Below are 57,671 nucleotides of genomic sequence, written 5' to 3' on the forward strand. Positions count from 1 at the left end.
TGCCTTCTTTAGTATCTAACTTAGCGTTTATTGTGCCAACATTACTAATATTTCCAGCTTCATCTTTAGCTACTAATTCTAATTTTTCACCATCTTTTACATCATTTAATGTTGCTTTAAAGTTACCATCAGCATCAGCTTTAACTTCAGTTTTACCATTTATTGTTACCACTGCATTTGGCTCTGTTTTACCTTCTACAACATAATTACCATTTAAATCTGGAGTTCCTGTTAATTCTCCTAATAATGGAGCTGTAGTGTCTATTGTCGTTGTAGCAACATCAGATACTATTTTATCATTTACATTATAAGTTACTTCTACCTTAACTTCTCCATCTTTTTCTGGAGTATAAGTAGTTGTAAATGAGCCATCTTTATTAAATGTAACATCAACAACTTTATCATTAATTTTAACAAGAGCTTTATTTTCAACAAATTCAACAGCATTTCCATTAGCATCAACTGGCTTAATTGTTCCACTAATTGTAAGAACCTTATTATTATTTAAAGTATTTTCAACATTAACACCATTGCCTGTAATTTCAACATCAACTTTAGCATCTACTTCTTTACTTGCAGCTTCTAATATAGTAACAACATCTGCTTTACCTTCAAATTTAACTTGAATTAAACCAATATTATTACCAATAATATTCGCATCAAGATTGATTGTAAATGTGCCATCTGCATCAATGTGTCCAACAACTTTAATATCATTTACAACGCTATTTAATATATTACTTTGAATATCAAATTCGTAATCTCCTGCTACGCCTTGATAATTTTCTAATTTACCTTTAAGCACTAAGCTATTGCTATCAACTGTTGCTGAATGATCTTTTATAGTATCATCACCATTTACTTCTGTAATAACAAGTTTATCAAATACTGGAGCTACTGGCTTATCTTCAGGTTTAACTTCTGGAGTTACAACATCTTCAGTTTTATCTTCTTCAGGTTGTTTATTGTCTTCAGTATTTTCAGGTTTATCTTCAGGTTTAACTTCTGGAGTTACAACATCTTCAGTTTTATCTTCTTCAGGTTGTTTATTGTCTTCAGTGTTTTCAGGTTTATCTTCAGGTTTAACTTCTGGAGTTACAACATCTTCAGTTTTATCTTCTTCAGGTTTATTTTCAGAAGCTGGAACTTCAATAATTGCTGGATTTACACTTGTATTGCCAACTTTATCAGTTGCACTAATTTCTACCTTATCACTAGCATTTGGAATAGTAATTACAAAATTACCATCTTTGTCAGCCGTCGCCTTATCTCCATTAGGAGTTGAAACTACCGCTTCTGGCTCTGTTTTACCTGATACTACTACATTTCCTTCTACAACTTCTACTTTAGTATCTGTTATTACAGGAGCTATATTATCTACACTAAATGAGCTATCTACACTATTATTACCATTCTCAACATGATATTTATATAATAATTCAGCATTTGATAAGTCAAAAGTATAGCTATAATCACCATTAGCATCAGCTGTAACTTTTACAGGGAAATGGATTTGAGCTACATTGTTACCATCTAATGTATAACCAATAACATTTATTGTTACTTCAGAATTAGGTGTAGCTCCACTACCTTTTATAGTAAATTCTGTTCCATTTGTTAATTTACCATCTACAATATTAGAATCTTTATCATATACATTTGCAGTTAAATTTAATGGTTTTTCTTCAGGTTTAACTTCAGGTTGAGTATTATCTTCAGTTTTATCTTCTTCAGGTTTAACTTCTGGAGTTACAACATCTTCAGTTTTATCTTCTTCAGGTTTAACTTCAGGTTGAGTATTATCTTCAGTTTTATCTTCTTCAGGTTTATCTTCAGGTTTAACTTCTGGAGTTACAACATCTTCGGTATTTTCAGGTTTTTCTTCAGGTTTAACTTCAGGTTGAGTATTGTTTCCTGTATTATTTTCTGGATTTTCAGGAACTACATTGTCATTAGCACCATTATTTCCTGGAATTGTAGGAATTTCGCCATTGTTAGCTTCTCCATTAATTTCAGGTGTTACTTGATTACCTTGTGCTAATAAATCATTAAGATTTGCAGCACCTAAGCCGTTGTTGTTAAAATTAGTAATAACATTATTATCAACTTCTCTTGATAATACATCTGCATAAACTGTGCTTTCGCTACCTGATTGGTCAAACACAACATCATTTAATGTTCCAGTAGCACCAGCAGCACCAGCTTCACCAGCAGCAGTTGCGTCTAATTCTATTTCTCCATTGTTATTTACTAAGTTATTGATTAAGTTATTGATTTTATCATCAATTGCAGCTTCATTTTCAAAGCTTTCACTTGTTAAAATACTATTATCAATCTTTGCAACATTATCTCCTACAATATGTAAAACTTTGCCACTGCTAAGTTCTATATCAACACTTGTATCTTTTCCGATTGTTCTAATAGTATCATTTAGTGATACTGCATCGCCTACATTTAGTGACTTCTCACCATTAACATTAATAGCTTTAACATCGCCTATTAATTTAATAATTTTTCCAGCTTCCGCCATAATATTTCTCCTTGTTGAATTTCAAAACAAGGTTAATTTAACGAAAATATATAAATTCTATTATTGCCCTTCAGTGCAAAAATATAATTTTTACAAAAAAAGGCAAAAAAAATGTATAAAATATTAATTACAAGCTTTAGTAAAACCTAATTCGCAAGCTTTTTGAAAGAATTTTTTTGATTTAGAAGAATCTGTTTTGATATATGTCTTATCATTATCTTTTAATCCATCTTCATACATATATCCAAGTCTAGAACAAGAATAACCATCGCCAATCTTACAAGATTTTTCATAGTTTTTTATAGCTTTTTCAAAATCATTATTATGTTCTTGTAATACCGCTAAGCTAGCACAAGAATCTTTATCATCTAATTCGCAACCTTGCTCATAATACATTTGAGTTTTTTCTATATTGTTTAAATATCTATAAACATCTCCTATTGACTTGCAAGCTTTATAATTTTTATTATTACACTCTTTATCGCTTAAATCAGAAAAATTAGATATTTTATTATTAACAACTTGGGTAGTTAAATACCAATTTGACACCATCTGACAACCATAATCATCGCCTAAACCACAAGCTCTTAAATAAAAATCAATTCCTTGATTAGGATTTAAATTATTAGCAAGTTCTATACAAGAATTAGCAATTCCACCATTGCAAGCTTTAAATAATTCGTCTTGTTTAAATTCTTTATATTCTTTTTTTTGTAAATAAGCATAATTATCACAAGCTTCATAAATGTCATTCTTACAAGCATTATCTAATAAATCATTAGCTTTTTTTATATCCTTATTAACACCAAGCCCTAGATAATACATTTTTCCAAGACTTCCACAAGCTTTTTTATTATTCAAATCACAAGATTTTTTATAATATTTATAAGCATAAGAATAAGAAATCCCCGTTCCTAATCCAAATTCATTCATCTCTCCTAATCTATAACAAGCATTAGAATTATCTTTATTACATTCTTGTTTAAAATTAGGATAAGCTTTTTTATATTCACCCTTTTCAAACAAACTTTCATTAGCACTTAAAGATACCAAAATACCTAAAGCTAATAATATTTTTCTCATACAATCTCCTTAAAAAATATCAAATAAATTAAAGTAAAAATAATATGTAAAAATCGTAAATATTGAAGAGATTAAAAGGGTTGCATTTAGGAGTATAGTTGAAAAATGATTAACGATTTATTAGCTGCAACCCTTTAAAACAAGGAATGGCGTATTATAACCACACAATTATTAAAATAATATTAAACTAAATAAAAATTTTATAAATATTTTATTTTTTATATTATTTATAAATTATTTTCTAAATCTATGCTAAATAAATCATAGTTTTTCCTATAATCTTTTGTAGAAATATTAAAAAACCCTAATAAAGAACTAAATAAATTATCTTGAGATAGTTTAAAATCAAGTTTATCTTTATTGTTATACTCATAATTAGTCCATAAAATAGCCGGAATTTGAATTTGCTCTTTTGGTGCTAAATAATATGGCATTCCGTGCAAATAAAACCCATTTTCTCCTAAACTTTCTCCGTGATCACTTAGATAAAATAAAGCTTTTTTATCGGCATTATCGGTCTTTAAAACATCAATCAAACTAGCTACTATAAAATCAGTATAAAGCAAGGTGTTATCATAAGTGTTATATAAATTATCTTCGCTACATTCTTGCAATTTATTTGTATTACAAGTTGGAGTAAATTTTTCAAATTCTTTTGGATATCTAAGATAATAACTTGGCCCATGAGAACCTTGCAAATGCACTATTATTAATGTATTTTTATCTTTTTTACTTTTTAATATATTCTTAGTTTCATCAACTAACCATCCATCATAATCTTTACTTTTAATAATAGAATTAATGTCATTACAAACATTTTGACAACCTCCAGAATTATTATCTATCCAACGCACATCAATAAAACGATTTAAAAGATTTAAAACATTCTCATAATTTTCACCTTTTTTAAAATCTACCCTATCATGCAATGAAAACATACAAGGTAAAGATTGAGCAGTGGCAGTCCCGCAAGATGTAAAATTACTAAAATAATTAATATTTAAATTCTTAGTATAAAAATTAGTATCGTTTTTAGCATATCCGCCTAAAGAATAATTTTTTGCCCTTGCAGTTTCTCCTACTACTAAAATAAAAGTTTTGCTCTCATTATCATCTTGAATAGAAGCATCAAGCCCTATTTTTACCATCTCTTCTTTAGGAGTGAATTTTGATTTTGTTATTTTAATAGCAGAATATATTTGATGAAATGGCACATTGTAATATCTTATGTCATCATTAGTTCTAATAAAAGGTATAAAAGTTCTAGAATTAGTAAATACTATGACAAAAATCAATATAGCACTTAAAATAATTGAAACTATTTTAGCTAAATAATAACCTTTTTTTATATTAATAAATTTTAGCAAAATTATTGGTAATACAACGCTTAATAATATAAAAAACACAAAAGATAAAGAAAATAAATCGCTCATTTCTCTTTTGTCTGTTAAAAATACATTAGCTACCATATTTCCATCAATAACTACATTGTAAGTTTTAATAAAATATATACTAAATCCAGTGCATATTATTAAAATAATAGAACAAATATAAGCCAAAATTCTAAAAAAACATAATATATTAACAACTAAAAATATCAATGTAAAATATATAATATTTACTATTGTAAAAAAATAAATATCACTTATTTTATTACTCAAAAATGCAAGCATAGAAAAATAATTCAAAGCAATTATATATGCACTTAAAACAAAATTAAATAAAATTGGATTTATCTTTAACATTTACTACCTTTTTGTATAGTTTTTATCATTATAAATAACTTAATTTAAGGAATAGTTTTGAGATTAATTTCGTGGAATGTAAATGGTTTAAGAGCAATTTGTGATAAAGATGGGTTTTCGTTTTTAGAAAAATACCCTACTGATTTTTTAGGTATTCAAGAGATAAAAGCAACACCTGATAAATTTCCAAAAGATATAAACAATTTAGGCTTTAAAGATATTAAATCAAATTCAGCAAAAAGAGCTGGATATTCTGGTGTTATGAGCTTTTTAAATTTTGAATGCGAGAGTAGATTTGCCCAATTTTTTCCTGATGATGAAGGAAGAGTTTTAGAGCATAGTTTTAAAGATATTGTTTTGTTTAATATATATTTTCCAAACGGACAAAGCGGTGATGAAAGATTAGATTATAAAATGAAATTCTATGATGATTTTTTAGAATATTTAAAAAAATTATTATTAGAAGGTAAAAAAATCATAATTTGTGGAGATGTAAATACAGCACACCGCCCAATAGATTTAACTCACCCAAAAGCTAATGAAAAAACAAGTGGATTTTTACCAATTGAGCGTGAGTGGATTGATAGATTGCTTGATGCTGGATTTGTTGATACATTTAGATATATAAACGGAGATATTCCTGAAAAATATTCGTGGTGGAGCTATCGTGCAGCTGCTAGAAATAGAAATGTTGGTTGGAGAATTGATTATTTTTTCATATCAAATAATCTTACCCCTTATTTAAAAGACGCCTTTATATTAAGCGATGTAATGGGCTCTGATCATTGTCCTGTTGGTATTGATATTGAAATCTAAAATAAATAAGTTTTTAAATTCTAACAATATTTGCGTAGTTTCTACAAACGAGCCTTATTCGGCTACTTTGTTTTATAAATTTGATGAGATTAATGAAGCATTGCTTTTTATCTCATCGCCTACTTCAAGGCATATTAAATTAGATGAATTATTAAGTGCAGCAATTTATACAAACAATCCAATTAAAGGTGTTCAAATAATAGGAAAATTATTATTAGCAAATGAAACCCAAAAAAGGCTTTATTTAAATACATATAAAGCTGCTAATTTTGCACTAAATCACAAAATTTATGCGTTAAAGCTCAAATATTTAAAATACACAGATAATACCCTAATGCTACCTAAAAAAACGGAGATTTTTTATGAATGAATTTATACTTGATATAAGTGCTACTTTATTTTTTAGTTTTTTACTAATTTATTTTGTAATTAAAAGGATAAAAAAATGAAAGCATTAATTATTTGTGATAGCTTTAAAGGCTCTCTTAGTTCAAAACAAGCAAACGAAGCTATCAAAAAATCTTGCGATAAATTAAATATAAACTCAATTCAACTAGCTATTTCTGATGGTGGAGAAGGTTTTTTAGAAAGTATAAATGATAAAATCAATGCTACAAAACTCTATTTAAACTTAAAAAATGCTTATGGTATTAGAGATTATAAGGGTTATTATCTTTTAAAAGAAAATAAAGCATATTTTGAAATGGCAGAATTTGCAGGATTAATCGCTCTTAATGAAAATGAAAAAAATCCTTGCAAAACTAGCACAATTTCACTAGGTATTGCCATAAAAGACGCTATTAATAATGGTGCAAATGAGTTTATAATAGGCATTGGTGGCTCGGCTACAAATGATGCTGGAATAGGAATGCTAAGTGCTTTAGGATACGAATTTTTAGATGAATTTGAAAATATTTTAAAACCTATCGGAGAAAATCTAAGAAAAATTGCAAAAATAAATGATAAAAATGTATTAAAAGAGCTTAAAAACTGCAGCTTTAAAATAGCTTGTGATGTGAAAAATCCACTATATGGAGAAAATGGTGCAGCGTATGTCTATGCAAGGCAAAAAGGTGCAAATGATGATGAAATTAAAATGCTTGATTTGGGTTTAAAAAATTTTGCAAAAGTTTGTGAAAAATATTTAACTAAAGATTATTCACAATTTCAAGGTTGTGGTGCTGCTGGTGGGCTTGGATTTGGCTTTAAAGCATTTTTAAATGCAGAATTTGAAAGTGGATTTTCATATATTAAAAACCTTTTAAATCTTGAAGAATTAATTAAAAACTCTGATTTAATAATAACAGGAGAAGGTGCTTTTGATAATCAAAGTTTGATGGGAAAAGTAATCGGAGAAATTAATCAAATTTGTAAAATTTATGATAAAAAATTAATAATATTTTGTGGTTTAAATAATAGTGATTTTAAAAATTGCTTTTCTTTAACAAAAGCATTTTCTAATAAAACAAAAAATGAATTAATGCAAAATAGCATTGCCTATCAATGCTTAAATGAGCTTTCGTTTAATGTATTGCAAACTTTTCTTGCTAAAAAATAATTTTTAACAAGGAGATATTATGCTTAAAAAAATTATAACTCACGAGCTTTTTGCTCCAATTTTATTGATTTTTATGACTATACTTGCTTTAGCTCTTAAAAATTCAAATCTAAACACTTATTATGAACTCATTACTAATTATAAAGCAGGTGTGATTTTTGGAGATTTAAACCTTATAAAACCACTTACTTTATGGGTAAATGATGGGCTTATGGCTATATTTTTCTTTTGGGTTGGATTAGAAGTTAAAAAAGAAATCCTAATAGGAGAATTAAGCAATATAAAAGCTGCTAGTTTGCCACTAATTGCAGCACTTGGCGGAGTAATTGTCCCTGCTATAATTTATAGTTTAATTAATATAAACGATAGTTTTGCTTTACAAGGCTTTGCAATACCGACTGCAACTGATATTGCTTTTGCTTTAGGAGTTTTATTATTACTTGGAAATAAAATTCCAAAATCTTTAACAATATTTTTACTAAGCCTTGCAATATTTGATGATGTTGCTGCAATTATTATAATCGCTTTATTTTATACAAATGAGCTAAGTATTTTAAGTCTTAGCCTTGCTACTTGTGGTTTAGCTATTTTGCTATTATTAAATTATTTGCATATTTGCATAAAAAGCCTTTATGTGATTATTGGTGCATTTATTTGGGTTTGCGTTCTTAAAAGTGGAGTTCATGCAACTTTAGCTGGTATGGCGTGTGCGTTTTTTATACCATTAAACACTAAAGATAATAAAGAATTTTTAGAACACATAATGCACGATTTAACACCTTATATAAATTATTTTATATTGCCTTTATTTGCTTTATTTAATGCTGGAGTTTTGATTAATGGTCTTAATTTAAATGATTTTAATGCAGTATTTTTTGGAGTATTTTTAGGTCTATTTTTAGGCAAACAATTAGGTGTATTTAGCTTTTGCTTAATTGCTAGTAAATTTGGCTTTAAATTACCATCAAATAAAGTTCAATTATACGGGGTTTGCATACTAACAGGTATTGGTTTTACTATGAGCTTTTTTATAAACACTCTTGTATTTGAAAATAATCCTGAATTATTTAATAGCGCAAAATTAGCAATACTTAGTGCTTCTTTTGTATCAGCTGTATTAGGCTATATTTGGCTAAGATTTATAAGCAAATAATCATATTAACTCCTATAAAAAGGAGTTAATTTAAATTCTATTGTATTTATAATAAGCAGCACAAGCACCTTCACTACTTACCATACAACTTCCTATTGGATTATTAGGCGTGCATAAATTACCAAAAACTTTACAATCAGTTGGCTTTGCAAGTCCTTTTAAAATCTTAGGGCATAGACAGGCTTTGTTTTCTGCTTTTGTATTTGTTTTTATATCAAATACTTTTTTTGCGTTTATATAATCATATTCATCTTTTAGCTCCAAACCGCCATTACTAATAACACCTAAGCCACGGAATTCAAAATCATCACGCCTAAAGTATTTTTCAATTAATTCTTTAGCTTTTTCATTACCATTTTTACTAACTAATCTTGAATACTCATTATAAACATTATGAGTTTTATTCTTAAATTGTAAGCTTAAATTTAATAGCGAGTGCATTAAATCAACAGGCTCAAAACCACTTATAGCAAATGGTTTTTTATAAGTATTAGCCATATTTAAATATGCGTTTTCTCCTATTATCACGCTTACATGTGATGGGGCTAAAAAGCCATCAATATTACAATCTTTATCATTTAATAAGGCTTCAACAGGCTCAGGAACTCTTACATGATTTATATGAAAAAATACATTTTTAAGCCCCATTTCAAGCACTTTTTCAATCAAAACCGCACTCATAGGAGTAGTAGTTTCAAAACCTATTGCAAAAAATATAATCTTTTTATCTTTATTTTCATTTGCGATTTTTAATACTTCTAGTGGACTATAAAGCGCTCTAATATCCTTGCCTTGTGCTCTTAATTTTTCTAAACTCGTATTACTAGCAGGAACTTTAATCAAATCAGCAAGTGTGCAAAAAATAGCACCTTCCATACTTGCTAAAAAAATAGCTTCATCAAGCCTACTTTTTGGCATTACACAAACAGGACAACCTGGCCCATGAATAAAGTTAATATTAGGCAAAAGAGAAGGGATTGAGTATTTTATAAGTGAATGCGTGTGCCCGCCACAAATCTCCATTACATTATAAACCCTATCAAGCTTAACATTATTAATTAGTTTTTTTAAATTATTAATAATATTTGCGTCTTTATATTCTTTTATGTAATTCATAAAAACCTACTTTCAATCTCTTCGCTACCTATCTCATCTGCAATTTGCTTATATAATTCTAAGCTTTCTTTAGCAGCTGCTTCATCAATTTTTTGCATAGCAAAACCAACATGAATTAATACAAAATCTCCCACATTAACCTGCTCAGGTATCAAATCAAGGCTAACCCCACGCTTAATCCCTAAAGTATCAACCATAGCGAAATTATTTTCATCAACACTTAAAACTTTTGATGGTATAGATAAACACATATTAACTCCTTAAAGATTTAAAATATTCACAAAGTTCGGCAATTCCTTCGCCTGTAGTGCTACTTACACAAAAGATTTTTACATTTGGATTTAATTTTTTTGCTTCTTGTGTGATAGTTTCTAGGCTAAAATCAAAATATTTTGCTATATCCATTTTAGTTAATACTATCACATCAGCTCTTTTAAACATAACAGGATATTTTGCTACTTTATCACTTCCTTCAGGACTTGATAAAAGCACAACATTTAAATTCTCGCCCAATTTATATGATGCAGGGCATACTAAGTTGCCTATATTTTCTATTACACAAAACTCTGAATTACTAATATCAAGATTTTTTAGAGCTAAATCTATCATTTTTGCGTCTAAATGACAGCTTTGACCTGTGCTTATTTGATATGCTTTAGCACCTGCTTTGATAATCCTATCAGCGTCCTTATTAGTCTCTAAATCCCCTTCAATTACGCATAATTTTAATAAATTATTTTTTATAATATACTCAAGTAGAGTGGTTTTACCACTACCAGGAGAGCTCATAAAATTAAGGCAATATAAATTAGATTTTTTAAAAAACTCTTGATTGATTTTTGCTTGATTTTCGTTTTCAGCCATAATTTTTGCTTTTGCTTCAATGATTACTTTCATTACCTACTCCTTAAATTTTTCACATTTTACTAAGTAAAAGTATTTACAATGGCAACAAAAATCATTTTATAAATAATAGACCAAATTCTAAGTAAAAATTTAATACTAATATTTAAATTAATTAAAACTTAATTTTTAAAATTAATTTAAATATTTAACTTTTAAATATAAAATTTATCAATTTTTTTTAATTAAAGGATAAAAAATGGATATTCTTATGAATTTACCTAATTCTTTACAATTTGCTATACAACTAGCTATTGTATGTATTTGCCTATTTTATGGCTCAAAAAAAGGTGGAATTACTCTTGGAATGTTAGGTGGCGTTGGGCTTATTGTGATGATTTTTGGCTTTGGTGTAAAACCAGGAAAACCAGCAATTGATGTTATGCTAACTATTTTAGCAGTTGTTGTGGCTAGCGCAACACTTCAAACCAGTGGTGGTCTTGATGTAATGCTTCAAATAGCTGAAAAAATTCTTAGAAAAAATCCAAAATATATTAGTATTTTAGCTCCAATTACAACTTGCACCCTAACAATTCTTTGTGGCACAGGGCATGTTGTTTATACAATTTTACCTATTGTATATGACATAGCTATTAAAAACAATATTAGACCTGAAAGACCGATGGCAGCAAGTAGTGTTTCAGCACAACTTGGAATAATTGCTAGCCCAGTATCAGTGGCTGTAGTAACTCTAACAGCATTTATTATTAATAGTAATCATCACTTAGCAGGATTTGATGGATATTTGGACTTACTTAAAATTACAATACCATCAACTTATTTAGGAGTGTTTTGCGTTGGAATATTTAGCTGGTTTAGAGGTAAAGATTTAGATAAAGATAGTGAATTTCAAGAAAAAATTAAAGATGAAGAATTTAAAAAATATGTTTATGGTAGTGGGTGCAAATCATTAATAGGTGAAAAATTACCTAATAGTGCTTGGTTATCAATGTGGATATTTTTAGGCGCTATTGCCTTAGTTGCTATTTTAGGATATTTTTCAAATCTACGACCTGCATTTAACATAAAAGTTGATTCAGCAAGTATTTTAATCGTAGATAATAATGCTAAAACAATGAAAGAAATACCTATTAAGAATTCAAATCTCATAATTACTTATAATGAATTAAATAAAACTATTAAAGATGGTAAAGTAAAAAACACGAAAGAAAATATAAAAGCAATTAGCATTGATAATAATCTACAAATAACACAAGAAAATAACTATGTAATTATTAATAATGAAAAATTTGAAAATGCAAAAATTATTTTTAGCGATAAAAAAGAACAAGCAAAACCTTTAGGAATGGTTGAAGTAATTCAAATTTTTATGCTTTTGGCAGGTTCATTAATAATAATCTTTACAAAAACTAATGCAAATAATATTTCAAAAAGTGAGATATTTAAATCTGGAATGGTTGCTCTTGTGGCTGTATTTGGAATCTCTTGGATGGCTGATAGTATGGTTGCAACACATACTCAAATGATAAAAGATAGCTTAGGAAATATATTAAGCGAATATCCTTGGACTTACGCAATAGTTTTAATAATAATTTCTAAATTAGTAAATTCTCAAGCAGCTGCACTTGTAGCGTTTGTGCCACTAGCTTTAAATATAGGAGTTAATCCAGCTGTTATTTTAGCATTCGCACCAGCTTGTTATGGCTATTTTATTTTGCCAACATATCCAAGTGATTTAGCAGCTATTCAATTTGATAGAAGCGGAACAACTCGTATAGGAAGATTTGTAATAAATCATAGTTTTATTATTCCTGGTTTTATAGGTGTTATTACTTCAAGTATCTTTGGATATTTTCTTGCGAGTTTTTATGGTTACTTATAAATTTTGCCCTATTTTAGGGCAAAATTAAGATTTTAATTTGCCAATATTTAACTAGAATTTAAAATATTATTTTCCAATAAAGCTATAATTTAAAACCTAGAAACTATAATCTCAATTATCTTATCATCTTCTAATTCAAGCCTAATGCTAACACTTTTGCCCAAAAGTATTTTAGTAAAATAAAAATATTCATTTTTCATTTTAAATTCTAACTGGCTTAAAGTCTTTTGTATCTCATCATAACTTTTGCCTTTTATATCATTATTTATATCATCTAATATGCTTTTATCAAGCACAAGGCAAACTCTTTCAAGGTTACTACACTTTAAATTTGATTTTAAAATCCTTGTTATGAGCTCATTGGGTTGTTTTAAAAAATCATCATAATACCACCAAGCATAAAGCATAGCCAAAGTTAAAGCTAAGTATTTTTTAAAATAAACATTATAGTTTTTTCTAGCAGTATATAAATATACAAAGCCAAATATCGCAAATGGCACGAGATTTTTAAGAGTATCAATGCTCTTATAAACGCTTTTATCATAAAGACAAAAATTATAAATAATCTTAGCAAGGCAAACACACGATATAAAAAGCGAAATATGTCTTAAAAGTAAATAAAACTTATCTTGCAAGATTATCTTACTATCCAAATCATCTTGAGATAGTAAAAGATAAATCCTAGAAAAAAGAAAAGCAAATATAAAGCAAGGAATATAACTAAAATCTCCTATATAAAATGGTATAAAAAACAAAAACCAAGCTAGATAAAAAAGCGTATTTTTAAAAATCACATTAGCTTTTGCTAAAAACCTTTTAAAGCCATTTTGTTATCCTTAAAAGCAAAAATATTTAAATTTAAAAATCACTAAAAATAAAATTGAAATTCCTAATTTAAATTCCTTTTAAAATATCTTGAAAATACATTAAATTTTAACGGAATTTAAAATCGGAATTTCAATATTTTTTATCCTTTAATATCCTAATTATTCAGCCTTTTTATCCAAAAAATTATCAATATTTTTTGTAATATACATAAGAACATATAAAACTATCATTATAAGAATTGTTCCTGTAATTAGTGCGAATTGCTCCATTTGAAGCACAGAAAATAATACTGCATAAACACCGCCTAAAAATAGTAGCATTCCAAAACCAAATTTTTTGCTATTTGTAAGAGCTTTTATATAAAGTGCGTTTGGTATTACGACCATTAATGTAGCGATAATATAGGCAAGTTCAAAACTAAAATATTCTGACATTGAAAGCAAAACTAAATAAAACAAAGTTAGCGAAAATCCAACAACTCCGTATTGGATATAATGAGTTGGTTTTTTGCCTAAAATTTCAAAAACATAAACCACAAATAAGCTAAGCATTATAAATAATATGCCGTATTTAGCAGCTCTTATTACTTGTCTGTAATGAGTAATGCCTTCGTATAGATTAATACCGATTAGATTATCATTTAGATAATGATTTGAATTATTTATAGCTTTTTGATAATTCATAGTAAATGGCATAATTTCATATTTTGCGTTAAAGCCGTTATTATCAAGATTTTTACTAACAGGCAATGTCCCATAAAAACTAGGCTTACTTTCTTTTGAATTAATATCTAAGGTATTCTTTTGCGCTAAAGGAAGTATCTCTATACCTTTTGAGCCCCTTAATGTGAAAGAAATTTCAAAAGGTGTATTATTTTTCAACATATTTTTATTAATTAGTGATGAAATTCCATATCTTAAATGAGAATTTTTACTATTTGTCCCTGCATTTGGTTTTAAATCAATGCTATTTAGTTTAAAAGTTGAGATATTTACTAATGATTTTGCATCTAATAAACCTAAAGATAAATAAATTTCATCAAAGTCTTGCGGTAATTTTTCATCTAAATCAGCAAAATTACCACCAATGCTAATATTTGCGTTATAAACACTAGCTTTATATATTCCTTTTTGTCTAACCTCATCTAAAATATCAATTTTTACATCAATTTGGCTTGGAATTATGATTTTTTCGTAAGGGACTTTTTGCGTAATCGTATTGCCTTCTTCATCTTTTATATTTTGTTCTTTAGTGCCATTTATTACTAGAAAAATCCCGTGTATTGTTTGCTTTTGACCCCATTCATTACCTAGAGTATCAACCATATTTTCATAAGTATCATTTCTCTCATTTATTATTCCGTTTATAAAAAACAATGGTATTTGAAGTAATATTGCAAGTAAAAATATAAAACCTACTTTTTTAGTTATTGAATTAGATGGTATTTTAATCATTTTATTTCCTTTTAATTTTTAAAATATTTATCATATACAAAATAAGCTTAAATTACAAATACCAAACGAAATTCCTATTTTAAATTCCACTGCAAATAATTAAAATTTATATTTATTAAAATCACTAAACGATTTTTTTCGTTTATTATATTTTTCCACAAAGCTTAAATACCTAGCTTTTTTAAAAGTTCGCTTGATTTTGCTAGGTTTTTGCTAAGTGAGTTTAGAATTTCATCTACGCTGCTTAGCTCTTTTTCTTCTTTTATGTTTGGATTTTTTGCACTTAAATCGTAGTTTTTAAGAGCAAGTTCGCTTTTGCTTACTAGCCATGAGTTTTCAGTGATTTTACGCTCCTTAACACAAGCTAAAAAATCTTTAAAATGCTCATACTCTAAAGGCTTATTTTTAGTTAGTTTATAAGGTGGTATTAGCTCATAATAATACACCTCATTACTATCATTTAAAAACCTTTTACCAAGCGAGAAAAACAGCACATTAGTTTTAACAGCACTATAAGGCAAAAATACCTCACTAGGAAGGCTTAAAACGCACTCCAAATTATACTCATTTACCAAATCTTGCTTTACACTTGTAAAGGCGTTTGAGTTTTGAAACAGCACTCCTTCAGGCACTACCACAGCACATCTGCCGTTTATTTTAAGGCTTTTTAGGATATGTTGTAAAAATAGTAGCTCTGTGGCGTTTGATTTTACTAAAAAGTTGTTTTGGATTTGCTCTTTTTCTTTGCCACCAAATGGTGGATTTGCTAGGATTATTTCATATCTATCATCTTCACTTATGTCGGTGATTTTTTTATTTAGGGTGTTTGTTTTAATGATATTTGGGGATTTTATGCCGTGCAAAATCATATTCATCACACCCATTGCATAGCTTAGTGGGGTCTTTTCTTTGCCGTGCAAGGCGTCATTTTGTATAAAATCTATCTCATCATTGCTAAGGCTTGTTTTATCTCTCATCACATGCAAAAAGCTCTCACACAAAAACCCACAACTACCACAGGCAGGGTCATACACACGCTCATTTGCCTTTGGGTCTATCACTTCAACGATAGCTTTTATAAGTGGTCTTGGGGTGTAAAACTCCCCACTATTTCCCCCATCACTCCCCATATCTTTTAGCAGTTTTTCATACACTAGGCTTAGTGCAAACACATCATCATCTTTACTAAAGTTACATTCATCAATGATATTTATGATATCTCTTAAAGTTTGTTCATTAACTATTCTATTATTTATGCCTTCAAAAATACCGCCGATTTTATACTCAATGCTTTTAAAATCATCGTTATTTTTAAAGCTTTTTAGATAGACAAAAAGCTCATTATTTACAAACTTAGTCAAATCATCACCGCTTAGGGCGTTTTTGATATCTAGTGTGCCATCTTCTTTTTTAGGTGCTGCCCAACTACTCCACGCAAATTTGCTATCAAGTATGCTTACATACTCCTTATCATCATAAAACGCCTTTTCTTCAAGCTCTTTTTCATAATCATCTAAAAATTTTAAAAATAGTATCCAACTAATTTGCTCCGTATAATGCATAGCCCCACTTATGCCATCATCACGCCTTAAAATGTCTGTTATTTGGTCTATTTTGTTTTGCATTTTTGTCCTTTTATATCTTTTTGATATGTTAAATTTTTTAACATATTAAGCTTAGAATTTATTTCGTGTATTTTAAATCTTTGCTGTTTTAAAATTTATGTATTTTACACTTATTTTAAAGCCAAAACACCTAAAACACACAAATCCACTTAAAAAAGCATAAATCCTAAAAAGTCTAATTTTTAGCATAGAAATTCTAAGACTTATCCAACCACCGAGTAATGCTCGGTAGTTACCAACAAACGAAATTTAAACTAAATTACGGATCTAAATTCCACTCACAACCCACCCTTAAAGGCTAAGTCTAATAAACTTTCTTTTAACTCTTCATAATCTTTTAGCCTTTTTGCATAAAGCTCTTTTAGTTCTTTTATGGTCTTTGCTTTGCTCTCTAGCTCTTTTGCGATACGCTCTTGCTCTTTTAATGGTGGCAACGGGATTTGAATATTAAATATATCCTTATCCGATACTGCTGGATATTGTGCTCCTTTAATAAATCTAGCTACAAAATCCGTTACATAATCACTAAGTAAAAAATAAAAAATATATTTTTTGACATCTTTTTTAGCTCTTATAATACAAAAACCCGTAGAAGCTATGGGGTTATAATATTCTTGATTAACCATAGCTATATTTTTAAGATTTGGTCTAGTGGTGGCATATAAAATATCTCCAAATTTTACTTGCCTTTTAGCTCTGCTTGGAGCTTGTGTGCTATTGATTTTCTTGTAATCTAAAATCATAAAATTTTTATTATCTATTGATGAAATATCTATGTAAGAAATATCATCGTTAAAATCTTTGAGATTTGCATTTTTTGTTTTTTCGCAAATATCCCCAAGTTTTTCCCATTTCCAAGTGGGTGGGAGTGTGTAGGTGTCGTTGTCTAGCTTTGATTTTAGGGGGTTAAAACTATCATTTAGGATACTTTGCCACAACTCATCAAGGCTTAGCAAATCAGCTTTTACTAGCCTTATACTCTCATCAATACTTGCAAATTTTTCATCAAGTATCTTTACAATTTTCCTTTGCTCTTCAAGTGATGGCAATGTGATTTGAAATTCTTCCAAATCTTTAAATCTTAGATTGTTAATATTAGACCCTTTTGAAACCCCTTGAATATATTTATGATATTCAAAACTTTTAAAATAATATGATAAAAAATAAGGATTTAAGCTTTCATCTGTTGCCCTAAAAACTCCACAAAAAGCACCAAAAGAAAAGTCATTTAAATCTTTTAATATAATGTTTTTACCTACAATATGCTTACTACCACTACTCATAGCAAATAAAATATCATTATCTTGAATAATTTTATTTTCTGCTAATTCTTTAGGGACTATTTGAAGTTCATCTAAATTTAATTGGCTTTGAATGTTGTTAGCTCTTAATAAAAATACAGAATTTTCATCTTTTTCGTTAAGTAGTTGTTCTTTTTTATATGAAACTCCCCTTATAAATATACCTAAATCTTTAAGCTTTTTAACTTCCCAACCATTCGGTAATTTTGTCATTTATTACCTTTTTTAAGCTCATTACTCAAATCTTGTTTAAACTGTTTAAATAACTCATCTTCTTGCAACTTTGATATTATTTTATTGATAATGTATTGTTGCGGAGTTATGTCTTTTGTATTTAAATGTTTATCATTTACATAAGAAACTATTGCACCAAATATGCGTTTTGCTATTTCTTTGCTTTCTTTGGCTTTTTCTTTTTCTCTAGATAACTTATGATATTCATCACATGATTCTTTTATGGTTTTTTCTTCGTTATTATATTTTAACTTATGAGTTTTTAAATTTTCTAGATGATTACCATCTATTTCATTATAAAACATTTCATCTTTTATAAGTTGTTTCACTAGCTCTTTTTCAACATCTTCTATAGGTAAAAATAAAAAATCATTTTTATTGCTTCCTTTATCACGTTGGTCTCCATCTTTTATTGGTATAACTTTCGCTGTTCCATAAATATTATTTTTATTATGTTTATCTAGCATATTTTTCACTTGACCTTCGCCACCTACAGGTATAACTATAGTTTTCCTTCCTATGATACTTACCATATTATGTAATATAGCATTTACAAACATTTCAGCTAAATCATCCTCGACAAGTACAACATAATCATAACAATTAAATTGATAAAGCTCGGAATTTATCATTCCTGGATATGTTGGAGTTGAATATGTTTGATTGTTAAAATAATATATATCATTAGGATTAATATGATTAATTGCTACAAGCGAGTGTGTTGCAAGTATAAATAAAATATTATATTTCTTAGCAAATATTTTTAGCCTTTTTAAAAATCTTTGCTGTGCTAATGGACTTAACCCTAGCTCAAATTCATCTATCACTATGAGCTTACATTCTTTATTATCTGTTATATAAAAAGATATTATTTTTAAAATTGATAATAAAAAATATTCACCAGTACTAAAATCAAATTCTCTGATTATATTACCATTATGCTCTATATAATAAATAATTTTTATATTTTTATTATTTTGTTTTAAATTATCACTTTTAAAATTGCTATCAAACTTATATAATAAATCAAAATTTAAATTACTAAAATAACCATCTTTACAATCTTCCTTGTCATTTATTATATATTCTAAATTTTCTATAATAAAGTCTAATTTTTCTTTTGTTTTTTTATATGTATTTACTAGATTATCTTTGTCGTTTGGTTCTTTAAATTTTTTATACATATTAGATTTAAAATTGTTTTTATTTTTTAAATGTTCAAATCTCACACCAGATAAAATTGATAATTCAAAAAAACCTTTAATTTTTTTTATTGGTTTTGTTGAAGTTTTACTCCATTGTGATTTTTTCTCCCATACTTCTTCCTCATTACCACAACTTGATATATATGTTATTTTTGCTTCTTTATGTCTTCCTTTAAAATTAGATGATAAACTAGTTTTGTTATCGGCAAAAAAATTATCTTTATCTTTTCTTATAAAAATACCAATACAAGTCAATAATGTTGATTTACCACTTGCATTATCACCTATAAATAATTTAACACCACTTTCTATATTTAAATCAAAAGTCATTTCTTTTACTTTTCTAACATTCTCTATTTTTATACGATATTGCTGCATATTTTCTCCTTATAAAAATAAATTAAATAAAAATCATACCCTAAAAAGCTCTTCTTGGAGCTTTTCAAAACTTGCCTTTAATAGCTCTTTTGAACCAAAGCCTTGTGCGATTTTGTCCTTATCTAATGTGCTATTTGTTAGCAAGGTGCCAAGCCCTGCGTCAAATTCTTTTATGCCAAATCTTTCGTATTTATCAAGCAAGAAATTCATAAAAGCCATAGCATTATCATCTTTGATATCTTTTATAAACTCCGTATTTTTAAGGCTTTGTACTCTGTCCTTTCTACTCTTTTTAAACGCCCCAAAGCTAAGATAAGCAAACACATCATACAAATCACAATCATCAGCATTTAGTATATGCTTTAGCTCTTCTAAGTCTTCATCGCTTATACCATTTGCTTCTAAAGTCTTTAAAAACTCAAGCCTAGTTTTTTTCTCACTCCAAATTTGCCTTAGCATTTGCTCGTTTGCTACAACTGCTCTAACTTTACCTAGCACTGCTTCTAAAAACTCTTTTGTATCTAGTGGGATATCATCGTTTAGGGTGTATTTTATCTCTACCTTGTCTAGTCTTGGGTATTTGCCAAGATATACCACAGGCTTATTTTTGCTAGGCTTTTTTATGATTTCTTTCGGTTCTTTTTCTTCTTTGCTCTTTGGCTTTAGCTTGATGGGCTCATCACTCATCATCTCGCCGTCCCATTCGCTATCATAAAAAAGCTCGGTTGAGTTAGTAAAATCAATTATCGTGAAAAAATCCTTGCCTTTATAAACTCTAGTTCCTCTACCTATAATTTGTTTAAACTCTACCATAGATGCGATGTTTGAAAGTAAAACTATATTTCTAACATTTCTAGCATCTACTCCTGTGGTTAGCATTTTTGAGCTTGTGAGTATTACTGGGTAGGCTTTGTCGTTGTCTTGAAAAAGGCTTAGATAATCAAGCCCGATTTTACTTTCATCGCTAGTAACTCTTACGCAATAATCATTGTGATTTACGCTTTTGTGTTTATCTATGTAGTGTCTTATTTCACTTGCGTGTTTTTGATTAGCACAAAAGATGATGGTCTTATCCATAGGATTTTCCATATTTTCTAGAATTAGCTTTGCTACTAGGTCGTTGTAGGCTGGTATGCTTATGTTTTTTTCAAACTCGCTAAATTTATAGCGTGGTTTTTCTAGCTCTCCTTTTACTATATCGCCAGTGCTGTAAATATAGCCATCGCTTAGGCTTGTGCTTAGCTTTTTTACCTTATACGGGGTCAAAAATCCATCGTTTATGCCGTCTTTTAGGCTGTATTTATAGATACTTTCGCCAAAGTATTTATAAGTATCTATATTAATATCTGCTTTTGGTGTGGCTGTTAAACCTAGCTGGGTGGCACTTTCAAAATATTTTAAAATCTCTTGCCACGAGCCATTTTCGTTCGCTCCGCCCCTATGGCACTCATCAATGATTATAAGGTCAAAAAAATCTTTTGGGAATTTAGTATAAAACTCGTTGTAGTTTTTGTCTTCACTTGCTAAGCTTTGATATATTCCAAAATACACATTTGCACTTTTTATCATGCCATCTTTTTGGCTTGATTCTAGACTAACGCAGTCATTTTCTATTGGGTTAAACTCTCCTAAGGCTTGATTTCTTAGGCTTATTCTATCGCATAGAAAAAGGATTTTTGGCTTTCTTGGGGCGCTATTTTTGTTCCATCCAGCGTTAAGTAGTCTTGTAACTATCGCAAAGGCTATGGTGGTCTTGCCTGTGCCTGTGGCTAGGGTTAGAAGCATTCTTGATTTGTTTTGCAAAATGCCTTTTATCACGCTATCAACGGCTATTTTTTGATAGTATCTTAGCTGTTTGTTTTCTACTACTAGCTCTTTTTGGCTTAGAAGTTTTTGCTTTGCTAACTCGCCAAAAGTTTTTTGATATAGCTCATCTGGAGTTGGAAACTCATCTATAAATTCGCCTTTTGAAAATCTCATATCATACTCATAAAGCTCACGCCCATTGGTTGAATATACATAGCGAATATTTAGGATTTTTGCATATTCTTTGCCTTGCTGTAAGCCGTCTTGGCAGTCTTTACCTATCCTTTTTGCTTCTATTATTGCTAGGTTGTTGTTTTTGTGATGAAGTAGATAATCAGCGAATTTTCTAACCCCACGCTTACCGCCGATTAGTATCCTACCATCAGTGAAATAATACTCTTTCCTAATGTTTTCCTTAAGCCACCCAGCGTTTTCTAGCTTTATATCAATATATTTTGCCCTAGTTTCATTTTCTAACATTTAAATCCGCCAATAATTTATGAAATTTATTAGAAATATATATAAAATTATTAAAAATTACAAATATTAAAATAATTTTTATATTAATAATCTTTTAATAAATATAATAAATTACTTATAAAAATTTGTTCTTTGCTTTTTAATTCTAATATTGGACTTTCATCTTCTTTAATACTATTTAAGTTAATCCCTAAAATAGCCATTTTGCTATCTTTACCAGTTACTTGCTCAATAGCCACATCATCAGTGTTTGGAGATAAAAATATCCCCAAAGGTGCGTTAAATCTATACATATAAGCACTCATTTGATACAAGTCTTCTCTACTTATAGCACCATCCACACAAGATATTTGACCAAAACAAGAATAATTTTTATATTTTGCATCTAGCACAGCTACGAGCTTACTATCTTTATAAATAAAAAAATCAGGTCTAAGCTCTCTTTTATTATCATTAAAAAGATAATTTTTACTAGCAAAATTACCATTAACAACCTTAAAACCTTGCAAATTTTTACTCATTAGCTTATATAAATACCCTTCCCAAACTTCGCTTAAATCTAAAAAATATCCAAAACCATTTGAATTATTAAAACTTGATTTTGAACCTTGATTTTTGATGATTAGCTCGCTTAAAGATACTACCTTTTGATAAGCTTTATTTAGTGGGGTATAGTGTATGCTTTTTAGCTCATCTAATCCCACATCATCACCAACTTTAAAATCTCTTAACATTTGAATGTGTGATGAAACACTATTTAACATACTACTAAAACCCAACCTTAAAAAATGATTGTATGCCTTTAAAATAGCTCTATTTATAGGTGTATTATAAGTTTGCTTTGAGTAAGAACAATAAAATCTATTAGCATTTACAAGGTTATGGTTTATATGATTTGATATATCTAGGCTACCTTTAAAATACTTTTGATTTTTCTTTATTCTTTCGTAGTTTTTAGGGATGTTTGATTTGTTTAAGGCGTATTCAAGCGAGCCAACCCAAAGCATACATAAAAGCCAGTGATTATGCTCAGAACTTGCTGAACCTGTTACGCTTTTAGGTAGATAAAGCCCTAAAGCGTATGAGTAAAGATAATCCCTAATAGTATCTCCAAAGCGTGGAGAGATAGTGATATTTACAGTGCCTTTTGAATAAAAGCCTACATAATAAGAAGTTTTTAAAATGATATTATTTTCATCAATATAATCACAATCAATTATATTAACATCATCTTTTTTATAAGCATTCGTGCTTATATTTATAAAATCTAGCTTATTGTCTTTTAGCTCTTTTATGGCTTGCATGGTTAAACGTGTGTTTGCTTGAGTGTTGAAAAAATACCTATACTCAGTGCAATCGTCTAACTCTATACTTTTAATCTCTCCTTGCTTGTTTATATTATTAATTTCTATCATTCTTCATCTAACTTTTTAACAAAATGTTTTTTTATCTCATTTATGCTCTTTTTAACATTGCTATCATCATAACTTAATCCTAGATATTCCATCAAAAGTGGCTCAATATGATAAACCCAAAGCTTTTCTAAGTGGCTTCGGTTGATATTTTTTTCATCATCTTTTATAAAGCTTTTTATTTTCATAAAATACGCATGACCGATTTTGTAATAATCTTGAGTGTTTTCTAGCTTTATAGTTTCTAACTCTTTCACTTTCTTCTCTTCATAATCGCTTAAATCTTCACTACCTGATAAAAAATAATTTAGTTCTATACATCTTTGAATATAGCTATCTATATTATTAAAATTATCTTTTTCATCATTTGATTGTTTATATTCTTTAAAAGCTTCATGTATTGCACCATAATCCACACCTACTTCATAAAAGCCAAATCTTCTTCTAAGTGCTAGATCAAATGTAGCCAAGCTTTTATCCACATTATTCATAGTGCCTATGATATAGACATTGTTAGGTATACAAAACTCATCAAAATTAGCCACACTTACACTCTCACCACGATACTCAAGAGCATAAAGCAACTCCCCAAATACTTCACTAAGATTAGCCCTATTTATCTCATCTATTATAAAAATAAATTTTTTATCTTTATTTTCTTTTGCACAATCGCAAAACTTTTTAAATATCCCATCATTTAGCGTATAAGATAAGATACCATCATTTTTTACATTTGGAACTATACCACCTATGAAATCTTGATAAGAATAATTTGGATGAAACTGCACTATATCCCATATTATATTTTTATCTTTGCTAATATTTTTATATTTTTCTTCATCTTTTTTATTTTTATTTTCTTTTACAAGTAGTTTGCTAAATTTACAATCATCTAGCTCATTTTTCTCATCATCCTTAGCTTTTTCTACCAAGTTTTCTTCTTGTGATTTAATTTGCCATTCTTTTATAATCTCTTTAGCTGAATGAGTCTTGCCTGTCCCTGGCACTCCATAAAGTATGATTTGCTTATGAGTTTTAAGTAAATCTGAGATATTTTTCATATCAGTTTCGCCTATACATAAAAGAGATATAACTTTTGATAGTGTTTGTAAATTATTTGGTTTTTCACTATCGCTTTGAAAAAACTTGCTATATATTTTATCACTTACTTTTTGCCAAATTTGTGGAAAACTATCAAAATGACAATCAGTGATAATCCAAGGATATTCTTCTAAGTTTTCTCCGAAATTATATTCCTTATTGTCATGCCATTTGTATTTCAATATTTTAAAATTTTTATCTTTAAATAATTCAACAAAAATCTCTTGCATAAAATTAGATTTTAAAAAATTTCTAAAAGCATCTAAGCTTATAGGGTGTATTACATTATCAGTATTCGCCCACATCCACATAAATTTATACGGAAAGCGAAATTTTAAAATCTCTTGCTGTTTATCATAGTCTTTTTTTACATCTTCAGAATTTTTTATATCTGTTTTTCTTATTCTGTCTGGAAAACATAAAACTATACTTGGTTGGTTGTTATTTATATTTTCATTTGTTTTACTATAATAATTTTTTATAAAATCAACAAATTCTATAAACAAAGTATTATCAGAGAAATGAGAATTGATCCAAGCGCAAGTCCCTTGAGAGTATGTAGAACCTTCAAAATCATATTCTTTTTGTTTATTACTTAAAATTCTATATTCATTTATAACTTTTGGATTTTCTGTAAAATCAAAACCACCCATAATGCTAAGTAAATGCGTAATAAAATTGTCATTTCTTATATTTTTTTTATTGCTTTCTTTGTTTAATTGTAAAAATTTTTGTAGTTCTTTATTCTGCTCTTTAATACCATAAAACCTAGTATCATTAATAAAAATTCTAGCCAAACCTCTATTATCATTGTCATCATCTATAAGCTTTTTAACATCTAATTTGTTATAAAGTTCTTTTACTTCATTGATAATGCTTGATGTATCAAAAACATTGTCTTTATCAGTAATAATTTCAAAAACTTCCTTTACACTATCAAATCTTTTATTAATAGCTCGCTTGCTATTTTCTAGTTTCTTATAATTATCATCATCTAAATAAAATTTTAAAGTATTTTCATCTATATACATTTTTTCTCCTTAATTATTTTATAATTACAAAAATACTAGCATTTCATAAGTCTTGTAATTTCTATTTTAAATTCTTAATCAAAATATCAAAATTTAATCCTAATTGTTTTTACCTTACCATCAAATTTATAATCATCTGGGTTTAGTGCTTCAACCCTTTTAAACTCTTCACAAGATATATCAAGTCCTTTTTCGCAAGCTATTTCATAATATCTTTTAAGTGTTTTGATATTGCCTTCAAAATCAAATTGTAAAAATTGCTCTAAAGATTTAGCTTTTTGCATACAAACATTAACATTAATTTCACAAGCTTTTAAACTATATTCATCATATTTTCCATTATTTTCACTAGCGTTTAATTCAGCATATCTTAAACAAGCTTTTTCATTTTTGTTTTCACATAGTTTTAATAAAATTTCTTGATTTTTTGTGCCTTCATTAAAAGCTTTTTCACAATTATTATTTTGTAAGCATTCAGTTTCTGCTAACGCTAAATTATTGTTTTTTAATTTTATATATTCAAGCTCAACGCAAGCATTATAATTTCCCGCATTGCACGATTTTTCAACATATTTAACATTATCTACCATTTTTTGCTCAACCAATAAATCGCAAGCTTTTATATAATCTATTTCGCAAGCCATAGATAAACTTTCTTCTATTATAGTATTAGAAAGATGTCTTTGAGCATATATAAAATCAATGCAAACTTTTGGAAAATCCATATATAACTTATCTCTTAATTCCTTAGCTTGATATTGATGAGCAACTCTTGTAATATCATAAAAATATTCAGCACAAGTTTTTTTATAATTAAACTCTTCAACATTTTGACAAAAATCAATAGGTGAAGGACTACTTTTTATCACTTTATAACAAGCATTTAAATCATTATTTTTACATTCATAATCATCATCTGCATAACAACAAAACAAGTATAAAAATAAAATTAAAATCTTTTTCATAATTCCTCCTTATAAATATCTTTTAGATAATTAATTGATAATTCTTTACATAAATCATTATTTTTTAAACATATATAATCTATAAAATATTTTGCTCTTTTATAATTTTTCATTTTATATTCAATCATAACAGCATCTTTACAAAACATAATATTGCTATTTAAACACAAATTCTCATATATTTTAGAATAATTATTGTAAAAATCCTTATTTAAATTAGTAGTATTTTCTATATATTTTTTACAAGAATTTAGTTTTGTTATATCGCATTCATCTTTATAAATATTAAGCATATTATCTTGATTAAAATCATAACTATAACAACTTCCACCATACTTACAAGCTAATTTCATATAATGCTTTAAAGCTTTATAATCCTTTTTATCTTTAAATTCTTTAGCTAAAATTTCACAAGCTTTAGCATATTTATTATCACACGCTTTTTTATAATCTTTTATTAGCATACAAGCTTCATTTATATTATTATCACAAGCTCTTCTTAAATATTTAGCCTTTTTAATTTCATCTTTATTAACTGCTAATTCATAACAAGTGCTAGGGTTTTTCTCACACATCAAATCATCATTAGTTTTATATTTATAATTTATAAAAACATAGCAAAACCTACTATCTTCATTACATTTATTTTCAAGCAATTTATAAAAATATTCTTGATTTTTAGAATTCTCATTTATTAAAGCATAAACTATATCAAAACAAGAATTATTATCATAACAACCCAGCTCTAATGCTCTAAAATAAATATTTTTATCAGTAATTAAAGAATTTAAATAAAGTTGTTTTAAATAATCACAATATTTATAATTTTTATCATTACAATTTTTTAAATATATTTCATTTATTTTGTATTTTTCTTTATTATCTAAACTTAAATAAATCTCATTTATTGCTTTACATTTATCCTTAAATTTATCTATAAAATCATAATCTTTTACATATTTTTTAACCAAAATATCACAAAACTCATTAGCATTTATATTAATAAAAAATATCATAATAATTATAAAAATTCTCATTTATTATCCTTTAAAAACATACAAGCCTTACTCTCACCTAATTCACAAGATTTTTTATATAAAATATCACTAAAAATATTTATATTATTTAGTTCTAATGCAAGAGTAAAACAAGCTTTAGAATTATCTTCTTTACATAATTTATAAAGCCTTTCATAATTTTTATCAGAAACTACAAAATAATCAATTTTATTATGTTTTATGCTTTCTTTTCTAAGAAAATCACAAGTATATTTTTTATTTTTTCTGCAATATTTAGCTAGTCTATCAAAATCAATAGAATCTGTATCAAACGAAGCTAAACAATCAAAATCATTACCATACTCGCAAGATAATTTATTATAAAACCTACTTTTATTTATATCTAAAATATAAATATCAGCTAATTTATTGCAAGCATTTGCATATCCTAAATCACACGATTTTATAAATAATTTTTCATTATTAAAATATTCTAAACCTAGTTTATAACAAGCTAAAGCATAGTTTAAGTCGCAATAATATTTATAAATTTTAATAGCTTGATTTTTATCGTTAATATTAGAAGATTGTGTTAATTTATCAATATTTTCTATAGAACTTATAAAAAATAAAAATATAATTAATTTTTTAATAATTAGCATAAAATCCCCCTTTAAATTAGGAGATTATAGCTAATACTAATAAAATTAGTTTTTATTTTTTAATAAATCTCTGATTTCTGTTAGCAGCACTATATCTTCGCTTGGAACTGGAGCAGGAGCTGGTTTTTCTTCTTCTTTTTCTGCTTTTTTAAGCTTATTGATTAGCTTTACAACAACGAAAATTGAAAACGCAATGATTAAAAAATCAACTATATTTTGAATAAATAAACCATAATTAACGGTTACATTTTCAGCTTCTTTAGCACCTTCTTTAATAACTAATTTTAAATCACTAAAATCAACTCCGCCTGTTAAAACTCCAACAATAGGCATAATAATATCAGCCACAAGTGAGCTTACAATCTTACCAAAAGCAGTTCCTATAACCACACCCACAGCTAAATCTACAACATTTCCACGCATTGCAAATGTTTTAAATTCTTGTAATATTTTCATATTCTCTCCTTGAAAAAAAGGCGAGATTTTAACAATAAATAATAAATTAATCCTTAAATTCCATATTGTTTAAGAAATAGTTTAACTGCCCTAAAGCTATGCAGCCATCGTTTATCGCTTCGTTTTTTGGAGTATAGAATTTATATTCTTTATCATTTAGCAAAAGATTTAAAATGCTTTTATTACAAAACACCCCGCCACTTAAAATCGCCCTTTTGTTAGGGCTTAAAAACTTAATAATATAAACAATGGTATTAATAAATTTTGAACAAGCTAAAACCTTGCTTTCATTTAAGCAAGTTGCAAAAATATCCTTATAAATAATCTTATTATTTTTAAACTCAATTTTGTAAATATCTTTGATATTTTCATCATAAAAACTCTCAATAAGCATTCCTGAATGTGCTTCAAATTCGTTTTTTTTGACCCTTAAAACTAAAAAGGCAAAAGCATCAATAATTCTACCTAATGAGCTAGTATTTATAGTGCAATTTTGCAATGCTATATCATAATTTAGATTAGTTTTACACGTAATTTCGTATTTTTTTAAAATACTATAAGCTAATAATTCATTATTTTTTACATTAACTAGCTTAAACTCATCAAAACAAAAAGCTGTATTTATAGTGTTTTTAGTAATATCTAGCACTTCGCCACCACTTATATGATGATTATTTTTATATCCTGTGCCATCAAAACAAAAGGCTCTAATATTTCTTAGTCCAATACTCATCGCATGGGCTGCGTGATGGTAGATTTTTATAATCTTTGTCTTTTTGCTAATTCCTATTTCAAATTCTTTTGTGATTTTTTCGCTATGAATGAAATGTGGGTGTAAATCACACAAAACATAATCAAATTTAATCTTATAATTTTTCACAAAAAATCTTAGAGTTTTTACAAAATGATTATAAACACTAATATCCTTTAAATCCCCAATATAAGGCGAATTAATACAAAGCCCGTTTATGTATATTAAAAACTCGTTTTTTTCTTCCATTCCAAGAGCTAGGATATTTATATTTTTTTTAATTTTATGCTCGTAATAAAAAGGTCTAAAGCCCCTAGCACTTCTTAAATGATGGTATTTATTGGCTACAACTTGCCCTACACTATCATCAATTTTGTTAATTATTTTTCTATTATGATTTATTATTAAATCAGGTTTGAAAATCTTAAAATCGCTTTTTTTAGAATAAATCATCTCGCCACTTTTGTTTGCACTTGTAGCTACTATTGCAAAATCAAGCTCTTTAAATAATATATGAAATATTGGAGCGCTTGGCAAAAATACTCCGATATTTTTAAAATCAAAATGTATATTAAAAGCACTCTGATTAAGGCTTTTTAGTAGCAATATAGGTCGCTCTTTGCTCTTTAAAATACGCTCTTCAAACTTAGTAAAACTAGCATATTTTTTCGCCATTTTTATATCTTTTACCATTATTGCAAGTGGTTTTAAAGCTCTATTTTTTAGCATTCTTAATTTATTTACCGCATTAAAATCATTAGCATTGCATAATAAATTAAACCCACCAACGCCTTTTAAAGCTACTATTTTTCCAGCTTTTAGGTATTTAACAGCCTTTGCTAAATCAAAATTAAGCTTAGCCCCACAATCATTACAAGCAATAGGCTCTGCGTAAAATCTCCTATCATTAAGATTATTATATTCACTATCGCAATTTTTACACATTTTAAAAACACTCATAGAAGTGTTTGTTCTATCGTAAGGGATTTTAGAAATTACACTAAATCTAGTGCCACAATTAGTGCAATTTATAAAGGCGTGATTAAATCTTCTTTTTAATTTAGGATTATTAAGCTCTTTTATACAATCCTTACAAGGAGCGAAATCAGGCAAAATCACTGCAAGATTACGCTTATCTTTGCTTGGTTTTTTAATAACAAAATCATTATAAGCTTCATTTGTTTTAATTATTTTTACTTTTTCTATACTTGCTAATGGACGATTTTTTTTAAGAATTTGTTTTAAGTCTTTTATAAAAACTTTTGCTATTTTTTCATCACAATCAAGTGCCAAGCTAACTCCTAAAGTATCATTTAAGATATAGCCATTTAGCTTTTTTGCTTTGGCTAATTTGCAAACTTCAGGGCGAAATCCAACTCCTTGCACCCTGCCACTAAGCTTAATTAAAACACTCACAATTAGCCCATTTACTGAACTTAAATTGCTTGTTTAAAAACGCATTGTAATTTAAAAAACTCTGATAATTCATAAGCTTTGAACAAATCTCACGCTCGTTTTCGTTAAGTTTTCCTATCATTAAAACAAGTGCTTCAAAAACACCAACTTCTATTAAAGCTGCATTTGCTAATCTAAAGCTCATAATTGATGAGATAAACTTAGCTACATTTAAGCCATCTTCATTAATCTCACAATCAATTCTAACTCCCTTTGTATAAGTATTTGGCACTACTTTTAAAATATCAGAATCTAGCAAAATATCTGCTAATTTTATTAATGAAAATATATTTTTATTTTCTAAACTAAACTCATTTAAAATGAACTTTTCTTGATAATTTTTTAATAATTTTTCGCCTTGTTCTAAGCTAAGTAATAATTTTATTAATTCATCTTTATTTTTAGGGATATTAAAGCTTAATTTATCAATATTAAAAGCAGTTGATAATTGATTTGAATACGGATTATTAATTACACAAAATGTATCAGCAAAAGGAGCTATTAATAATAAATCTTTAGGCTTTTTTACAAAATAAAGCTCATCTGTATTTTTTAACTCATTAAAAAGCTTTTTGCTATTAGCAAATGATACATATAAAAAATCTCCTAAATTATGTGCTTTTTTATAAAGTGGTTTTAAAGCTAATTTTACAAATGGTTTTTCATAAGCATTAAGTAAAATTTGAGTATTTTTATCACAAATAAAAGCCTTTTGTAATAATTCATAATTAGCAATTATTACAAAATCACTTTTTGTTGTTTTAGTATAATCTAACTCATTTAAACCTAAATCATCAAAAACTTCATCACATAAGTTTAAAGGCAATCTTGGAATTTCAATTTCAAATTCTTTTGTTTTCTGTGTATTTTCTAGCTCTATTTTAAAATCTTCTAAAAATAAAAAATAAGGTATTTTTTTAAAATATTCATTAAAGGCTAAAACTTTATCTTCATTATCATCTATAACTAAAGAAAACTCATCATCTTCATAATAAAGCTTATAATTTACATTATTTATCTTGGCAATTTTTAATAAAAATAATCCGAAATCTTTTAATTTTATTTTGAAATCATATCTAATTAACACTGCTTAAATTCCTATAATTTTCTATCGCTTGTTCTATACTAAAATCATTTTTAAATTCTAACAAAAATCCATCTTGTTTAAGCTCTTCTAAAAGACATTTTTGCATTAAAGCAAAAGATTTTTTAACCTCATCGCTTAAAGATATTTTCATAGGTTCAAGTCTTTTAGGCACAATGCCTAAGATTTTGCAAACTGGCAAATCGCCTACTAAACTCATAAAATTAAGCATCATTTGCATTTCAAGTTCGTGAGCACTTCCTTGATAATTTATATTACTTGGCACTTTGTCATAGTCAAAAAACACAACATCGCCCACTTCTAAATCATCAGCATTTATACAATCAATCACATAAACTTTATCAAAATCAGCAATTATATGAGCTAAATTCATAGCCATTGTCCCGCCGTCTAAAAATACTAATTGATGCGAATCTTGATTTTTAAATTCTTCTTTAATATAAATATTAGGAGCTAGATTTTTCCTAAAATACTCAAGAAAAATAACTCCAGCTCCTTCATCTCCTATTAAAATATTTCCAATTCCTAGGACTAAAACTCTCATTTGTATTTATATCCACTAAAAATAGCATCCATTGCACCATCTTTACCTTTAATTGCATTAAACACTGCCATATAAATATGAACACCAACAAAAATCATAGTAACCCAAGTTAAAATATGATGAATTATCCTAACATTTGCAAGTCCGCCAAACATTACTTCAAATGGTTTAACAAAAGGAGTTATTGCACCAGCAAAACCTTCGTGATAAACATTAATATATAACACAAAACCTGTGATTATTAATAATGCTAAAACAATATAAAAGAAAAAATAACTCACAAACTGAAGTGGATTATATACACCTTTTAAATGCGGGTGTTTTCCTAAAAATAAATAAAACTTAATTTGCTCTATCCATACTCTTAAACTAAAGCAATCTTTAATACTAACTCTTTCTTTTTTACTAAGCTTATCAAATATAAAAAGATAAAGTTTAAAAATAAAACAAGCTAATAAAACAAACCCAGCTACATTGTGCACGAAACGAAATTTAGCCTGCATAAATAGATTTGGCTCGGTTGATTTATCAGGTGCAATAAACACACTAGCAATATAAAAGCCACTTATACAAAGGGCTAAAATAGCAAATGCTCTTAGCCAATGAGTTGCTCTAAGCCCTATTGAAAACTCATAATGTTTCATATCAAACTCCTACTTTATATTCGCCTAACTTATTACCTTTTTTATCTAACACATGCACAGCACAAGCAATGCAAGGATCATACGAATGTATTTTTCTAATAATTTCAAGTGGCTTGGTTAAATCTTCAATCTTTAGACCAATTAAACAAGCTTCATAAGTTCCCATTTTACCATTTGCATCTTTAGGACTTGCGTTCCAAGTAGATGGAACTACTGCTTGATAATTTTGCACTATACCATCTTTAATTCTAATCCAATGACTTAGCATTCCCCTAGGAGCATTACCTATAAAGCGACCTTTGTATTCTTTAGAATTATCTATTTTATATGGAGCGCAAGTGCTTTGATCTACTTTTAGATTTTCAACTAAACTATCAAGAGCTTTAAGTGCGTGTTCGCTTATTATTTTTGCTTCAATCATTCTTGCTGCAGTTCTTCCTAAAGTGCTAAGTAAGTCTTTAAGCTCAATATTTAATTCAGCTAATAAAGCGTCAACTTCTTTTGTAACGATTGGATTTTTAGCTAAATAATTTACAACTATAGTAGCAAGTGGTCCTACTTGAACAGGTAAATTATCATATCTTGGAGCTTTAATCCAGCTATATTTTCCATTCATATCAAATACTTTAGAATCTTCTAATTCGCCTTTAGCGTTTAGAGTTTTTTCATCTTTTAGACCTGTATAATTTGGCTCTTGTTCGCCATCATAAGGGTGTAATGCTTTATCGTTTTTATACCAAGACCTTGTTGCTTCTTCTGTGATTTTGCTCTCATCAATAGCACCTAATACAGGATTGCTTAGCATATTAGTTACAATTCCACCTTTAAATAAATAATCATCTCCTAAATAAAACTCATCAGCACACATGAAATTATCAACGCCAACATCATTCATTACACTTGGCTCATTTTTATAAACAGCTGCAGCCATCTTAATATCAGCTAAATAAGCACGATGAATAAAATCGCTAATTTCTAAGAATTTAGTTTTATACTCGCCAATTCTAGCAGGGTCAAGTATATCCATAACGCAAGTTACACCACCTACGGTTAAGCTTTGTGGGTGTGGTTGTTTTGCACCAAAAATAGCCATTAATTGTGCTGCTGTTCTTTGCACTTTTAAACATTCTAAATAATGGCTTAACGCTACTAAGTTTTGCTCTGGGCTAAAGCGATAAGTTTTATGTCCCCAATAAGCATTCGCAAATATTCCTAATTCTCCTTTATCTACGAATGTTTTTAATTTTTCTTGAACTGCTTTAAGTTCTCCTACACCACAAACTAAAGGCTTATCACACCATTTTAAAGCTTCAGCTTCAGCTTTTGCTGGATCAGCACTTAAGGCACTCACTACATCAACAAAATCAAGCCCGTGTAATTGATAAAAATGCACACAATGATCGTGCATATATAAAGCTGCATTCATTAATGTTCTTGTAAGTTTTGCATTTTTTGGTGGAACTATACCTAAAGCATTTTCAGCCGCTTCAATACCTGCTCTATAATGCGAATAAGTGCAAACTCCACAAATTCTTTGAGTCATAAAGCCAACATCTCTAGGGTCTCTTCCTTTTACAATAGTTTCAATTCCACGCCATAATGTTGAACCCGCATAAGCATCAGTTACTACATTTGCATCATCAACTATTACTTCTACTCTTAAATGTCCTTCAATTCTTGTAATTGGATCTACTACTATTTTTTGCATTTTTTATTCCTTGTCTTTTTTAATTGCTGAAATTGTTGCGTGAGCAGCTATTGCTACTCCTGTTAGAGTTAAAACACCAATGCCTATTTTATCACTCATAGCATCAGCACCCATTCCGCTAAATACGCTTTGAAATAAATGTGATTTTAAAGGTTCTTCGTAAGTTCTCATACTATCCCAAAAATCAGGCTCAGAGCAACCTATACACCCATGTCCTGCACCAATAGGCCAATTTATGTGCTGATTAAATCTTTGCTTAGCACAATTATTAAATGTATATGGACCTTTACATCCTACTTTATAAAGACAATAGCCTTTCTTTGCACCTTCATCGCCAAAACTTTCTACGAACTCACCCGCATCAAAATGTCCCCTACGCTCACAATAATCGTGAATTCTATGCTCGTATGCCCATTTTGGACGATTAAAATTATCAAGTGGCATTGTTCCAAATAATAATATTTGTAAGATTGAACCTACGATATTTTTTTCACTAGGCGGACAACCTGGGACATTAATTACGCTTTTATTTGTGATTTTACTAATCGGAACTGCATTTGTTGGATTTGGTGCTGCTGCTTGAATACCACCAAAGCTTGAGCAAGTGCCAATTGCTAAAATAGCAGCTGCATTAGCGCAGGCATTTTTTGCTATTTCTTCGCCTGTATGCCCTTTAGCACCTAAAGTTAGATAAAAACTAGAGCTTCCTGCAGGAACTGCACCTTCTACTAACAATACATATTTTCCTGCGTGTTTTTTAATAGCGTTTTCTAAATTCTCATCAGCTTGATGACCACTTGCTGCCATAACAGTTTCGTGATATTCAATATTTAAATAATCAAATATCAAACTATCAATAGTAGGTGCATCGCTTCTTAATAAACTCTCACTACAGCCTGTGCATTCTGCCATATGAAGCCAAATTACTGGGGTGTTGCTAGCATTATTTTCAACAGCATTTGCAATACTTGGTGCAAAAGTAGCTCCAAGTCCTAGCATAGTAGCCATTCCACTAGACCATTTCAAAAAATCTCTTCTACTAAAGCCGTGTTCGCCTAGTATTTGCATTAAATCTTTTTTATTATTAGGATTTATTTGCATAATCTCTCCTTAAAAAAATTTATTAATAATAGTATTTTTTTAAAATCTAAAAGTTACAAAAAAGACAAAATAAATCTTAAAATTATTTAATTTTGATAATTGAATTTTTTATAAAATTCTTACAATTAAACTTAAAAATATTATTTTATTAAAGTTTTTGCTTAATTGGTTTATGCTAATTTAAATTCTAATCTTGCTAATGTTTTTAAGTAAAGAATTTAATTTTTATAGGCTTAGTTTTCGCACTAAGCCTACTTATAAATAAAAGCCTTATAAAGTATTTTTTAACTCTAAAGTTTTTCTTGCAATATTTGTGATTTCATCCCAATTTTTAGCCTTTATTAGCTCTTTTGGTGCAAGCCAAGAACCACCAACGCAAAGCACATTTGGTTGGCTTAAATATTCTTTAGCATTATTTTCGCTAATACCACCCGTAGGACAAAATCTAACATCACTAAATGGCCCATAAATAGCCTTTAACATAGGCACTCCACCAACAACACTAGCAGGAAATAATTTAAAGGTATCAAGCCCATATTCAAGCCCAAGCATTAGCTCTGCTGGACTTGCAATACCTGCTATTAAAGGGATTTTATAATCAATCTCTTTTAATAATTTTTCAGTAATACCTGGACTTATTGCAAACTTTGCACCAGCATTAACAACATCTTTATATTGCTTAGCGTTAATTACTGTTCCTGCTCCAACGATTGCTTCAGGAACTTCTTTACTAATTAACTCAATTGCTTTTAGACCTACAGGAGTTCTAAGAGTAATTTCAAGCACTCTTACTCCACCTGAAACTAAAGCCTTAGCTAAAGGTAAGGCATCATTTATATCATCAATTGCTATCACAGGAATTACTGGATTTATTTTTAAAATTTCTCTTGCGTTCATTATTTTTTCCTTAAAAACTTACTCCGCCTTCTTCGGCGCTTAAACAACTATTTCTTAAAGCTTTGAAAAGCTCTCTACCACTACCTAACTCATTTGCACTTAAATCAATATGCTTAATTTCTCTAGTTAAGAAATCATCTTCTAATACATTTAAAGTGCCATTAACTGCGTCAAATTCTATCAAATCCCCATCTTTAATCTTAGCAATATTTCCATTTAACAAGGCTTCAGGACTTGTATGAATTGCTGCAGGAACTTTTCCACTAGCCCCACTCATTCTACCATCAGTAATTAATGCAACTTTATATCCTTTAGACATTAATACCCCTAAAGGTGGAATTAATTTATGAAGTTCAGGCATTCCATTTGCTCTTGGGCCTTGATATTTTACAACTGCTATGAAGTCTTTATTTAATTCGCCTTTTTCGTAAGCTTTCATTAACTCAAGTTGATCGTTAAATACGATAGCTCTTTGTTTAATATATAAATTATCATCGCTTACAGCACTTACTTTAATTACCGAGCGACCAATATTTCCACTTAAAACTTTTAGCCCACCTGTAGTGCTAAATGGCTTATCATAAGTCGTGATTATTTCAACATTTCTGCTATTTTCAAGGCATTTTTCATAAGTAATTTCATCATCTTTTAAAATAGGATCTTTCGTATAATTGCTAAGCCCAAACCCTGCTATAGTATTTACATCATCATGTAATGCACCATTATTTAATAATTCATTAATCACAAACGACAATCCACCAGCTTCATAAAAATCATTTATATCAGCCTTACCATTAGGATAAACCTTAGCTAAAAGTGGAGTAATATTTGAAATATCATTAAAATCATCCCAATTAATAATAATTCCCGCAGCCTTTGCAATTGCAATTAAGTGTAAAGTATGATTGGTTGAGCCACCTGTTGCCATAAGCCCTACTATTGCATTTACTATACTTTTTTCATCTATCATTTTACCTATTGGTAAAATACTTTTATCTTTTACACCTTTTGCAAAATGTCTAGCACTAAAATCAATTATTTTTTCTCTTAGCTTTGTATTTGGATTAATAAAAGCAGAATTTGGCATATGAAGACCTAATAATTCAATCATAACTTGATTTGAATTAGCAGTTCCATAAAAGGTGCAAGTGCCTGAACTATGATACATTTTCATTTCAGTATTTAATAAATCTTGCTTAGAAATAAGTCCTTGAGCGTATTTTTCTCTAGCAATACTTTTATCAGAATTACTAAGTCCTGTTGGCATAGGACCACTTGGAATAAACATAGCAGGTAATTGCCCAAATCTTAACGCTCCCATTAAAAGCCCAGGAACTATCTTATCACACACTCCAAGATAAAACGCCCCATCAAAAATATTATGAGATAATCCAATCGCTGTGCTCATAGCTATTACATCACGAGAATAAAGGCTAAGTTGCATACCATCATAGCCTTGAGTAATACCATCACACATTGAAGGAGTGCAGCTTGCAACTTGAACGCTTACACCTTCTTTTATACAAGATTGCTTTAATTTTAAAGGATAATCCTTGTAAGGTTCATGAGCTGATAAAACATCGTTATAGCTTGAAATAATAGCTAAATGAGTGCTATTTGAATTATTTAATTTTTCTCTTACGCTTTCAGGAATTGCTGCGTAAGCGTGAGCTAAATTAGCACAACCTAACTTTGAGCGATTGATTTTTTCATTAGCATTATCTATTAAATTAAGATAATCTTTTCTAGTTTTTTCACTTCTTTTTATAATCTTTTCAGTGATTTCTAATAATTTTTTATTTGTCATAAATAAGCTTCTTTCATTTAAAATATTTGATTTATTATAAATAAATAAATGTTATTAATGTTAAATCCTTTTTAGTAAGATTTAAAAAATTATTTTTATTTAGGGATTATTTATGAAAACTAATTTTGATTTTTTATTATTCGGAGCTACTGGAGATTTAGCTCTTAGAAAACTTTTTCCTTCACTTTATGAAGCCTTTTTAAATGACTTGCTTCACGAAGATTTTAAAATACTTGCTACAGGTAGAAGCAAGCTTAGCTTAGAAGAATTTAAGCAAAAATTAAACGACAAATCAAAAATCCATTTAAAAGATACTACAAAATGGAACGATTTTTTAGAAAAAATATCTTATGAGAGCGTAGATATTAATAATCTTGAAGATTTTAAAAAACTTAAAAACAATTTAAGAGATGGTAAAGATACTATTATATATTTTTCAATTTCGCCTGAATTTTTCATCACTTGCTGTAAGAATTTAAGCGAATTAAATATAAATAAAGACAATGTTAGAATAGTTCTTGAAAAACCTTTAGGAATGAGCTTAAATGAATGCAGAGCAATCAATGAAAGCGTAGCAAAATATTATAAAGAAGAACAAATTTATAGAATTGATCATTATCTTGGTAAAAGTATGGTTAAAGAATTATTTGAGTTTAGAAAACAAAATCCACATTTTAATGCACTACTTAATAAAGACTATGTAAAAAGCATTAATTTATATGTTTTAGAGCGTTTAGGTGTTGAAAGTCGTGGAGAGTTTTATGATAGTTGCGGTGCTTTAAGAGATATGTTACAAAATCATATGTTACAAATGTTAGCTTTATTTATGATTGATATTAATTCAACTAATATTAGAAAAGCTAAGCTTGAGTTTTTTAACTCACTTGAAAAAATTGATTTTAAAAATGTAATTAAAGCTCAATATGAAGCTAATGAAGATAGCTTAAGTTATTTAGACGAATTAAATGTAGCTAAAGATAGTAGGACAGAAACTTTCGTATCAATTAAAACTAGTTCAAATCAAGAAAATTACAAAGGCGTTTTAATAAAACTTGCAACAGGCAAAAGAATGGCTGAAAATAAAGTATATTTTGATATTGACTTTAAAAATGGTGGAAAAATGTATATAGAAATCCAACCAAAACCTAAAATCAAATTCCTTTTAAAAATAGCCGAAGAGTTTAAAGAATTTGAAATAGGAATTTGTGATATTGAAAAAATGCCACCTTATGAAAGATTACTTTTAAATGTAATTAATAAAGATTTAAGTTCATTTAATGAAAAAGATGAGCTAGAGAGTGCTTGGAAATGGGTGCAAGATGTAATTGATAATGATGATTTTACAATGCATAAATACAAAGCCTACACAAATGAAATTATTTTTAAGGACTAAGATGAGATTATTTACATTCAATGACAAAAACATAAGCGAAATCGCTTTATATAAAGAATTAGTATTTTCATTAAATGAATGTATTAATAGTAAAGGTAGCGTAAATTTTTATGTATCAGGTGGTAAAAGTCCTAAAGATTTATTTATTAAATTAAGTAAAGAAAAGCTTGACTGGACTAAAGTAAATGTATTTTTAGTAGATGAAAGGATTTTACCTACAAATCACGAAGATAGTAATACAAATCTAGTAAAGCAAAATCTATTACAAAATGACGCTAGTAAGGCTAATTTAATTACTTGCATTAAAGATGAATTAATTAATGATTATGAAGCTTTAAAAAACCACGCTAATAATATTTATCAAACTCCTGATATTTTGATTTTAGGTATGGGAGCTGATGCTCATACTGCATCAATCTTTCCAACGGCTGCTAATTTAGATGAATTATTAAGTGATGAAAACCAAGCTTATCACATAGTAAAAACTCCTAATTACGATAGAATTAGCCTTAGTTTAGAAAGCATATTAAAAGCTAAAAGAATATTTTTAAATATCAGTGGAGATGAGAAATATCAAGTATTTTTATTAGCTTGTAAAGAAAAAAATAAAAAATATCCAATAAGTTATGTAATTAATTCAAAAGGAAATTTAGATGTCTATTACGCAAAATGAATATCCAAGATTATTAGCAGATATTGGTGGAACTAATGCTCGATTTGCATTAGAATTTAAATCAGGAAATATAGATAAAATAGAAGTCTTACAATGCAAAGACTACGATACTATAATAGATGCTGTAAGAGCGTATTTAAAAGATAAAAATGTAAATGTAAAACACGCTGCTTTTGCAATGGCAAATCCTGTTACAAGTGATTTTATACAAATGACTAATAATCATTGGGCTTTTTCAATCAATACCACAAGACTTGCATTAGGATTTGATACTTTATTAATTCTAAATGATTTTACTGCTCAAGCACTTGCTATTACAAAATTAAATAGTGATGAATTAGTTCAAATTGGTGGAAGAGAAGCTGAAGAAAATTGCGTAAAAGCTGTTTTAGGGCCTGGAACAGGACTTGGAGTTAGTGGATTAATCCCTAGTAAAAATGGTTATATTGCACTATCAGGTGAAGGTGGACATGTTAGCTTTGCACCTTTTGATGAGATTGAATCAATGATTTGGCATTATGCAAAAAACAAATTCGGGCATGTATCGGCTGAAAGATTGCTTAGCGGAATGGGACTTGAGCTAATATATGAAGCTTTAGCACATAAAGAAGGTATAAATGATACTTTAGACGCTAGTAAAATTAGCGAACTAGCATTAAGCGAAAAATCAGCTTTATGTAGATTAAGTCTTGATATATTTTGTGCAATGCTAGGAACAATTGCTTCAAATCTAGCATTAACTCTAGGTGCTAGGGGCGGTGTTTATATTTGTGGTGGAATAATTCCTAAGATATTAGAGTATTTTAAACACTCATCATTTAGAGCAAGATTTGAGAATAAAGGTAGATTTGATAGTTATTTAGCAGCAATTCCTGTATTTGTGGTTTTATCAAAATTTCCAGGTATAAACGGCGCTAGTGTGGCACTGCAAAATCATTTAAAGGATAAATAATGTTAAGCAAATTAAAAAGCTATGAAAAATTATGGTCTTTATACAACAAATCAAAAGATACTCATATGAAAGAATTATTTGCTAATGATAATAATAGAGCGAATAAATACTTTTTAGAAGTTGGTGGGATTAAGGTTGATTATTCTAAAAATAGAATAGATGAAGAGATTTTAAGCAATCTTATTAATCTTGCAAAAGAAGCTAATTTAGAACAAAACATTAAAGATATGTTTAGTGGTAAAAAGATTAATACCACAGAAAATAGAGCGGCTTTACATATTGCTCTTAGAAATCGTATAAATACACCTATTTATGTAGATAATGAAAACATAATGGATGATGTAAATGCAGTGCTTAACAAAATGGAGAAATTCTCTCACGCAATAAGATCAGGCGAGTGGCTAGGCTATACAAATCAAGTAATAACTGATATTGTAAATATAGGAATTGGTGGCTCTGATTTAGGACCATTGATGGCTTGTGATGCTTTGAAAAAATACGCACACCCAAGACTAAAAATGCACTTTGTATCAAACGTAGATGGCTCAAAATTACAAAATGTATTAGATAGCGTTCATCCAGAAACTACACTTTTTATAATAGCGTCAAAAACATTCGTAACTCAAGAAACCCTAACAAATGCCTTAACTGCTAGAGAGTGGTTTTTAAATCACGCAGTTAATAAACGCTTTGTAGCTAAACATTTCGTAGCAGTTTCAACTAATAAAAAAGCTGTTGAAGAATTTGGAATAGATAGTAATAATATGTTTGAGTTTTGGAACTGGGTCGGCGGGCGTTATAGTTTGTGGTCTGCAATTGGTCTTCCTATTATGATTTATTTAGGAAAAGAACATTTTTGGCAAATGCTAGAAGGCGCGTATTTAATGGATTCGCATTTTAGCTCGGCTGAATATTCTAAAAACTTGCCTGTAATTTTAGCTTTAATAGGTATTTGGTATATTAATTTTTATGGTGGTGGCTCACATATAATCGCACCTTATGATGAATATTTAAAGCATTTTCCAAGATTTATTCAACAACTTGATATGGAAAGTAATGGAAAACAAGTTAGTAAAAATGGGGAATTAATTAATTACGAAACTTCTCCAATCATTTGGGGTGAAACAGGAATTAACGCTCAACACGCATTTTTTCAACTACTTCATCAAGGAACTCATATAAGTCCGATTGATTTAATAGTAAGTCTTGAAAAACCACACGATATGCCAGAACACCACGAAATTTTAATTAGCAATGTATTCGCTCAAGCTGAAGCCTTTATGAAAGGCAAAAACAAGGATGAAGTAAGAGCTGAACTTAGTAAAAGTAATTTAAGTGAAAGTGAGATAGAAAAGCTAATCCCACATAAAGAATTTTCGGGAAATCGCCCTAGCAATACGATTTTATTAGAAAGAATAAGCCCTAGAAATCTAGGTAGCCTAATTGCATTATATGAGCATAAAATATTCGTTCAAGGTGTGATTTGGGGGATAAATAGTTTTGACCAATTTGGCGTTGAATTAGGCAAAACTTTAGCTAAAACAATACTTGAAGAGCTAAGAAGTGACGTAAGTTACGAGCACGATAGCTCAACTACAAATCTAATAAAATTATATAAAGAGTTTAATAAAAAATAATTTTAGGAATTTCTTTATGAAATTCCTATTTTAAATTCCACGAAAAAAGGAGAGAAAATGGAGCTTTTACATAAGGACTGCAAAAGTAAATTAGATATATTAAAAGAACATTTTGCTGAATGTTTTGATAAAGATGGAAAATTTAATTTAGAAAAATTCCAAAGCGAAATAGCTGCTAACGGGGGGGGGGATTTTACAAATGAGAGTTATAGTTTAAATTTTTTAGGCAAAAAACACGCAAAATATCTAGCAAATCTAAAACCATCAAGCTACCTTAAACAAAACGGCACATTTAATGAAAATCTAAAGCAAAATCTACTCATAAAAGGCGATAATTTAGAAGTCTTAAAACACTTACAAAATAGCTATTATAAAAAAATCAAAATGATTTATATAGACCCACCTTACAATACCGCTAATAAGGATTTTGTCTATAATGATACTAGAGCTTATAAGCTAGATGATTTAATAAACGCTGGAATGAGTGAAGATGAAGCTAAAAGAGTGCTAGAGTTTAGCACCAAAAAATCAAGCTCACATTCAGCGTGGCTTACCTTTATGTATCCAAGGCTATTTTTAGCTAGAAAGCTTTTAAAAGATAATGGAGTGATATTTATCTCAATTGATGATAATGAAGCAGCTCAATTAAAGCTCTTGTGTGATGAGATTTTTGGTGAAGAGAATTTCGTAGCTGATTTTATTTGGAATAACAAATACACAACTTCTAATGATACAGATATGTCTTATCAACACGAACATATTTTTTGCTATTTTAAGAATAGGATTAATAATAAATTAAATTTATTACCAAGAAGCGAGAAACAAAATTCTGCATATAAAAATAGAGATAATGATCCTAAAGGTGCTTGGAAACCAACACCAATTCATGCAAGAAGTGGAAGTGAGCTGGGTAAATATAGTATAACTTTTCCAAATGGAATAACTTGGCAAGCTCCGATAGGTAGATACCCTAGATATTCTAAAGATAAGTTATTACAGCTATTTTATGATAACGAACTGTATTTTAATTCAAAAGGTGGAATAGATAAAAAAACTTATATTACTGAAGTTAGACAAGGAATTTCTTGTGGTAGTGTATGGAGTTATGATGAAGTGGGGCATACACATAGCAATAATGAAGAATTATCTTCTTTGCTTGGTAAAGGTATTTTTAACGATCCAAAAGGAACTAAATTATTAAAAAGAATATTACAAATTTCAACCGATAAAAATGATATTGTCCTAGATTTTTTTGCAGGTTCAGGAACTACTGCACACGCTATTATGCAATTAAATGCCGAAGATGGTGGAAATAGAAAGTTTATTTTAGTTCAACTTGATGAGCCAATAGATGAGAAAAAGAGTAAAATTGCTTATGATTTTGTAAAAAATGAGCTTAATTGTAAGCCAACAATTTATGCAATTACCAAAGAAAGATTAATAAGAGCTGCGAAAAAAATCAAACAAGATTATCCAAACGCTACTAATTTAGACTTTAGTGAATTTAAGATAGTATATAAAGATGAATTAGAACTAGAAAAAATAGAAAAACTAGATTTAAGCTTAGGCGATAATCTTTTTGCACCATTTAATAACGATAAAACAAATGAAATTCTAACTAGCTATAAATTAGCCGATGGTATAGCTTTAGATATGGAATTTAAAATAATAAATATAAACGATTATAAGGCTTATTATTGTAATAAATTGCTTTACTTAGTTTTCCCACATTTTAAAAGCGAAAATATCAAAACCCTAATGCAAAAATTACAAGATAGTGAGCTAATTTGTGAAAGAGTTATTTTATACAATGCTAGTTTTACGAGTAGCGAACACAAGAGTTTAAAAGAAGCTTTAATTAAATTAGGCATTAAATTACAAGTGAGATTTTAAGATGGGTAGCTTTAATTATACTAATGATTTAGAATATCAAAATATAGCTATTCAAAGTGTTTTAAAAATATTTTCAAGTAATGATATAAAGGCAAATGTTAAAGAAATTCAAGAGTTTAATGGTATAAAAAATCAAAACTTTATAAATGATAACACTTATGATATTTGTATGCAAACAGGCACAGGTAAAACCTACACTTACACAAAAACTATGTTTATGCTAAATGAAGCTTATGGATATGATAGCTTTATAGTGCTTGTGCCAACTTTAGCTATTAAATCAGGGACTAAAAGTTTTTTTGAGCTATCACGCCAACATTTTATAGATGAGTTTAAAAAAAGCTTAAGTTTTTACGAAGTAAAAAGCGAAAAATCAAGTAAAAAAGAGCAAATGCCACAAAGCATAAAAGATTTTTGCAATCACGATGATAAAGCTTCTATAAGAGTGCTTTTAATAAATGCAGGAATGCTTAATTCAGAAACTTTTAAAAAAGAATTTGAAAGCAATCTTTTTGATAAATTTTTTAGCATATTTCCCGCATTAGCAGATACTAAAAGTATTTTAATCGTTGATGAGCCACATAAATTTGATAAAGCAAGTAAAACTTGGGAGAATGTTTTAAAACTAAAACCACAATTTATATTAAGATATGGAGCGACTTTTAAAGAAAACTCAAACCTACTTTATAATCTAACCCCACTTAAAGCCTTTAATGATAATTTGGTTAAAGGTGTAAAAACTTTCGTGCAAGAATTTGAAATAGGAAATAAAGCTTATATTAAACTTCAAGATATAGTAGATAATGAAGCTATTTTTTGTGATGATAAAAAGCGTGAGTTTAGACTTAGCAAAGGGCAAAATTTCGCTTGTTTTTATGATTTTTTAGATATTTTCGTGCAAGATTTAAACAAGCAAAAAGTGCTTTTATCAAATGGCGTAGAGCTAATTAAAGATAACAAATTTAATCCTTTTAGCTTTAATGATGATTTAGCTAAGCAAATGATAAATGCTTGTTTAGATGAGCATTTTAAATTAGAGCGAGAGTTTTTAAATCAAAAGATAAAATTAAAGCCTTTAAGCTTATTTTTTATAGATGATATAAATTCTTATCGTGGAGAAAACGCAAGGCTAAAAGAATATTTTGAAAAGGCATTAAAAAGCAAACTAGAAGAAGAATTAAAGCTTAGCACAGGATTTTATAAAGAATATTTACAAAAATCTTTAAACGATATTAGCCTTACTCACGGCGGTTATTTTTCAAAAGATAATAGTGATAAAGATGATAAAATAGAGCAAGAAATCAATGAGATTTTGCACGATAAAATGAGCCTACTTAGTCTTAATAATACTAGAAGATTTATATTTTCAAAATGGACACTTAAAGAAGGTTGGGATAATCCAAATGTATTTAATATTTGCAAACTTAGAAGTAGCGGAAGTGAGATAAGTAAGCTTCAAGAAGTTGGGCGTGGGCTTAGGCTTCCTGTTGATGAATACGGCAATAGAATTACTAATAAAGAATATTATTTAAATTATTTCGTAGATGCTAGTGAGAGTGATTTTACTCAAAAACTTATAAATGAAATTGAGATAAGTGATGAGTGTTTTGATATAAAAATAGATGATTTATTAGATGAGAAAATTTATAAAATAATTTTAAGTGAATATGATTTAGATGAAGATTTGATTTATGATGAGCTTTTAGAATGCGGTGCTATAAACAAGCGAAGTAAGATAATAAATGTAGATGTTTTAAAAGCAAAATATCCAAAAGCATTTAGCAAAAATAACATTAAAAAAGGTAAGATTAAAAACTCTAATGAATTAGAAAATAAAGTAAAAATCAAAACTAATTTATATCCACAAATCAAGGCTTTATGGGAAGAAATAAACAAAAAAGTATTTTTAAAATACGATGCCATTGAAAATGTGTTTTTAGCTAATTTTAAAGAGTTTTTAAAAGAATTTAAAGCAAAAGATAATTCAAGTTATATAAAAATTACACAATTAAGCGTAAATAATAATCAATTAAAAAGCCAAAAAGATATTTTAAATAATAAAATAAATATAAAAACTCTAAATTATGGAGAGTTTTTGCTAGGACTTAGCACAAAATTAGGTCTTAATCTAAACACTTTACATAAAGCCTTTTATGAGTTAATGAAAGATGGTTTATTTAACATAAATGATTATTTAAATGAGCCTAGTTTGAATGCTATTTGTAAGGAATTTAATTTTTATCTTTTAAGTAATTCTAGTAAGCTTTTTAGCATATCTTACGAAGAGTTTTCACACCACATTCATCCTACAAAAATCACTAATGAAAAAGGTGAAATATTAAATGAAATAAATGCTAGTGATATAGGTGTTTTAGGTGGAGATGAATTAGCAAATAATACCTTTTTATACGAGCAGATTTTTTATGATAGTAAAATTGAGCAAGAGATAATAAAAGAAGATATAAAAAGCATACAAGTCTTTATGAAAATACCTAAAAACTCATTAAAAATCCCTGTAGTGGGTGGATTTAGCTATTCGCCTGATTTTGCTTATGTATTAAAAGATGATAAAGAAAATATCCATTATTTTGTGCTTGAAAGTAAAGGCGTAGATAGCAAAATCAATCTAAGAAGAGATGAAAATGCGAAAATTACTAACGCAGAAAGTCTTTTTAAAGGTATAAATATTACTTTTGAAAAACAATTTAATAATGATAAATTGGAAACAATCATAAAAAATATAATCAATAAAAAATAATTAATCTAATTTAAATTCCTTAAAGGATTTAAATTAGAATACAAGATTATATTAAAAATATGGAGTGTTAAATGCTTTCTTTTATGAAAGAATTAATAAAAAAATCTTTATTTGTTGGTTTGGGTTTAGCGTTTTTTATCATTCCTATTTTCGCTTTTTTAATGCTTGTTCAGTATTCATACGATATCTATAGTAAATACTTTAGTTCAACTTATGATAAATTTCTTAAAACTAAAGAAGAGCTTTGCTCTCTTGAAAGGCAATTAGAAGTAGAAGGCTATTTATTATTTTGGGATTTTAAAAATGAGTATACAAATTATAAATATGATTATTCTAAAAGCGGATATAAATGTAATTTGGAAAAAGAAGAAAAATATAAAAGAGCAATTGTAAATTATTTTAAATTAAGTAATGCAAAAATATATGAAGTGCAAAATTATAATAGCATTGATGAAGTTAAATCTCTTAAAACTTTAGATAGTTTAGAATTAAAAGAAGTTAATGAATTTAACAATAATCTAGTATTTTTTAAAAATAGATTTTTTGATAAAAATTCATTTCAATTTATAGATGGATATAAAATGCAAGTAATGTTATATAACTCATATACTAAGGAAAAAGAAGAGAGAATATTATATAGATGGGTGTGGTTATGTAATCCAAACATATAAAATAAAATACAATTAAGAAGATATAATGGCAGTAAAACTACAAATAATGTTTAATTATTTATAGTTTTACAAGAATTTAAATCAATAGGATTAAATAAGTTCCATTGTTTGTTTTACTATTGATAATTCTTCGTTAGTTGGAATAACTAAAATTGGGTATTTTGAATCAGCTTTTGCTATATTTCTAGCTACTTTTTCACGCTTAGCATTTTTTTCTTCATCAATGCTAAAGCCAAGATGTGCAAGTTGCTTACAAACCGCAGCTCTCATTAAATCATCATTTTCACCAATACCTGCTGTAAAAATTAGAGCCTTAGCAGGAGTTACTGCAAGGTATGAGCCTATGTATTTTGCAATTCTATAGCAAAACATATCAAATGCTAATTTTGCTTTCTTATCACCATTTTGCATTTTTTCTTCAATTTCACGCATATCATTTGCACCACAAATTCCTAATAAACCACTTTGTTTATTGCAAATTTTATCAAGTTCAGCAATGCTTAAACCTTTATTATATGCTAAATAAAATAAAGCTCCAGCATCAATATCCCCACATCTAGTTCCCATCATTAATCCTTCAAGCGGAGTAAGACCCATTGAAGTATCAACGCATTTACCATCTTTAATAGCACTAATACTTGCACCATTTCCTAAGTGAGCTGTAATTGCATCTATGTTTTTAATACCTAAGAATTTTTCTGCTTCACGAGTTACAAATTCATGAGATGTTCCATGAAAGCCGTATCTTCTAACGCCATCTTCTTCATAATATTTATTAGCTATTGCATAGCGATATGCGATTTCTGGCATTGTTTGATGAAATGCTGTATCAAATACTGCTATATTTTTAACACTTGGAGCAAGATTTATAATTGTTTTAATTCCTGAAATATTTGCAGGATTATGTAAAGGTGCTAATTTTACTAATTCATCTAAAGCTTTTAAACATTTATCATCAACTAATGTTGCTTTAATAAATTTATCTCCACCATGCACCACACGATGACCTACTGCTGCTAATTCATTAAAATCAGTTAAAAGTCCGCTTTTAGCAAATAAATCACGAACTACTTTTAAGCCATCTTCGTGATTATTTATGCCACCTAAATGCTCTAATTCCTTGCCATCAAATTTAATTTTTGCTCTTGAATTACTTTCTCCAATTTGCTCAACCAAACCACTCGCAACACTATCTTCATTAAAAAATAATTGGAATTTCAGTGAGCTTGAACCTGCATTTAAAACTAATATTTTTTTCATAATTTTTCCTTTTTTATAATTTATTGTGCTTGAATTGCACTAATTAAACATGTATTTACAATATCTTCAACCAAACAACCCCTACTTAAATCATTAATAGGTTTGTTTAAACCTTGCAAAACAGGACCAACCGCAATAGCCCCTGCACTTCTTTGCACTGCTTTATAAGCTATATTTCCTGCATTTAAATCAGGGAATACAAATACATTTGCCTTTCCTGCTACTTTGCTATCAGGCATTTTTTTACTTGCTGTTGCAATATCTACTGCTGCGTCAAATTGTATAGGACCATCATAATTTAATCCCTCATAAGATTTTGCTAATTCACACGCTTGTTTTACTAAATCAACGCTTACTCCACTACCGCTATTTGCAGTTGAATAAGATAGCATTGCAACTCTTGGTTCAAAACCAAAAGCCTTATAAGTAGCCGCACTAACACTTGCAATTTCGGCTAGATTTTCAGGAGTTGGATTAGGATTTACTGCACAATCAGCAAAATACCAAACCTTATCACTTAAGCACATAAAAAATCCACCACTTACACTCTTAACACCTGGTTTAGTTTTAACTATTTGAAGAGCTGGGCGAATTGTATCAGCAGTTGAACATGCAGCCCCACTAACCATAGCATCAGCGTAGCCTAAATGAACTAGTAAAGTTCCAAAATAATTTCTATCTTTTATAAGTTCTTTTGCTTGCTCAAGGCTCATTCCCTTTGATTTTCTAGCTTCATAAAGTGCATTTGCACATTCATCATCTAATGATGAATTACCTGGATTATAAGTCTTAACATCATCTAAATCTATACCCAAATCACTAGCTTTTTGTGCTATTTCTTTATTGTTTCCTAAGATAATTAATTTAACAGCTTTACCTTCTAATAAAATACTAGCAGCCTTTAAAATACGCTCATCATTTCCTTCTGGTAAAACTATGGTTTTAATATTTTCTTTAGCCTTGCTCTCTAGCATAACTTCAAATGCCATTGGACTTACATAATCAGGTTTTTTAAGATTTAATAACTCATCTAAGCTTGTATTTTCATTATATAAACTTGCGTATTTATGATGAATTTTAGCAAACTCAAATTTGGTTAAATCATTATCAATTACATAATTTAAATTAAGCTCTTTACTTAGTTTTAGATTTATCCAAAAAGTATCAAGACCACCAAAAACTCCAAAACTAGCAACTAATACAAAATCATATTTAGCTTTTAATTCATTAACTTTAATGATTATATTTTTATAAAAAGTATTTTCATTTTTCAAATACTCTTTAACGCCTGTTGCACTATCATATAAGTATTCAGTTTTTATATTATGCTCTTTTGATAATTTATTTAAACCACACACCCCGTCTTCACAAGCAAGTGCTTGGAAAACAACAATATTTGAATATTTTTTTGATAATTTTATAGCAAGATTATCTAAACTTTCCCTGCTTTGTTTTTGAAAGTAAATCGCATTCATTGCTACTCCTTCATTGATTAAATTTCGCTAGAGTATATGCCTAAAATATTAATAAATAAGGAAGAAAATATGAAAAAAAGTTACATAAAATATTTTGTTTTCTCTTTGTTAATTTCAGGTTGTGGTTTGGCTGATCCGCAAATGGATATGAAAGCTCCAACATATGTAGAGCAAATTGAACCTAAGGCTGATAATAATTTAGGAAGTCCAGGCTCACTTTTTGGAAAAGGCTCTAATCCACTTTTTAGCGATAATAAAGCTATGAATGTAAATGATATAGTTACAATAATTATTAAAGAAGATACAAGCCAAAGTAGTAAAGCTAGTAAAAGCACGAATAAAGCTTCTAATGCTAATTTAAATTCCGGAGTTTTTGCAGGATTATTATCAAGTCTTAATAAATCAGCAGATATTGGCTTTCAAACAAAAAATAATTCAGATTTTAGTGGTAGCGGTCAAGCTAGTAGAAATGAAAAATTTCAAACAACAATTAGTGCTAGAGTAATAAAGGTATTAGCTAATGGAAATTATTTTATTGAAGGAAAAAGACAATTATTAATAAACGGAGAAAAACAAATCGTTCAAATCTCTGGAGTAATTAGACCTTATGATATAACAGGTCAAAACACAATTGAGAGCAAATACATAGCAGACGCTAAAATACTTTATTCAACTCAAGGCGAAATTGATAAAGCTACTAAAAAACCTTGGGGAACAAAAGCAGTTGAAACTATTTGGCCTTTTTAACCTTGATTTAAGGTTAAAAAGACTTTATTTCTTATCATCTTCGTTGATTTTTAATAATAATTTATAAGCCTTATATACATTTGAAATTGCAGCTGCTATTCCAAATGCAAGTCCTACGAAAAATAAAGGCTTATAAATCTTAGCGAGTAAAACTCCTAAACCAACGCCAATTAGCACTGCAACTACAATGCTAATACCTAAGCTTAGATGATTTGCAGCGTCTATTACACTTTTTACTTTTTTAGCTCTTTTATTTTCTTCGTTATGCACGAATAGCCTTTTTGAACGCATTTATAAATATTTCAAATTCTTTATCTTCAAACTTAGAGCAAATAAATGCAGTTTCATAGGTTGATGGTGCAAGATTTACTCCATTTTCTAGCATAATTTTATGAAATCTTGAAAACTTAGCTGTATCACTTGTCTTAGCGTCATCGTAATTTAATGGGTATTTTTCATTAAAGAAAAATCCTAACATTGAACCTATATTTTTAGCTACAAAAGGCACTCCTGCACTTTTACTCTCATCTAGCATAGCATTAATTGCATTTTTTGCCCATTTATCACATTTTTTATAAATATCATCGTTTAATTGCTCAAGATTTGCAATACCTGCTGCCATTGCAAGTGGATTTCCGCTTAGCGTTCCTGCTTGATATACTCCGCCTAGTGGACTTAGAAGTTGCATAATTTCTTTTTTTGCAGCATAAGCTCCAACAGGAAGTCCCCCACCAATAACCTTACCAAAACAAACCATATCAGGCACAACTTTATAAATCTCTAAAGCCCCACCTAAAGCAGCTCTAAAACCACTCATAACTTCATCAAAAATCAAAACGATTTTTAATTCATCACAAAGCTTTCTAAGGTCTTCTAAAAACTCTTTTTTAGCAGGGACAAAACCCATATTTCCTGCAATTGGTTCAATAATAATCACACCTATTTCACTACCATTACTCTTTGCTATAGCAATTTGCTCTTTTACGCTTTCTATATCATTGTATTTAGCTGTATAAGTATCTTTTACAGCGTTTTTACTAACTCCACTTGAGCTTGGAGTATTAAAAGTAGCTAAGCCACTTCCTGCATTTACTAAAAGCATATCAGCGTGTCCGTGATAACAACCATCAAATTTAATAAGCCCATCACGATTAGAATAAGCTCTTGCTAAGCGAATTGCACTCATAGTAGCTTCTGTCCCACTATTTACAAATCTAATTTGCTCTATTGCAGGATATAACGATATAACTTTTTGTGCTAATTTGCTTTCAGCTAATGTAGGAGCACCATAACTTGTGCCATCTTTTGCTGCATTAATAATAGCGTTTGTTACATTTATATCAGCGTGTCCTAAAATGCAAGGTCCATAGCTTTGAACTAAATCAAGGTATTTTTTATCTTCAATATCAATTATATAAGCGCCATCTCCCTTTTTTATAAATACAGGCTCACTACCTACACTTTTAAACGCTCTTACAGGAGAATTAACCCCACCTGCTATTAATGTTTGTGCTTGTGCGAAAGCTTCTTTATTTGTCATTTTTTTCTCCTTTTTTCTTGATATATAAGTATAAATTTTTTATTTCTTCATTTGTTAAATAATAATTTGGCATTATATTTTTTGAACTTGTTTTACTAACTAAGGCTTTATAAAAATTCTCATAACTAATATTTTTAATACTAGGGATTATTACTTGAATGGTTTTTCCATTTTCTTTATAAGTAGCAAATATTTGCTCACTTCCATCAAGCCCGTGGCATTTATCACAACCAATTCCCCTTGGGTTTTGATACAAGCTTAATTGATATTCATCTTTGCTTAAAAAATCACTATTAGCATAAACAAATACGCTAAAAACTAATAATATTAATTTTGATTTCATTTTATAATCCGTTGTTTTTAAGGGTTATAATACAATCTTTATTTTTATAAAGGTTACAAATTGATACTAGATGGAAAAAAATTAAGCAAAGAATTATATGCACAATTAAAACTCAAAATTAATGAGCTAAAAACCAAACCTTGCTTAGCTGTAATTTTAGTAGGAGATGATTATGCTAGTGGGGTTTATGTAAGAAGTAAATTAAAAGCTTGTAATGAATTAGGAATAATTAGTAAAGATTATAAGCTAGATAGTAGTATTAGCGAAGAAGAATTATTAAAAATCATAAGAGATTTAAATGATAATGATAGTGTAGATGCTATCTTAGTGCAACTACCTTTACCAAATCATATCAATAAAGACAATATCATAAACGCTATAAATCCTATTAAAGATGTAGATGGTTTTACTCCACTTAATTTAGGTTTAGTTTTAGCGAATTTAAAACCACATTTTTATGCTTGCACCCCGCTTGGAATTGATATTTTGATGAAGCATTATGGTATCAGTGTAAAAGGCAAAAATATTTGCATAATAAACGATAGTATCATAGTAGGTCGCCCACTTGCTGCTATGATGATTAATGAAGGTGCAAGTGTTAGCGTATGCCACAAATATACAAAAGATTTAAAAGAGCATACTTTAAACGCTGATATTTTAATAAGTGCTACAGGTGTAATTCATCTAATAAATGATGATTTTATAAAAGATGGAGCTATTTTAATTGATGTTGGGATTTGCAAAGAAATTGATGGCAAAAAACTATCAGGAGATTATCTTAAGACAAGTAATAAAGCTAGTATGATTACTCCAGTTCCTGGCGGAGTAGGACCTATGACTATTTATGCACTAATGCAAAACACATATGAAGCAAGATTAAAAAAGGAAGAAAATGCAAGAAAATAAAACAAAATGGCAAAAATTAGTTGATTTTTGGAATTCATGGACGGGGACTATTGTATTTGTTCTTGTTTTTATATTTTTCGTAGCTCAAGCTTTTACAATACCAAGTGGCTCTATGAAAAACACACTTTTAGTAGGAGATCATTTATTTGTAAAAAAATTCGCCTACGGGATACCAACTCCTAGAATTCCATTCCTAGAAGTTCCTGTGTTGCCTGATTTTAAAGGCGATGGGCATTTATTAAGCTATGCTAAGCCTAAAAGAGATGATATAGTGGTGTTTTTGTATCCGCACAATACAAAGCTACATTATGTTAAACGCTGCGTTGCTTTAGGAGATGATGAGATAATATTTGCAAATAAGACCCTTTATGTGAGAATGCACGAAGGAGATGAATACATGAGAGCAAATTATCCTGCTAATAAACAAGTGATTTTACAAGGCAAATTATACATAAAAGAGCCTTATACTAAAAAGGGTATTCATTATGATGAAAGAGTGGATTTTGATAAGGTCATAGAATACTTTATGGCTAAGGGTGAGTTTGTAATGAAGCCAATTTATGTTAGTGAATTAAGAAGTGATATTAAAGCGTATTATTATAAGGTGCCTAGCAATGAATACTTTATGATGGGTGATAATCGCGACCACTCAAATGATAGCCGCTTTTGGGGAAGTGTAGATTATAAATATATTGAAGGTAAACCTTGGTTTGTTTATCTAAGCTGGGATGATGATTATAATATCCGCTGGGAAAGAATGTTTAAAAGCGTTGATACCTTAGAAAACGATGAAAGATATATCCATCACGAAATAAGCGATATTAATTCTCTTGATTAACAAAAATATCTAATTCAAATTCTTGTGATTTGAATTAGAATTTATTTTATAATACATTATATTTTAAAAGTAATTTATATAAAAATTAAAATTATTTAATTGTATTTGAAGACTTTTCACTTAAAATCTTTTCAATTTTCTTTTGTTGTTTTGCTATGTATTTTTCACCTAGTGGTTGTGCTTCTTCTTTTGCTTCCATTTCATAGCCACCTTTACTCATTGCAGAATACTTTTGTCTAAACTCTGTATATAAAAAATAAACCGATAAATCATCAACAAAAGGCAATGAAACTAGCTTGGTTTTAGTTTGATATATTGTGTAAGTTTTTAAGTTTTTACCATTTAAGAAAAACAATATTAAATAACTTGATAAAATATCTAATATTACAAAAAATATAAGTATAGGAAAGAATAATATTCTAATTAATATAAAATCTGATTTATGATTTAAATTTTTTACTTCCATTTCTTGAGTATTGAAAGCGTCTTTATTGAATATATATGAATAAGCTAAAGCAGGTCGTTTAGATTGCAATCTAAAAACTATATCACTTTTATTTATCGTTGCGGTTACTTTTTTGTAACTTTTTGCTGTACCAAAAAGACCTTTTTCGCCTATTTCGTAGGTTTCAAAATATATCTTTTCATTATCTACGCTAATATAAAAATCATTATTTTTAACAAATCTAAGTCTTTTTATTTGTCTAAGGTTTAAAAAGAATATAATAAAGAATATGCTACGAAGTATTGCTTCATCCATCCTTTTTATCCACCACAAATCCGACATTATTCGTTCTGGTCTATTATATAAAAAAATTAAATTATCTATACCAACATAAATTATGCGACATAAAATTAAAATTACGAAAATTTCACTAATAAATCTAATAAGCTCTAAGCTATATAAATAATCGTTTTTTATTTTATAATCTTTTAAATTATCTATATTCAAATTTATCCTTTATATTTAATAAAACTAATTATAAAAATTACTAATATTTTTATAACTTGTTTTCATTTTAATTCTCCTTTTAATTTATTTAAATAATTTGTATAAACATCATTAGAGCAACTACCTCTTCTATAATAATTACCTAAACTAAGATAATAGTTATCAATAAATAACCTAGTAAAAGAATCATAAATTCTATTAAGATTAGGGCTAAGTTCTAAACTCAAATTATTTAAATTTGTTATTGCATAACTACAAGGTTTATAATAACCATAAATATCATAATTTATTAGTTTATCTTTACTAAGTCTAGTTGGTAATTCTGAAGCTTCTTCTTCAAAAATTTTTTCATGATAATCTTCATATAATTGCACTTCTTTATCAACTATTAAATTTACACTTTTAAAAAACTTTCCATCTATCGTATAGTTTTGCTTTTCAATTGTGCTTAATAATAAGGTATTTGGTTTTTTAAGTTCTGTTACTTCGTATTTTGGACTTTGCTGTAAATCAAAATGACTTATGAATAATATTCCGTGAAAAGCAATCATTAAAAATGAGAAAAAATAAAAGATAACTTTAATAAATTTTTGATTTTGTTTCATTATTAACTTATAAAACCACCAAATTAATAGTGAAAATACAATTGGTAGCAATAGTTGTAAAACTACAAACCACCCACCGGCATCTCTATCAATAAGCCCAATTCTTATAACCAAATAAAAAAATAAAATATATAAAGCTATTATAAATCTAGGATAGAGCTTTAATCCTATAAATAAAGTAAGAGTAAAAACAATAGGGTAAGTAATAAAACTTGCATATGGTATAGGAATTAAAATACTAATAATCCCACTAGCTAAATCATGTAAATTATCTAAAAAATATGTTAGATATATTAAAAACTCATTCATATCCTACCTTTAAAAATAAGATTA

Annotated in this window: 48 protein-coding genes; 15 read left to right on the plus strand and 33 right to left on the minus strand. The window is 28.4% G+C overall.

Annotated elements, in window-relative coordinates; genetic code table 11:
* The 3 genes from AVBRAN9334_RS05165 to AVBRAN9334_RS05175 form a co-directional block, all read right to left on the minus strand.
* Nucleotides 1-2,530, minus strand: a 2,530-nt coding sequence (locus tag AVBRAN9334_RS05165) for an Ig-like domain-containing protein (protein ID WP_336607185.1), incomplete at its 3' end; no start/stop codon positions are given.
* A gap of 123 nt (nt 2,531-2,653) precedes the next feature.
* A complete protein-coding gene (locus AVBRAN9334_RS05170) occupies nt 2,654-3,613 on the minus strand; it encodes a tetratricopeptide repeat protein (protein ID WP_214117959.1) in 960 nt (319 codons plus the stop codon).
* A 227-nt stretch (nt 3,614-3,840) separates the two neighbouring features.
* The gene (locus AVBRAN9334_RS05175) at nt 3,841-5,358 is read right to left on the minus strand and encodes a phosphoethanolamine transferase (RefSeq protein WP_336607186.1); all 1,518 of its coding nucleotides are present in this window, start codon (nt 5,356-5,358) and stop codon (nt 3,841-3,843) included.
* A gap of 57 nt (nt 5,359-5,415) precedes the next feature.
* Here AVBRAN9334_RS05175 and AVBRAN9334_RS05180 point away from each other — a divergent pair, with 57 nt between their 5' ends.
* The 4 genes from AVBRAN9334_RS05180 (at nt 5,416) to nhaA (ending at nt 8,885) form a co-directional block, all read left to right on the plus strand.
* Nucleotides 5,416-6,174, plus strand: a complete 759-nt coding sequence (locus tag AVBRAN9334_RS05180; protein WP_214117957.1) for an exodeoxyribonuclease III — start codon at nt 5,416-5,418, stop codon at nt 6,172-6,174.
* Nucleotides 6,164-6,544 (plus strand): hypothetical protein, encoded by a 381-nt coding sequence (locus tag AVBRAN9334_RS05185; RefSeq protein WP_336607187.1) that lies wholly within the window; start codon nt 6,164-6,166, stop codon nt 6,542-6,544. The genes AVBRAN9334_RS05180 and AVBRAN9334_RS05185 overlap by 11 nt, the downstream gene beginning before the upstream one ends.
* A 75-nt stretch (nt 6,545-6,619) precedes the next feature.
* On the plus strand, nt 6,620-7,732 hold the full coding sequence (locus AVBRAN9334_RS05190; RefSeq protein WP_336607188.1) for a glycerate kinase: 1,113 nt from the start codon (nt 6,620-6,622) through the stop codon (nt 7,730-7,732).
* A gap of 19 nt (nt 7,733-7,751) precedes the next feature.
* Entirely contained in the window at nt 7,752-8,885 is a 1,134-nt protein-coding gene (gene nhaA, locus AVBRAN9334_RS05195) for a Na+/H+ antiporter NhaA (RefSeq protein ID WP_214117954.1), read from the plus strand.
* Nucleotides 8,886-8,915: 30 nt separating this feature from the next.
* On the opposite strand, the gene hypD is transcribed toward nhaA, so the two are convergent.
* The 3 genes from hypD to hypB are packed head-to-tail and all read right to left on the minus strand — an operon-like array spanning nt 8,916 to nt 10,898.
* Nucleotides 8,916-10,001 carry a hydrogenase formation protein HypD gene (gene hypD, locus AVBRAN9334_RS05200; RefSeq protein WP_214120190.1) on the minus strand — a complete coding sequence of 362 codons (1,086 nt, stop codon included), beginning with the start codon at nt 9,999-10,001 and terminating at the stop codon, nt 8,916-8,918.
* Complete coding sequence (locus AVBRAN9334_RS05205) at nt 9,998-10,252, minus strand: HypC/HybG/HupF family hydrogenase formation chaperone (protein WP_239802676.1); 255 nt, start codon at nt 10,250-10,252, stop codon at nt 9,998-10,000. Before AVBRAN9334_RS05205 ends, hypD begins: the two co-directional genes overlap by 4 nt.
* Before the next feature lies 1 nt (nt 10,253).
* On the minus strand, nt 10,254-10,898 hold the full coding sequence (gene hypB / locus AVBRAN9334_RS05210; protein WP_214117951.1) for a hydrogenase nickel incorporation protein HypB: 645 nt from the start codon (nt 10,896-10,898) through the stop codon (nt 10,254-10,256).
* Between the two features lie 205 nt (nt 10,899-11,103).
* Here hypB and AVBRAN9334_RS05215 point away from each other — a divergent pair, with 205 nt between their 5' ends.
* A complete protein-coding gene (locus AVBRAN9334_RS05215) occupies nt 11,104-12,747 on the plus strand; it encodes an anaerobic C4-dicarboxylate transporter (protein WP_336607189.1) in 1,644 nt (547 codons plus the stop codon).
* Nucleotides 12,748-12,836: 89 nt separating this feature from the next.
* On the opposite strand, the gene AVBRAN9334_RS05220 is transcribed toward AVBRAN9334_RS05215, so the two are convergent.
* The 20 genes from AVBRAN9334_RS05220 to edd all read right to left on the minus strand — a co-directional run bounded on the left by AVBRAN9334_RS05220 (nt 12,837) and on the right by edd (nt 38,695).
* The gene (locus AVBRAN9334_RS05220) at nt 12,837-13,541 is read right to left on the minus strand and encodes a hypothetical protein (protein WP_336607190.1); all 705 of its coding nucleotides are present in this window, start codon (nt 13,539-13,541) and stop codon (nt 12,837-12,839) included.
* Nucleotides 13,542-13,733: 192 nt separating this feature from the next.
* A complete protein-coding gene (creD, locus tag AVBRAN9334_RS05225) occupies nt 13,734-15,029 on the minus strand; it encodes a cell envelope integrity protein CreD (protein WP_214150064.1) in 1,296 nt (431 codons plus the stop codon).
* 164 nt (nt 15,030-15,193) lie between these two features.
* Complete coding sequence (locus AVBRAN9334_RS05230) at nt 15,194-16,654, minus strand: type I restriction-modification system subunit M (protein WP_336607191.1); 1,461 nt, start codon at nt 16,652-16,654, stop codon at nt 15,194-15,196.
* A 278-nt stretch (nt 16,655-16,932) separates the two neighbouring features.
* Nucleotides 16,933-18,168 carry a restriction endonuclease subunit S gene (locus AVBRAN9334_RS05235; RefSeq protein WP_336607192.1) on the minus strand — a complete coding sequence of 412 codons (1,236 nt, stop codon included), beginning with the start codon at nt 18,166-18,168 and terminating at the stop codon, nt 16,933-16,935.
* The gene (locus AVBRAN9334_RS05240) at nt 18,165-19,772 is read right to left on the minus strand and encodes an ATP-dependent nuclease (RefSeq protein WP_336607193.1); all 1,608 of its coding nucleotides are present in this window, start codon (nt 19,770-19,772) and stop codon (nt 18,165-18,167) included. The genes AVBRAN9334_RS05235 and AVBRAN9334_RS05240 overlap by 4 nt, the downstream gene beginning before the upstream one ends.
* A gap of 33 nt (nt 19,773-19,805) precedes the next feature.
* Complete coding sequence (gene hsdR / locus AVBRAN9334_RS05245; protein WP_336607194.1) at nt 19,806-22,058, minus strand: EcoAI/FtnUII family type I restriction enzme subunit R; 2,253 nt, start codon at nt 22,056-22,058, stop codon at nt 19,806-19,808.
* Nucleotides 22,059-22,141: 83 nt separating this feature from the next.
* Nucleotides 22,142-23,473: an McrC family protein gene (locus tag AVBRAN9334_RS05250; RefSeq protein WP_336607195.1), complete on the minus strand. Its 1,332-nt coding sequence runs from the start codon at nt 23,471-23,473 to the stop codon at nt 22,142-22,144.
* Nucleotides 23,470-25,602: an AAA family ATPase gene (locus AVBRAN9334_RS05255; protein WP_336607196.1), complete on the minus strand. Its 2,133-nt coding sequence runs from the start codon at nt 25,600-25,602 to the stop codon at nt 23,470-23,472. Before AVBRAN9334_RS05255 ends, AVBRAN9334_RS05250 begins: the two co-directional genes overlap by 4 nt.
* 86 nt (nt 25,603-25,688) lie before the next feature.
* Complete coding sequence (locus AVBRAN9334_RS05260; RefSeq protein WP_336607197.1) at nt 25,689-26,567, minus strand: hypothetical protein; 879 nt, start codon at nt 26,565-26,567, stop codon at nt 25,689-25,691.
* A complete protein-coding gene (locus AVBRAN9334_RS05265) occupies nt 26,564-27,604 on the minus strand; it encodes a hypothetical protein (RefSeq protein ID WP_336607198.1) in 1,041 nt (346 codons plus the stop codon). The genes AVBRAN9334_RS05260 and AVBRAN9334_RS05265 overlap by 4 nt, the downstream gene beginning before the upstream one ends.
* Nucleotides 27,601-28,227 (minus strand): tetratricopeptide repeat protein, encoded by a 627-nt coding sequence (locus AVBRAN9334_RS05270; RefSeq protein WP_336607199.1) that lies wholly within the window; start codon nt 28,225-28,227, stop codon nt 27,601-27,603. The genes AVBRAN9334_RS05265 and AVBRAN9334_RS05270 overlap by 4 nt, the downstream gene beginning before the upstream one ends.
* A 45-nt stretch (nt 28,228-28,272) precedes the next feature.
* Complete coding sequence (mscL, locus tag AVBRAN9334_RS05275; RefSeq protein ID WP_336607200.1) at nt 28,273-28,683, minus strand: large-conductance mechanosensitive channel protein MscL; 411 nt, start codon at nt 28,681-28,683, stop codon at nt 28,273-28,275.
* Nucleotides 28,684-28,729: 46 nt separating this feature from the next.
* On the minus strand, nt 28,730-30,850 hold the full coding sequence (gene hypF / locus AVBRAN9334_RS05280; protein ID WP_336607201.1) for a carbamoyltransferase HypF: 2,121 nt from the start codon (nt 30,848-30,850) through the stop codon (nt 28,730-28,732).
* Complete coding sequence (locus tag AVBRAN9334_RS05285) at nt 30,834-31,976, minus strand: hypothetical protein (protein WP_336607202.1); 1,143 nt, start codon at nt 31,974-31,976, stop codon at nt 30,834-30,836. Before AVBRAN9334_RS05285 ends, hypF begins: the two co-directional genes overlap by 17 nt.
* Nucleotides 31,966-32,538, minus strand: coding sequence for a HyaD/HybD family hydrogenase maturation endopeptidase (locus AVBRAN9334_RS05290; RefSeq protein ID WP_336607203.1), 573 nt, complete (start codon nt 32,536-32,538; stop codon nt 31,966-31,968). The genes AVBRAN9334_RS05285 and AVBRAN9334_RS05290 overlap by 11 nt, the downstream gene beginning before the upstream one ends.
* Nucleotides 32,535-33,182 carry a Ni/Fe-hydrogenase, b-type cytochrome subunit gene (gene cybH / locus AVBRAN9334_RS05295; protein ID WP_214120222.1) on the minus strand — a complete coding sequence of 216 codons (648 nt, stop codon included), beginning with the start codon at nt 33,180-33,182 and terminating at the stop codon, nt 32,535-32,537. Before cybH ends, AVBRAN9334_RS05290 begins: the two co-directional genes overlap by 4 nt.
* Nucleotide 33,183: 1 nt before the next feature.
* The gene (locus AVBRAN9334_RS05300) at nt 33,184-34,890 is read right to left on the minus strand and encodes a nickel-dependent hydrogenase large subunit (RefSeq protein WP_214120223.1); all 1,707 of its coding nucleotides are present in this window, start codon (nt 34,888-34,890) and stop codon (nt 33,184-33,186) included.
* Between the two features lie 3 nt (nt 34,891-34,893).
* Entirely contained in the window at nt 34,894-35,991 is a 1,098-nt protein-coding gene (locus AVBRAN9334_RS05305; protein ID WP_214117931.1) for a hydrogenase small subunit, read from the minus strand.
* Nucleotides 35,992-36,261: 270 nt separating this feature from the next.
* Complete coding sequence (locus AVBRAN9334_RS05310; RefSeq protein WP_336607204.1) at nt 36,262-36,888, minus strand: bifunctional 4-hydroxy-2-oxoglutarate aldolase/2-dehydro-3-deoxy-phosphogluconate aldolase; 627 nt, start codon at nt 36,886-36,888, stop codon at nt 36,262-36,264.
* 10 nt (nt 36,889-36,898) lie between these two features.
* Nucleotides 36,899-38,695 (minus strand): phosphogluconate dehydratase, encoded by a 1,797-nt coding sequence (gene edd / locus AVBRAN9334_RS05315; protein WP_336607205.1) that lies wholly within the window; start codon nt 38,693-38,695, stop codon nt 36,899-36,901.
* Between the two features lie 112 nt (nt 38,696-38,807).
* Here edd and AVBRAN9334_RS05320 point away from each other — a divergent pair, with 112 nt between their 5' ends.
* From AVBRAN9334_RS05320 to AVBRAN9334_RS05350, 7 genes are all read left to right on the plus strand, one after another.
* Complete coding sequence (locus tag AVBRAN9334_RS05320) at nt 38,808-40,088, plus strand: glucose-6-phosphate dehydrogenase (protein WP_336607206.1); 1,281 nt, start codon at nt 38,808-38,810, stop codon at nt 40,086-40,088.
* Nucleotide 40,089: 1 nt separating this feature from the next.
* A complete protein-coding gene (gene pgl / locus AVBRAN9334_RS05325) occupies nt 40,090-40,761 on the plus strand; it encodes a 6-phosphogluconolactonase (protein WP_336607207.1) in 672 nt (223 codons plus the stop codon).
* Complete coding sequence (locus tag AVBRAN9334_RS05330; protein WP_214117926.1) at nt 40,742-41,713, plus strand: glucokinase; 972 nt, start codon at nt 40,742-40,744, stop codon at nt 41,711-41,713. Before pgl ends, AVBRAN9334_RS05330 begins: the two co-directional genes overlap by 20 nt.
* The gene (gene pgi, locus AVBRAN9334_RS05335; protein ID WP_214120226.1) at nt 41,713-43,350 is read left to right on the plus strand and encodes a glucose-6-phosphate isomerase; all 1,638 of its coding nucleotides are present in this window, start codon (nt 41,713-41,715) and stop codon (nt 43,348-43,350) included. The genes AVBRAN9334_RS05330 and pgi overlap by 1 nt, the downstream gene beginning before the upstream one ends.
* Before the next feature lie 57 nt (nt 43,351-43,407).
* Nucleotides 43,408-45,243, plus strand: a complete 1,836-nt coding sequence (locus AVBRAN9334_RS05340; RefSeq protein WP_336607208.1) for a site-specific DNA-methyltransferase — start codon at nt 43,408-43,410, stop codon at nt 45,241-45,243.
* A gap of 1 nt (nt 45,244) precedes the next feature.
* Nucleotides 45,245-48,001: a type III restriction-modification system endonuclease gene (locus tag AVBRAN9334_RS05345; RefSeq protein WP_336607209.1), complete on the plus strand. Its 2,757-nt coding sequence runs from the start codon at nt 45,245-45,247 to the stop codon at nt 47,999-48,001.
* Nucleotides 48,002-48,084: 83 nt separating this feature from the next.
* A complete protein-coding gene (locus AVBRAN9334_RS05350; protein WP_336607210.1) occupies nt 48,085-48,672 on the plus strand; it encodes a hypothetical protein in 588 nt (195 codons plus the stop codon).
* Between the two features lie 90 nt (nt 48,673-48,762).
* Here the strand turns inward: AVBRAN9334_RS05350 and AVBRAN9334_RS05355 are convergent, their stop codons facing one another.
* Both AVBRAN9334_RS05355 and pta read right to left on the minus strand, forming a co-directional pair.
* Entirely contained in the window at nt 48,763-49,932 is a 1,170-nt protein-coding gene (locus AVBRAN9334_RS05355) for an acetate kinase (protein WP_214117921.1), read from the minus strand.
* 20 nt (nt 49,933-49,952) lie between these two features.
* On the minus strand, nt 49,953-51,407 hold the full coding sequence (pta, locus tag AVBRAN9334_RS05360; protein WP_336607211.1) for a phosphate acetyltransferase: 1,455 nt from the start codon (nt 51,405-51,407) through the stop codon (nt 49,953-49,955).
* A gap of 69 nt (nt 51,408-51,476) precedes the next feature.
* On the opposite strand from pta, the gene flgH reads away from it, so the two are divergent.
* Entirely contained in the window at nt 51,477-52,154 is a 678-nt protein-coding gene (flgH, locus tag AVBRAN9334_RS05365; RefSeq protein WP_336607212.1) for a flagellar basal body L-ring protein FlgH, read from the plus strand.
* 24 nt (nt 52,155-52,178) lie between these two features.
* Here the strand turns inward: flgH and AVBRAN9334_RS05370 are convergent, their stop codons facing one another.
* Genes AVBRAN9334_RS05370 through AVBRAN9334_RS05380 form a run of 3 tightly spaced genes read right to left on the minus strand, consistent with a single transcriptional unit; the run spans nt 52,179 to nt 54,037 of the window.
* Complete coding sequence (locus AVBRAN9334_RS05370) at nt 52,179-52,445, minus strand: AtpZ/AtpI family protein (RefSeq protein WP_336607213.1); 267 nt, start codon at nt 52,443-52,445, stop codon at nt 52,179-52,181.
* Entirely contained in the window at nt 52,417-53,694 is a 1,278-nt protein-coding gene (hemL, locus tag AVBRAN9334_RS05375) for a glutamate-1-semialdehyde 2,1-aminomutase (RefSeq protein WP_214117917.1), read from the minus strand. The genes AVBRAN9334_RS05370 and hemL overlap by 29 nt, the downstream gene beginning before the upstream one ends.
* Nucleotides 53,684-54,037, minus strand: a complete 354-nt coding sequence (locus AVBRAN9334_RS05380; protein WP_214120453.1) for a hypothetical protein — start codon at nt 54,035-54,037, stop codon at nt 53,684-53,686. Before AVBRAN9334_RS05380 ends, hemL begins: the two co-directional genes overlap by 11 nt.
* A gap of 60 nt (nt 54,038-54,097) precedes the next feature.
* Between AVBRAN9334_RS05380 and AVBRAN9334_RS05385 the strand changes: the two genes are divergently transcribed.
* Both AVBRAN9334_RS05385 and lepB read left to right on the plus strand, forming a co-directional pair.
* Nucleotides 54,098-54,943, plus strand: coding sequence for a bifunctional 5,10-methylenetetrahydrofolate dehydrogenase/5,10-methenyltetrahydrofolate cyclohydrolase (locus tag AVBRAN9334_RS05385; RefSeq protein WP_336607214.1), 846 nt, complete (start codon nt 54,098-54,100; stop codon nt 54,941-54,943).
* Complete coding sequence (gene lepB / locus AVBRAN9334_RS05390; protein ID WP_214117914.1) at nt 54,930-55,781, plus strand: signal peptidase I; 852 nt, start codon at nt 54,930-54,932, stop codon at nt 55,779-55,781. The genes AVBRAN9334_RS05385 and lepB overlap by 14 nt, the downstream gene beginning before the upstream one ends.
* Before the next feature lie 91 nt (nt 55,782-55,872).
* Here lepB and AVBRAN9334_RS05395 read toward each other — a convergent pair whose 3' ends face one another.
* Both AVBRAN9334_RS05395 and AVBRAN9334_RS05400 read right to left on the minus strand, forming a co-directional pair.
* Nucleotides 55,873-56,733, minus strand: coding sequence for a hypothetical protein (locus tag AVBRAN9334_RS05395; RefSeq protein WP_336607215.1), 861 nt, complete (start codon nt 56,731-56,733; stop codon nt 55,873-55,875).
* Between the two features lie 62 nt (nt 56,734-56,795).
* Nucleotides 56,796-57,647: a hypothetical protein gene (locus AVBRAN9334_RS05400; RefSeq protein ID WP_336607216.1), complete on the minus strand. Its 852-nt coding sequence runs from the start codon at nt 57,645-57,647 to the stop codon at nt 56,796-56,798.
* Nucleotides 57,648-57,671: the final 24 nt, after the last annotated feature.

The sequence above is a fragment of the Campylobacter sp. RM9334 genome (genome assembly GCF_020138145.1).
In the GTDB taxonomy this organism is placed as follows: Bacteria; Campylobacterota; Campylobacteria; order Campylobacterales; family Campylobacteraceae; genus Campylobacter_E.

Coding starts and splice junctions, on each gene's coding strand:
- nhaA (WP_214117954.1), top strand. CDS start 7,752: ATGCTTAAAAAAATTATAACTCACGAGCTTTTTGCTCCAATTTTATTG.
- AVBRAN9334_RS05320 (WP_336607206.1), top strand. CDS start 38,808: ATGAAAACTAATTTTGATTTTTTATTATTCGGAGCTACTGGAGATTTA.
- AVBRAN9334_RS05300 (WP_214120223.1), bottom strand. CDS start 34,890: ATGCAAAAAATAGTAGTAGATCCAATTACAAGAATTGAAGGACATTTA.
- lepB (WP_214117914.1), top strand. CDS start 54,930: ATGCAAGAAAATAAAACAAAATGGCAAAAATTAGTTGATTTTTGGAAT.
- AVBRAN9334_RS05265 (WP_336607198.1), bottom strand. CDS start 27,604: ATGAGAATTTTTATAATTATTATGATATTTTTTATTAATATAAATGCT.
- AVBRAN9334_RS05255 (WP_336607196.1), bottom strand. CDS start 25,602: ATGTATATAGATGAAAATACTTTAAAATTTTATTTAGATGATGATAAT.
- AVBRAN9334_RS05305 (WP_214117931.1), bottom strand. CDS start 35,991: ATGCAAATAAATCCTAATAATAAAAAAGATTTAATGCAAATACTAGGC.
- hsdR (WP_336607194.1), bottom strand. CDS start 22,058: ATGTTAGAAAATGAAACTAGGGCAAAATATATTGATATAAAGCTAGAA.
- AVBRAN9334_RS05380 (WP_214120453.1), bottom strand. CDS start 54,037: ATGAAATCAAAATTAATATTATTAGTTTTTAGCGTATTTGTTTATGCT.
- AVBRAN9334_RS05215 (WP_336607189.1), top strand. CDS start 11,104: ATGGATATTCTTATGAATTTACCTAATTCTTTACAATTTGCTATACAA.
- creD (WP_214150064.1), bottom strand. CDS start 15,029: ATGATTAAAATACCATCTAATTCAATAACTAAAAAAGTAGGTTTTATA.
- AVBRAN9334_RS05355 (WP_214117921.1), bottom strand. CDS start 49,932: ATGAAAAAAATATTAGTTTTAAATGCAGGTTCAAGCTCACTGAAATTC.
- AVBRAN9334_RS05370 (WP_336607213.1), bottom strand. CDS start 52,445: ATGCGTTCAAAAAGGCTATTCGTGCATAACGAAGAAAATAAAAGAGCT.
- hypB (WP_214117951.1), bottom strand. CDS start 10,898: ATGAAAGTAATCATTGAAGCAAAAGCAAAAATTATGGCTGAAAACGAA.
- cybH (WP_214120222.1), bottom strand. CDS start 33,182: ATGAAACATTATGAGTTTTCAATAGGGCTTAGAGCAACTCATTGGCTA.
- AVBRAN9334_RS05330 (WP_214117926.1), top strand. CDS start 40,742: ATGTCTATTACGCAAAATGAATATCCAAGATTATTAGCAGATATTGGT.
- pgi (WP_214120226.1), top strand. CDS start 41,713: ATGTTAAGCAAATTAAAAAGCTATGAAAAATTATGGTCTTTATACAAC.
- AVBRAN9334_RS05400 (WP_336607216.1), bottom strand. CDS start 57,647: ATGAATGAGTTTTTAATATATCTAACATATTTTTTAGATAATTTACAT.
- pta (WP_336607211.1), bottom strand. CDS start 51,407: ATGAATGCGATTTACTTTCAAAAACAAAGCAGGGAAAGTTTAGATAAT.
- AVBRAN9334_RS05270 (WP_336607199.1), bottom strand. CDS start 28,227: ATGCTAATTATTAAAAAATTAATTATATTTTTATTTTTTATAAGTTCT.
- AVBRAN9334_RS05235 (WP_336607192.1), bottom strand. CDS start 18,168: ATGACAAAATTACCGAATGGTTGGGAAGTTAAAAAGCTTAAAGATTTA.
- AVBRAN9334_RS05250 (WP_336607195.1), bottom strand. CDS start 23,473: ATGATAGAAATTAATAATATAAACAAGCAAGGAGAGATTAAAAGTATA.
- edd (WP_336607205.1), bottom strand. CDS start 38,695: ATGACAAATAAAAAATTATTAGAAATCACTGAAAAGATTATAAAAAGA.
- hypD (WP_214120190.1), bottom strand. CDS start 10,001: ATGAATTACATAAAAGAATATAAAGACGCAAATATTATTAATAATTTA.
- AVBRAN9334_RS05310 (WP_336607204.1), bottom strand. CDS start 36,888: ATGAACGCAAGAGAAATTTTAAAAATAAATCCAGTAATTCCTGTGATA.
- AVBRAN9334_RS05190 (WP_336607188.1), top strand. CDS start 6,620: ATGAAAGCATTAATTATTTGTGATAGCTTTAAAGGCTCTCTTAGTTCA.
- AVBRAN9334_RS05345 (WP_336607209.1), top strand. CDS start 45,245: ATGGGTAGCTTTAATTATACTAATGATTTAGAATATCAAAATATAGCT.
- AVBRAN9334_RS05260 (WP_336607197.1), bottom strand. CDS start 26,567: ATGAAAAAGATTTTAATTTTATTTTTATACTTGTTTTGTTGTTATGCA.
- AVBRAN9334_RS05230 (WP_336607191.1), bottom strand. CDS start 16,654: ATGCAAAACAAAATAGACCAAATAACAGACATTTTAAGGCGTGATGAT.
- pgl (WP_336607207.1), top strand. CDS start 40,090: ATGAGATTATTTACATTCAATGACAAAAACATAAGCGAAATCGCTTTA.
- flgH (WP_336607212.1), top strand. CDS start 51,477: ATGAAAAAAAGTTACATAAAATATTTTGTTTTCTCTTTGTTAATTTCA.
- AVBRAN9334_RS05350 (WP_336607210.1), top strand. CDS start 48,085: ATGAAAGAATTAATAAAAAAATCTTTATTTGTTGGTTTGGGTTTAGCG.
- AVBRAN9334_RS05175 (WP_336607186.1), bottom strand. CDS start 5,358: ATGTTAAAGATAAATCCAATTTTATTTAATTTTGTTTTAAGTGCATAT.
- AVBRAN9334_RS05205 (WP_239802676.1), bottom strand. CDS start 10,252: ATGTGTTTATCTATACCATCAAAAGTTTTAAGTGTTGATGAAAATAAT.
- hemL (WP_214117917.1), bottom strand. CDS start 53,694: ATGACAAATAAAGAAGCTTTCGCACAAGCACAAACATTAATAGCAGGT.
- AVBRAN9334_RS05240 (WP_336607193.1), bottom strand. CDS start 19,772: ATGCAGCAATATCGTATAAAAATAGAGAATGTTAGAAAAGTAAAAGAA.
- AVBRAN9334_RS05290 (WP_336607203.1), bottom strand. CDS start 32,538: ATGAGAGTTTTAGTCCTAGGAATTGGAAATATTTTAATAGGAGATGAA.
- AVBRAN9334_RS05340 (WP_336607208.1), top strand. CDS start 43,408: ATGGAGCTTTTACATAAGGACTGCAAAAGTAAATTAGATATATTAAAA.
- mscL (WP_336607200.1), bottom strand. CDS start 28,683: ATGAAAATATTACAAGAATTTAAAACATTTGCAATGCGTGGAAATGTT.
- AVBRAN9334_RS05170 (WP_214117959.1), bottom strand. CDS start 3,613: ATGAGAAAAATATTATTAGCTTTAGGTATTTTGGTATCTTTAAGTGCT.